Source organism: Pantoea sp. CS_6 (assembly GCF_041954745.1).
Taxonomy (GTDB): Bacteria; Pseudomonadota; Gammaproteobacteria; order Enterobacterales; family Enterobacteriaceae; genus Pantoea; species Pantoea stewartii.
Window position 1 is genome coordinate 57,672 of the sequence record NZ_JAVAYG010000007.1, and the last position, 57,671, is coordinate 115,342.

Consider the following 57,671-nt stretch of genomic DNA (forward strand, 5'->3'; position numbering starts at 1 on the left):
ACCAGGTGGATTTACCTGCGCCGGTAGGCGCAGCCAGCAGGACGTTCGAGGCCTGATCAAGGGCGCTCAGTAGGTCAGGCAACACCGCGCTGATGGGGAGATCACTCACCAAAAACTCCGCTAATGGCTGTGTTAAGATGGCGCGCATTGTAGCACTCATCCGTGAGGATTACCGGAGACCGCCATGGCGTTACAGCGCTTATTTTTTGCTATTGCCCCACCCGAAGACCTGCAACAGCAACTGGTGCAGTGGCGAGCTGATACCTTCAGTGAGGAGGCAGGTCGCCCGATTGCGGCCGCGAACCTTCATCTGACGCTGGCTTTTTTGGGCGAGGTCTCAGCGGAGACCTCAAAACAGCTGCAAACCCTGGCCTCGCGCATCCATCAGCCTGCTTTTGATGTGACGTTAGATGATGCGGGGCACTGGCCGCGCCCCGGCGTGGTCTGGCTGGGCTGTCAGCGCCCACCCCGGGGATTGCTGCAGCTGGCAAGTCTGCTGCGTGCCCAGGCCGCCCGGCACGGCTGTGAGCAGCCCGCTCAGCCTTTTCATCCACACATCACCCTGCTGCGCTCGGCGACGCAACCCGTTGCCCTGCCCCCTCGCGGCTTTCTCTGGCGCTTTACGGCCAGTCAGTTTTCGCTTTTTGCCTCAGAGTACGTAAAAGGGCGGACGCGCTACCGGACACTGGCCACCTGGCCGTTACAGTCATAATCAGGAGCCCTATGCTTTTTTCTCCCGCCCTCAAACCGGCACGTCTGATTACCCGTTACAAACGCTTTCTGGCGGATGTCATTACGCCGGAAGGCGAGACGCTCACCATCCATTGTGCCAACACCGGCGCCATGACCGGTTGTGCTACGCCGGGTGATACCGTGTGGTACTCCACGTCCGACAGCCTGACACGCAAGTACCCGCACAGTTGGGAGATGACCGAGACGCAGCAAGGCCACTGGATTTGCGTGAATACGTTGCGCGCGAATCAACTGGTAAAGGAGGCGTTAAGCGAAAACCGAATTCTGCCGCTGTCGGGCTACGAAGCGTGTCGGGCTGAAGTAAAATACGGCAGCGAAAAAAGTCGAATTGATTTCCTGCTTACAGCACAGGACCGACCTGAGTGCTATATTGAGGTGAAATCCGTAACGCTTTTACAGGAAGGTAAAGGCTATTTTCCGGATGCGGTGACGATTCGAGGACAAAAACACCTGCGCGAGCTGAGTCAGGCTGCGGCAGAAGGTCATCGGGCCGTTTTGTTGTTTGCCGTTCTGCACTCGGGGATTGAGGACGTTTCCCCGGCGCGTCACATCGATGCGGCTTACGCAGAACAACTGGTACAGGCGCGGCTGAGTGGCGTGGAAATTTTGGCGTACCGGGCAGAACTGTCATCAGAAGGCATGTTTATTACAACGGCTGTTGACGTAACGTTGTAATATCAGTGGCATCCTTCTGTGATAGGACTATCTTCTGTCAGGGGCCAACTACGCTGTTCCTCACAGGCTTGTCAAGATGGGCGCAGGAATAATTGCCAACCTTGACAGCTTCTGTTATTTATAGCGGCCTGTTTTTCCCCGTTGGGGGATCGATGTACCCAAGAGTGCGTCATCAATGAAGGTTAGTGTGAATATACTGGCCGATGGCAATCGAAGGGTATAGTGCGTGTTATCCAGGAGAAACAACATGCAAGAAGGGCAAAACCGTAAAACATCGTCCCTGAGTATTCTCGCCATCGCTGGGGTGGAGCCTTATCAGGAGAAGCCGGGCGAAGAGTATATGAATGACGCGCAACTGGACCATTTTCGCAAGATTCTGGAAGCCTGGCGTAATCAATTGCGGGACGAAGTTGATCGCACCGTTACACACATGCAGGATGAAGCCGCTAACTTTCCGGACCCGGTTGACCGTGCCGCTCAGGAAGAGGAATTCAGCCTGGAACTGCGTAACCGCGATCGCGAGCGCAAGCTCATTAAAAAGATCGAAAAAACGCTGAAGAAAGTTGAAGATGACGACTTTGGCTATTGCGATTCCTGTGGCGTTGAGATCGGTATCCGCCGTCTTGAAGCGCGTCCGACGGCCGATCTGTGCATCGACTGTAAGACACTGGCAGAAATTCGTGAGAAGCAAATGGCGGGCTAATGTTGCCGTCTGACTGCAGCCATGCGGCGGGAAAAGGCCCTCTTTTTCCGCCGTCTGGTTCATGAAACCTATGGCATTCTCATCCTGTATCGGGCGCTTTGCGCCGTCTCCCTCTGGTGAACTCCACTTTGGATCGCTGATCGCTGCCTTAGGCAGTTACCTTAGCGCACGCGCGCAGCATGGCCGCTGGCTGGTGCGCATTGAGGATATTGATCCTCCCCGTGAAGTCGCAGGGGCCGCCACGCGTATTCTGCACCAGTTAGAACAGTACGGTTTGCACTGGGACGGTGAAGTCATGTGGCAGTCACAGCGCCATGACGCTTATCGGGACGCCCTGCAGTGGTTAAGAGCGCACCGGCAGAGTTATTACTGCACCTGCAGCCGAAGCCGCATTCAGCAGCTGGGTGGTTTTTACGACGGGCACTGTCGGGATGCAGGTTCAGGTCCGGAGAATGCGGCACTGCGGTTGCGTCAGCATGCGCCAGTTTTCCAGTTTGAAGACCGGTTACGGGGCACGCTTGTGGCCGATCGGCGGCTGGCTGAAGAGGATTTTATTATTCATCGTCGCGACGGCCTGTTTGCCTACAATCTGGCCGTGGTGGTTGATGACCATCATCAGGGCGTCACCGAGATCGTGCGTGGCGCAGACTTAATCGAGCCGACGGTGCGGCAGATTGCCCTTTATCGACAGTTTGGCTGGGCCGTTCCGGATTATCTGCATTTGCCGTTGGCCATCACCGCTGACGGACACAAACTTTCTAAGCAAAATCATGCGCCCGCGCTGCCGGATGGCGATCCGCGCCCGTGCCTGGTGCAGGCCTTACGGTTTCTGGGACAGCCGGTCAGCGAAGGCTGGCAGGACGATTCTCAGGAGAAACTGCTGTCTGATGCTGTGAAACAGTGGAATATCGCTTTGATACCGCATGATAACGCCCTGAGAGCGGATGCATAGACAACAGCATTCTCAAATGATTCACAACAGGCTATGATTAGCCGCTGATTTTACCTACACCCTAATTGTCACTGTCGAGGTGTCCCATTTTTACCCGAGTCGCTAATTTTTGCCGGAAAGTCCTGAAGCGTGATGACGAGGAAGCACCAGCAGAGGTTGAACCTGAGAGTCATATGACCATCATTCCTCGTGAAAGCCACACCATCTCACGTAAAGACATCAGCGAAAATGCCCTCAAGGTGCTGTATCGTCTGAATAAAGCCGGTTATGAGGCCTACCTGGTGGGCGGTGGCGTTCGCGATTTACTGCTGGGGCAGAAGCCTAAAGACTTCGACGTGACCACAAACGCCACGCCGGAGCAGATGCGTAAACTGTTCCGCAACTGCCGTCTGGTTGGCCGCCGTTTTCGCCTGGCACATGTGATGTTTGGTCCGGAAGTGATCGAAGTGGCTACGTTCCGCGGTCATCATCAGATTGAAGAGAACAGCGAAGATCACAACAATTCCCAGCGTGCCCAGAGCGGTATGCTGCTACGGGACAATATTTTCGGCAGTATTGAAGATGATGCCCAACGGCGTGATTTAACCATTAACAGCCTGTATTACAGCGTGGCCGATTTTTCGGTGCGGGATTATGTTGGCGGCCTGAACGATCTGCAACAAGGCATCATTCGGTTGATCGGCGATCCGGAAACACGCTATCGCGAAGATCCGGTGCGCATGCTGCGCGTCGCGCGTTTCGCGGCCAAACTGAATATGCGCATTGCTCCTGAAACGGCAGAGCCCATTCCCCGCCTGGCATCGCTGTTACGCGATGTACCTGCTGCGCGCCTGTTTGAAGAGTCGCTAAAGCTGCTTCAGGCTGGTTATGGCTACAGCACCTGGCTAAAACTGTGTGAATATCAGTTATTCCAGCCGCTGTTCCCTACGCTGGCACGCAACTTTACCGAACAGGGCGACAGCCATATGGAGCGCATGCTCGCCCAGGTGCTGAAGAATACGGATAACCGCATTCAAAATGATATGCGCGTCAATCCGGCGTTTCTGTTCGCGGCCATGTTCTGGTATCCGCAACTTGAAGCCGCCGAGCGCATTGCGCAGGAAAGCGGCCTGACTTATTACGATGCGTTTGCCCTGGCGATGAATGATACGCTGGATGAAGCCTGCCGCGCGCTGGCTATTCCTAAGCGCATTACGTCGCTGATTCGTGATATCTGGCAGTTGCAGTTACGCATGTCCCGTCGTCACGGTAAACGCGCCTGGAAGCTGATGGAGCATCCGAAGTTCCGTGCGGCTTATGATCTGCTGGCCCTGCGGGCTGAAGTGGAAAATAACCCGGAGCTGCTGCGCCTGAGTAAGTGGTGGGGAGAGTTCCAGGTCGCTGCGCCGCCGCAGCAGAAAACCATGCTCAACACGCTGGGAGACGATCCGGCACCGCGCAGCCGTACGCGCCGCCCGCGTCGTCGTTCTTCCGCGCCCCGTCGTGATAACTCTAACGCGTCATGACGCGCGTTTATCTGGCATTAGGCAGTAACCTTGCCGATCCGCTGCATCAGATTGATGCAGCGTTGTCAGCGCTGGATGCGCTCACCGATGTTCAGCGCATCGCCACCTCGTCCTTTTACCGCACGCCACCTTATGGCCCACCCGATCAGCCCGACTATCTCAATGCGGCGGTGGCCCTCGAGACCACCTTGTCGGCTGAGGCCTTACTGGATGAGACGCAGCGCATCGAGCGGGAACATGGCCGGGTGCGCAAAGCCGAGCGCTGGGGGCCACGCACGCTGGATATTGATATTATGCTGTTTGGTTCAGAGCAGATTCACAGCGAACGCCTGATCGTCCCCCATTACGATATGCTGAACCGTGCGTTTATGCTGGTGCCGCTGCTGGAAATTGCGCCCGATCTGCGCCTGCCTGATGGCCGTCCGCTCCAGCCGCTTATGGCAACGCTTGACTGCGCCAGCATCCGTCCCTGGCACAGCTGACCATCTATATCGCGCGTCACAGATTCCGCTCAGCAACGCGATACAGTAAAATGCGTCCATCTGAATTTCTGAGCTGAGATCGTCATGAAACCCACCACCCTTTCTCATCTGCGTCAGTGCAAAGCGAGCGGTAAAAAATTCGCGACGCTGACCGCTTACGATTTTAGTTTTGCCCGCCTGTTTGCTGATGAAGGCATTCAGGTTCTGCTGGTTGGTGACTCGCTTGGCATGACGGTGCAGGGTCATGATTCCACGCTGCCCGTCACGGTAAATGATATTGCTTACCATACCGCCGCCGTCCGTCGTGGTGCGCCTCACGCGCTCCTGTTAGCCGATTTGCCTTTCATGAGTTATGCCACACCACAGCAAACTTTTGATAACGCGGCGCAGCTCATGCGCGCCGGGGCCAATATGGTGAAGCTGGAAGGCGGCGCATGGCTGGCCGACAGCGTGCGCATGCTGACCGAACGCGCCGTGCCCGTGTGTGGTCATCTGGGCTTGACGCCACAGTCCGTAAATATTTTTGGCGGCTATAAAGTGCAGGGACGTGATGAAGCCGGTGCAGAGCAGCTTATGGCTGACGCGCTGGCGCTTGAGGCCGCAGGCGCACAGCTAATGGTGCTGGAATGCGTACCGGTTGCTCTGGCCCAGCGCGTAACGCAGGCACTGGCGATTCCGGTGATTGGTATTGGCGCAGGCAACGTGACAGATGGACAAATTCTGGTGATGCACGATGCGTTTGGCATTACCGGTGGACATATCCCTAAATTTGCAAAAAATTTCCTGGCGGAGACAGGCGACATCCGTGCCGCCATTCGCCGCTATATTGCTGAGGTTGAAGCAGGAAGCTACCCCGCAGCGGAACACAGTTTCCAGTAATTCAGGAGAATGGCAGTGCTGATCATCGACACTCTGCCCATGCTGCGCCGTGAAGTGCGCCGCTGGCGTCAGCAAGGTAAACGTATTGCGTTAGTGCCCACGATGGGCAATCTGCACGAAGGGCATTTAACGCTGGTAGATGAAGCGCGTGAGCGGGCCGATATTGTGATCGTGTCGGTTTTCGTTAACCCGATGCAGTTTGATCGGCCTGACGATCTGGCGCGCTACCCGCGCACGCTGCAGGAAGACTGTGAGAAACTGAACCGCCATGCGGTGGATGTCGTCTTTGCGCCCTCGCCTGCTGAGGTGTATCCACACGGGCTGGCTAATCAGACCTTTGTCGAAGTGCCGGTGCTTTCATCTTTACTGGAAGGCGCCAGTCGTCCCGGCCATTTTCGCGGCGTGGCGACCATCGTCAGCAAGTTGTTTAATCTGGTTCAGCCCGATATCGCCTGCTTCGGCGAAAAAGATTTCCAGCAGTTAGCCATCATTCGTAAAATGGTGGCAGACATGGGGTTCGATATCGAGATTGTCGGCGTGCCTACGGTGCGAGCCAGGGACGGTCTGGCCCTGAGTTCACGTAACGGCTACCTCACTGAAGATGAGCGTAAGCTGGCACCTGGCCTGAGCCAGGTGATGAATGCGATGGCCGCCCGACTGGCTAATGGTGAACGGCAGATTGACGATATTATTGAAGACGCAACGCGGTCGCTGCAGGAAAAAGGATTGCGTCCGGATGGCCTGGCCATCTGTGATGCGGAAACGCTGCAGCCTCTGACGGTGGACAGTCAGCGAGCCGTCGTGTTAATGGCCGCCTGGCTGGGGAATGCACGGCTGATCGATAATCAACAGGTAGACCTCACGCAGTAGTCTTGCAGGCTGAGGGTCACTCTTTTTGGCTGTATAACAAGGTTTCTGACTATGATTCGCACGGTTTTACAAGGCAAACTGCATCGCGTTAAAGTCACGCAGGCGGACCTCAACTATGAAGGCTCCTGCGCCATCGATCAGGATTTCCTTGATGCTTCTGGCATCCTGCAATATGAAGCTATCGATATTTATAACGTGACCAACGGTCAGCGTTTCTCTACTTATGCCATTGCCGCTGAACGCGGGTCGAAAATCATTTCAGTCAACGGTGCGGCCGCGCGCTGTGCCTGTGAAGGCGACATCCTGATTATCTGCTCGTATGTCCAGGTCGATGATGCAGAAGCGCGCCAGTGGCAACCTAAAGTGGCCTACTTTGAAGGTGATAACCAGATGAAGCGTCTGGCGAAAGCCCTGCCGGTGCAGCTGGCCTGAGTCTGGTCGCATAAAAAAAGCAGCGCTAGCGCTGCTTTTTTTCGCCGGTATCAGGTCCGCAATCCGCGGCCCCGCTGAATCAGAAAATACACGGCAATATAAAACACCACGATAAAGGCAATCAGTACCGACATAGTCAAGGTCAGAGGAACATCGTGAATGCCCAGAAAGCCAAAGCGGAAACCGCTGATCATATAAACCACCGGATTAAGTTTTGATACTGCCTGCCAGAAGGGCGGTAACAGCGTCAGCGAATAAAACACGCCGCCCAGATACGTTAGCGGTGTCAGCACAAACGTGGGGATCAGGCTGATATCGTCAAACGTGCGGGCAAACACCGCATTAATCAGTCCCGCCAGCGAGAACAGTACCGCGGTTAGCAGCAGTGTAATGGCCACCATCAGCCATGAATGCACATGAAACGGCACAAAGAACAGCGAAACGGCGGTCACCAGCACACCGACACAGATCCCGCGCGCAACGCCGCCGCCGACGTAGCCAGCGATAATAATGTGCGTCGGTACCGGTGCCACCAGCAACTCTTCAATATTGCGCTGAAACTTGGCGCTAAAGAACGACGATGCCACGTTGGCATACGCATTGGTGATCACCGACATCATAATGAGCCCTGGCACAATGAACTGCATATAGCTGAAGCCGTTCATATCGCCGATGCGCGCACCGATAAGGTTACCGAAGATGATAAAATACAGCGTCATGGTGATCACGGGCGGCACCAGCGTCTGGATCCAGATGCGGGCGAACCGGTTCACCTCTTTGGCCCAGATGCTTTTTAACGCCACCCAGTACAAATGTGTCATGCTTTTGCTCCTGTTTTTCCTTGCGTCAGGCCGACGAACAGCTCTTCCAGACGATTCGCTTTATTACGCATACTGAGAACCTGAACGCCCTGTGCGCTGAGCTGGCTAAACACGCTGTTCAGCCCCTGCTCACGCAGGACTTCAACTTCGAGCGTCGAGGTATCCACTAACCGGTACTGGAAACCTTCCAGCGACGGTAACGGGCTGCGCGGGGCCAGATCCAGAATGAAGGTTTCGGATTTGAGCTTCGACAGCAGGGATTTCATTGAGGTGTTTTCAACCAGTTCACCATTTTGAATAATGCCGATATTGCGGCACAGCATTTCCGCTTCTTCAAGATAGTGAGTCGTCAAAATGATGGTCGTCCCCTGCGCATTCAAATCTTTCAGGAAAACCCACATCGACCGACGCAGTTCAATATCCACCCCGGCGGTAGGTTCATCCAGAATCAGCAGTTTAGGCGCGTGCATCAGAGCACGGGCGATCATCAGACGGCGCTTCATCCCGCCAGACAACATGCGCGCCCTTTCGTGACGTTTCTCCCACAGGTCGAGCTGTTTAAGGTACTTTTCGGCCCGCTGAAGGGCCTCACGGCGCTCGACACCATAGTAACCGGCCTGGTTCACCACGATCTGCATGACCGTCTCGAACGGGTTGAAATTGAACTCCTGCGGCACCAGGCCCAGTTGGCGTTTGGCATTGACGACATCTTTTTCCAGATCGTAACCAAAGACGCGGACGCTGCCTTCCGACTTATTCACCAGCGAACTGATAATCCCGATGGTGGTCGATTTGCCCGCGCCGTTGGGTCCCAGTAGCGCATAAAAATCACCGGCTTCAACGTTAAGATCGATGCCCTTGAGCGCCTGTACGCCGCCGGGATAGGTCTTGGTCAGCCGGGAAAGTTCCAGTGCATAGGTCATTCTGAATACATACCCTGTTTTATGGCATTGTAATGCCGTTTGAATTTAGGAAGCCTTCGCCTATAGTACGCGCACGCAAATGCGCAGTAACAGGTTGCTTAACGCCATGACAGACATTGATACCCTGATCAGTAATAACCGCGAGTGGTCCAGATTACTGGTCAAAGAAGATCCTGGTTTTTTTGAGCGACTGGCTCAGGCGCAAAAACCACGTTTCCTTTGGATTGGCTGTTCAGACAGTCGCGTCCCCGCAGAACGTCTGACCGGTCTTGAGCCAGGTGAACTGTTTGTCCACCGTAACGTTGCCAACCTGGTTATCCATACCGATCTTAACTGCCTTTCTGTGGTGCAGTACGCGGTTGAAGTGCTGAAAGTTGAACACATCATCGTGTGCGGCCACTATGGCTGCGGTGGCGTGCAGGCTGCCATGGATAACCCGGAGTTAGGGCTCATTGATAACTGGCTGCTGCACATTCGCGATCTCTGGTACAAGCATAGCGTGTTGCTGGGTGAACTGCCGCCCGATAAACGTCTGGATAAACTCTGCGAAATCAACGTTGTTGAGCAGGTCTACAATCTGGGGCATTCCACCATCTTGCAATCGGCCTGGAAGCGTGGACGTAAAGTCTCGCTACATGGCTGGGTCTACGGTATTCAGGATGGCTGCCTGCGTAACCTGAATGTTACCGCGAACAGCCGCGAAAACCTGGAGCAACGCTATCGTCACGGCATGGCTAACCTGTTAGTCAGTGGCGATTTTCACCGCCCCTGACGCACGCGCGCGACAAGCCTACACGAATCCAGAGGTCAGAGCCTTGGAAGAATGTGCGGTCACTCGCCTGAGGATTCGAGGGGAACCACTTTGCCAATGTAAGGCAGATGGCGATAACGCTGCGCATAATCGATGCCAAAGCCCACCACGAATTCATCAGGGATAGCAAAGCCCACGAATTCAACCTGAACGTCGACTTCACGGCGTTCAGGCTTATCCAGCAGCGTACAGATGGCCAGAGATTTTGGCTCCCGCAGACGCAGGATTTCCCGCACTTTGCTGAGCGTATTGCCTGAGTCAATGATGTCTTCAACGATTAACACGTCTTTACCGCGGATATCCTCATCCAGATCTTTGAGAATTTTGACATCGCGACTGCTGGACATCCCGCTGCCGTAACTGGAGGCAGTCATAAAATCCACTTCGTGCGGCACGTCAATCACGCGGCATAAATCCGCCATAAACATAAATGAGCCACGAAGTAGCCCTACCAGCACCATATCGCTGCCGCTGTCGCGGTAGTGGTCGGTAATTTCTTTGCCCAGTTCCGCGATGCGCGCGGCGATTGCCTGCTCAGGGATCATTACGTCAACAGTGTGTTTCATTGCCTTCAGCCCGGTCTCTCACAAAGCCACGCAGTCTACCATAACAGAAGTCCCTACTGACGCCGCGCAGAGAACGCAAACGTTTACGTGCACTAAAAATCTTCACCTGTGTGCAGGCAGTTGCACAAACAGCATTACCTTAGAACAACCCGGCATTTAGCCGCATTAATAGCTGCATGATACGATTTTATCGACATATCGTTATGCAGTTAGCGATCTTATTGGGAGATCTCAATGACTTCACCCTCAAGTAAAAAAACGCACGTCGGCGACCGCCCACTGCATCCCGAAACACAAATGCTGAACTACGGTTATGATCCGCGTCTGTCTGAAGGGGCCGTGAAACCGCCGGTCTTTTTGACCTCCACCTTTGTGTTTGACAGTGCAGAAGAAGGCCGCGATTTTTTTGATTATGTTTCCGGCCGCCGTCAGCCTCCCGAAGGTAAAAGTGGCGGACTGGTGTATTCCCGCTTTAATCATCCCAACAGTGAGATTGTTGAGGACCGCCTCGCTCTCTACGAACAGGCCGAAAGTTGCGCGCTGTTTGCCTCCGGCATGGCGGCCATTTCGACGGCGTTGCTGACCTTTACGCGACCAGGGGAAGTGATTTTGCATTCCCAGCCCCTGTACGGCGGTACGGAAACGCTGCTCAGTAAAACCCTGCACAACCTTGATATTCGTGCGGTGGGTTTCACTGACGGGCATGATGAAGCCAAAGTGCGCGAGGCCGCCCAGCGTGCAATGGCGCAGGGACGCGTCGCCATGATCCTGGTGGAAACGCCGGCAAACCCGACGAACAGCCTTGTGAATATCGCGCTGATGGCCCGTATTGCGGACGAGATCGATCGTCAGCAGGGTTCACGCCCGGTCGTCGCCTGTGATAACACCTTACTGGGGCCGATTTTTCAGCAACCGCTCACGTTGGGCGCGGATTTATCGCTGTATTCCCTGACGAAATATGTGGGCGGTCACTCTGACCTGATTGCGGGTGCGGTGATGGGAAACAAAACACTTATGTCGCCGATCCGCGCTCTGCGTAGCGCTATTGGCACTCAGCTTGATCCGCATTCAAGCTGGATGATTGGCCGTTCGCTGGAAACGCTGTCGCTGCGCATGGAAAAAGCCTGTCATAACGCTGAAACCGTCGCCGCCTTTTTACGTACACATCCTGATGTCGCCGCCCTGCACTGGTTACCGTATCTGGATGCAGACAGCCCGGCAGGCAAAACCTATCGGGAACAATGCACCGGGGCCGGTTCAACCTTCTCTTTTGACATTGTCGGCGGACAACCTGCAGCGTTTCGTTTCCTGAATGCCCTGACGCTGTTTAAACAGGCCGTCAGTCTGGGCGGGACAGAATCGCTTGCCAGCCATCCTGCCACCACCACCCATTCTGGCGTGCCGGATACAGTGCGTCAGCGCATCGGGATCACCGACGCGACGATACGCTTATCCATCGGTATCGAGAACGCCGGGGATCTGGTGGAGGATATCCGTCTGGCGCTGGCGCAGGCCTGATATCAGGTCACTGTGAAGCCCAGCATCATGCCGGTGTCTTCATGCTCCAGTAAATGGCAATGCGCCATATACGCATGATCGGCGGCGGCAAGGTGGTTGAAGCGCACCAGCACTTCGCTACGCCAGCCGTCGACATTGACCATGTCTTTCCAGCCCTGACGGTGTGGCGCAGGTGGCTTGCCATTTTCAGAAAGAATACGGAACTGGGTGCCGTGAATATGGAAAGGATGCAGCATGCTGTCGCCTTCACCGGAAATGGTCCATTTTTCAACGGTGCCCTGCTTCACATCAAAGGCTGGCCGCGTCATATCAAATGGCTGGCCATTGATTTTATTGCCATTGTGAAAATCGTAGGCAGGCGCGGCCATCCCGTCATGGTCCATCTTCTGATGATCCATTCCCTGGGACGCGCTGTCGTGCTGCATCGCATGATTATTACCGCCCATAGCCATATCATGGTGCGCACCCTTCCCCATCGCTTTCGCGCCATAGCGTGCCATCAGCGCCTGCATACCTTGCTGATCCAGTTGGGGATCCATACTGAGTTGTAACCAGCGCGATGACAGACCGTCCGTTTTCGGTATGGCCGGTAATGTGGCTAGCTGATCCGGTAAAGTCGCGCTGGCCATGATCCGCAGCGGAATGATATTGACCAGCGGCAGGGGCCGATCGAAGGGAGCCAGCGTCATGCCCATTTGCGAAACAGGTAGCGTCACGATATCAAAAGCCTTGCCATCGGACGTATCGACCATGACTTCAAAGCGCTCGCCCGGCAGGAGCGGAAGGGAATCGACCTTTACCGGCTCAGGCAGCAGACCGCCGTCACTGGCAATCACATACAGTGGGCGTTTATCGCTGGCAGCCAGATGCAGCGAACGGGCATTGCAGCCATTAAGCAAACGCAGACGTAACCATCCACGCGGTACGGCATGCTGAGGATACTGCGCACCGTTGGTCAGCATCATGTCGCCGAACCAGCCCACTGCGGCCCGCATAATATCAAGCTCATAATCGATGCGGTCACCGGATGAGGTGAGCTGTTTGTCCTGAAAAATCAGTGGAACATCGTCGGTGCCCCATTGATTAGGCAGACGAAGCGTCCCTGACGGCTGATCCTCTAACACAATCATGCCGGCCAGCCCCTGGGCAACCTGATGACCCGTTTTGCCATGCAGATGAGGATGATACCAGCAGGTGGCGGCAGGCTGGTCCGGCGTAAACGTCACCTGACGCGTGGCGCCCGGCGCAATGATTCCCTGCGGTCCACCGTCCACCTCGCCGGGGATTTCCAGACCGTGCCAGTGCAGGGTCGTCGCTTCACTAAGCCGGTTATGAATATTGATGGTGGCCGCCTTGCCACGCTGGAGCCGAATTGCGGGCCCCAACAGGCTGCCATTGTAGCCCCAGGTGGGTACGTCTTTGCCCTGCCACTGGCTGATGCCCGGCATCGCCGTCAGGCTGTACTCTCCTTTCGCATCCGCGTCCAGCAGGGAAGGAACCGGCAGCAGTGGCCGACTGGCCGCCATCAGGGATCGGCTCCAGAGCGGCAGCGCCCCTGCAGCACCCAGTGCCGCGCTCAGTTTCAGAAAGTGACGACGTTGCATAATCCGCATCCTTGTAACGAAATGACCTCAAGCCTAAACCCTGCCCTTATGGCAAGGTCAAGCATCAGCAGGCAGAATGCCCCAAAAATCGTAAATTGATCGAAAATCTTTACACAACTGTGCTAACGTCTTTCAGACGACTATTACATGAGAATATCTATGAAGAAGAGCATCAGGATCCTGCTACTGGCAGGACTCTTCGGCTTCTCCTCCACCAGCTTTGCCCTGAGCGAATCCGAAGCAGAAGATCTTGCCGATCTGACTGCGGTATTCGTTTATCTCAAGAACGACTGTGGCTATCAGGATTTGCCCGATGCGCAGATCCGCAAGGCGTTGGTGTTTTTTGCCCAGCAAAACCGCTGGGATTTAAGCAATTACAACAACTACAACATGAAAGCCTTGGGTGAAGACAGTTATCGTGATTTGAGCGGTATCGCGATTGCCAACGACAAAAAATGTAAGTCGCTGGCCAGAGATTCTCTCAGCCTGCTTGCCTATGTAAAGTAGCGCCCCAGCCCGCTCTCCCGTCAGACATTTGACCGTGCAACGACTATCATAGTTAGCTATGATGTTTCGCCGATTTTTATGGCAATGTCACGAAGGAGAGCCCCATCATGGCCCAAAACGAGATGTGGTATGAAACACTTCATACCGGCTTTGGCCAGTATTTTACCGTCGATAAAGAGCTTTATCGTGATAAAACGGCCCACCAGGATTTAATCATCTTTGAAAATGCGGCGATGGGCCGCGTTATGGCGCTGGATGGCGTGGTGCAAACGACCGAACGTGATGAATTTATCTATCACGAAATGATGACGCATGTGCCGTTGCTGGCGCATGGTGCCGCCAAAAGCGTACTGATTATTGGAGGGGGCGATGGCGCGATGTTGCGCGAAGTGTCCCGCCATACCGGCATTGAGAAAATCACCATGGTCGAGATCGACGCCGGCGTGGTGACCTTCTGTCGTCAGTATCTGCCGAACCACAGCGCTGGTGCGTACGACGATCCGCGTTTTAATCTGGTCATCGATGATGGTGTGAATTTCGTCAACCGCACCACCGAAAAGTTTGACGTTATCATCTCTGACTGTACCGATCCCATTGGGCCTGGCGAAAGCCTGTTTACGTCCGACTTTTATGCGGGCTGTAAAAATGCGCTGAATGAAAATGGGATCTTTGTTGCCCAGAACGGCGTTTGCTTCCTGCAGCAGGATGAAGCGGTTAACAGCCATCGTAAACTCAGCCATTACTTTGCCGATGTCAGTTTTTACCAGGCGGCCATCCCAACCTACTACGGCGGCATCATGACCTTTGCCTGGGCAAGCGATAATCCGGCCCTGCGCCAGCTTGATCCCGCCCTTCTGCAGGCGCGCTTTGCGGCCTCGGGCCTGAACTGCCGTTACTACACACCGGCGATCCACACGGGCAGCTTTGCTCTGCCACAATATCTGTTGAATGCTCTGTCAGAGACGCGCTGATCGATCATTTATAAGGGGGTGAATAAAATTGCAAAAGCTAAAACTGCATGGCTTCAATAATCTGACCAAAAGCCTGAGTTTTTGTATCTACGATATTTGCTATGCGAATACCGAAGCCGAGCGCGATGGTTATATTGCTTATATCGATGAGCAATACAATGCCAATCGCCTGACGGAAATTTTGACCGAAACCTGTTCGATTATTGGTGCGAATGTGCTGAACATTGCGCGCCAGGATTATGAGCCACAGGGTGCCAGCGTCACGATTTTGGTCAGTGAAGAACCTGTTGATCCTAAAGATATTGATACGTCTGAGCATCCCGGCCCGTTGCCTAATTCCGTGGTCGCGCATCTTGATAAAAGCCATATTTGTGTGCACACGTATCCGGAAAGCCATCCTGAAGGCGGCCTCTGTACCTTCCGTGCAGACATTGAGGTCTCAACCTGCGGCGTGATCTCACCGCTTAAGGCGCTCAATTACCTGATTCACCAGCTGGAATCTGACATTGTCACTGTGGATTACCGCGTACGGGGTTTTACACGTGATGTGAACGGCGTTAAACACTTTATCGACCATGAAATTAACTCCATCCAAAACTTCATGTCCGACGATATGAAGCGGATGTACGATATGGTTGATGTGAATGTTTACCAGGAAAACATCTTCCATACCAAGATGTTGCTGAAAGAATTCGATTTAAAACATTATCTCTTTAATACCCGCCCGGAAGATCTGACACCGCAGGAGCACAAACGCATTACTGACCTGCTGTGGAAAGAGATGCGTGAGATTTATTACGGTCGCAATATTCCGTCTGTGGGATTAAAAACCTACTAAGTTATGCCCCCTTTGCGGGGCATTCTCTCTTTCGTCTGCCTGTTATCTGTCACAGCCCGTTCAGGGCCACTTATTGCGCCCTGCGAACCAGGGTAGCCCCGGCTGCCTTTCTTTCGCGGCATGTCATCTTGTGATGGTAAGACTGGCAGACCCGCTACGACGTTCTTCCGTGAAGTAAATCAGCCGCCCCCTGCGTTGTGTTGTGCAGACGCTCTTTCTGAGATCGTCCCGTAACGCCTGCCAGTAACAGGCCACAGTGTGGCACTAACACAAATTCACCACAGTAATCCCTGCCGAGCCGTTCGCCTCAAGATAAAACATTAATTAAATTTACCATGAATACAGTAAGGATAATAAAGTTTTATGACAGTATAAAAAAGACCAGCCTTCCTTTCCACGCCTGGATTTTATGAGGAAAATCACACTTTAACGGCCTGTTAAGTCACTTAATTTTCCATGAGAACTAAGTTGATGGAGAAAAATCAGAATCACTTAATTTATAAACTCTTTTTAATCAATAAGATGAAAGGTTGCGGATTAAAAGCAGCGATAAAACATAAAAATAACTTAATGATTACCATTTGCTGTGATATACATTAGAAAACTTTAATATTTTATGATGTTTTCTGGTGGGGGAGAGTGATATGAGTCACGGTTATTCTGTAGTAAACATAAATGAACTTAACATTTATGTGGAATTGACGAAATGCAGTGTCCCGACCCGTAACAGGACAATCCTGATTAACGGTGCACTGGCAACCTCGTCTTCTTTCCGCAACTGGAAACGCTTCCTGGCGGATAAATCAGATGTCATTACGTTTGATCTTCCGTTCTCAGGCAAATCAAAACCCTTCAACGAACAGGGCTGTCATATCGTCACGCTTGATGATGAAGTCACGATTATTCGCGAGCTGATTTCAATTTATAAGCCCAATATTATTGCCTCAGCCTCCTGGGGCGGCGCATCGACTCTCAAGCTCTTGAATCACGGTGAAGAGGGCCTGGAACATGCCATCATCGCGTCCTATTCCTTTGAATTTAATGACCGTATGCGGACTTACGTGAAGCAAGCCAATCTGTTTTCAAAAGAGAAGAACTTTGTCGAGCTTGCGCATTTGATGAATGACGAAGTGGGTGCATATCTGCCGAATAAGATGAAGTTCTGCAACTTCAGGCATCTGACGTCGCTGGATGAGATTGAATACCGTCAGGGGCGTTTCCATCTTGAGCAGATTGCCACGCTGCGCAACCACGACTACAAAAACATTATTGATAACTCGGCCTGCCAGTTTCACTTTATCAACGGCGACCTGGATATTCATACGCCGCAAAAAAACATCGAAGAGATATGCGGCGAGTCGGATAAAACGCGCTTTTATCAAATCAGGGATGCGGGACATTTTCTGGATCTGGAAGGCAAGCGCAGCCGGGAAAGGACCGCTGCCGCCTTCAACACTATTTTTAGTCAGATTGGTGTCTGAGATGAAAGTGATTATTGGCGCACTGGGCTCAGCAGGCGATGTCTTTCCCTGTATTGAGATTGGCTCGCTGTTAAAAGAAAAGAATCACGATGTTTACCTGCTCGCTAACGACTATTTCAGATCTGAGGCAGTAGATCGCGGCCTGTCCTTTGTGGCGGTCGGCGACAAAGAGACTTATGTGAAAGCCGTCCAGGATCGGACGTTATGGGACAAAAAGCACGCCCTGAAACGGATTTCACATTATATGGCGGAACAGCAGGAGGCGATGTTCGATGCCATGAGCGCCCTTGCCGAAGATGACGCCATCCTCATTCACTCTTTATGGTGTTTTGCGGCGAAAGCCGTCAGCGAGAAATACCGGTTAAAGAAATATGCTATCAGCCTGACCAATTCAAATTTAAAATTGCAGCCCGGGCGTGTTATCCATGCGCTGGAAAAAAGCCTGCGTATCAGTCTGAACTGGAAACTGGCTTTATTTCAACGGGCCCTGGTTTCGCCTGCACTTCAGCGTACCATCGACACGCTGCGACGCGACCATAATCTGCCAGCCTCTCGCAATATTTACGCTGACTGGGTCAATAACGAACCGCAGTCGATTGTGTTATACGAACCCTGGTTTTATCAAAAGAAAGCGCGCGAGGGATTTTATGCCGGTTTTTTACTGAACAAGAGCCGGGCGTCGCTGGATGACGATCGTATTACCGATTTTATTGACTCCCGTACGGTGGTCTTTTTTACCAGTTGGGCCCTGGCTGAACAATCATCCGTGACACGCGTTTTACAGGACTTAAAAACAGAAGGACTGAAGTGCGTGCTTGTTACGCCAACCGCAGCCGCGTTAGCGGTAAACGACGATGTGATGACGCTGCCGCATCTCAATATTGCCCTGACTGAAACCTGCTTATTTGCCATTCATCATGGCGGTATTGGCACCACCGCGCAGTTACTCAAGAACGGGGTGCCTCAACTGATTTATCCGTGCGCATTTGATCAGTTTGAAAATGCCCGCGCCCTTGAACGACTGGCCTGCGGCCTTAAGGGAAAAGGGATCAGGGAAATCAGAAAAATGGCGGCACTTGCACGTCAGAAGAAACACAACTGCGACTTTTATGCTGTGCAACTGGCTAATCAAACCCACAAAGGTCCTGAGCTGGAACGCTTTCTGACCGGTTAAACGCGTCTTCAGGCCAGGCATCGTGGTGCATGCCTGGCCTGGAGACATCAGACCTGGAACGCCGCGGTTAACATGCGCAGACTGCGCGCCTGTTCAGTTAAGGATTGCGATGCCGAAGCCGACTGCTCCACCAGCGCGGCATTGCTTTGTGTGACGCTGTCCATCTGCGTAACGGCAATGCTGACCTGCGAAACGCCCTGCATTTGTTCCACTGATGCCAGCGCCAGACCATCCATATACTGTGCCAGTGACGCGACTTCACTTGCCGCTTTAAGAATACTCTGGGCGGTATGATCGGCCGCCTGTACACCTTTCGCCACACCGGTGACCGCTTCTTCAATCAGGTGACCGATTTCACGCGACGATGATGCGCTGCGCTGTGCCAGCGTACGGACTTCCGTTGCGACAACGGCAAAGCCACGACCGTGCTCACCCGCTCTTGCCGCTTCTACCGCCGCATTCAGCGCCAGAATGTTGGTCTGAAAAGCGATACTTTGAATAACCGCGGTAATCTCTTTCACTTTCGCCGCGCTCACCGAAATGCTGTGCATCGTATGGCTCATGTCATTGACGGCTTTTTCGCTGGCGCGCGTCAGTGATTCCGTCTCCCGGGCCGAAGACGCTGTAGATTCAGCGACAGAGGTGTTATTGCGAACCGTCGCAGTAATTTGTTCCATGCTTGCCGCCGTCTGTTGCAATGCCGCAGCCTGCTCTTCCGTACGGGAGGACAGCTCGGTATTGCCCTGCGCAATTTCACTGGCCGCCAGTTCAACCGATGCCGCAGAATCTTTGATCTGGGTCACCAGGTTCCGCAAATGATTTTGCATATTCGCCAGGGCCGTCAGCAGCTTTCCGGTTTCATCCTGACGGTTTACGGTAATCACAGAGGTCAGATCGCCCCGGGCAATGGTATCGGCCGTGTGCACCGCGACAGCCAGAGGACGAGAAATACTGCGGGAAATCAGCAGGCCCAGAACCAGGGAAATTCCCGCTGACAGTAGCAGTCCGGCCACCAGGATCACGCGCGTTTTGGTCCGCTCGCTAGTCAATTCATCTTCACGCGATTTGAGTAACGATTTCTCCGTGACAATCATGGATTCAATCACGTTACGCATCGCATCCATTTGCACTTTACCTTCATCAGTCGCAAAGATGTCTAAAAAGTGTTGCTGGTCGAGATTCCCCTGATTCAGACGCTCACGCGCCGCCATTACGTTACGGGCATAGCTCTCCAGCCAGTTCTTCTGTTTGCTTTCCAGATCAACTAAGCGTTGCTGCTGTACCGGATTGTCCTGCGTCAGCTGATGTGTACTTGCGGTGTAGTCGCTAAAGGCCTGTTTACCCTGATTAAAGGGTGCCAGCATTTGTGTCTGACCGCTAAGTGCATAACCCCGAAGGCCGGTTTCCATATTCAGCAGACTCTCGGTCACCTTATTCAGGCCTTCAACCACCTGATAGGTATGAACGTTAAGTTTGCTGGCCTGCGTGACGCGATTAAAACCCATATAAAACAGACTGCATACCACAATCATGACAAGCGTCATGGCACCAAACGCCATATAAAGGCGGGTTCTGATAGATGTATTGCTGAGCATAATATCTCCGCGAGTGGAAAGAGAATAATTAAATTCCATTAATTCACGAGAATAATGGCAAGGCACATTAATAAATCAGGCATATAAATTTAATGAAAAGCCTGACCACTCAACCGATCGGTGAGTGACGTAGAAGTGAACGCATCAATGTTAAGTTGATTATTAGCGCTCTCGCTGAAATTTCCACTGCGTTACAATTTAAATTAGCGTTAGCGGAAATAACGCGAAAACACGGAGGAGGATAATCTCTGTTATCGCCCTGTTTTCACGGTACCCGCCGCCATAAAAAACTGAAAAATCAAAAAGATTAAGCATTCAAAAAGGACAGTGAAGCCTGTTTCGTTTTACCGAACAGTAAATTTGACTTAAGCGAGCAGTTGCATTCAGGTAAGGAAATGTAACAGCACCATTGGGAGTACAGCATTACACATCGAACAGGGATCGTAAGGATTTATTATATTTTAATAATGGAGAATATCGCGCCCTTTATTAAACAGGGCACAGCTATTCTCATCATTCCGCCAAATTTCCCCTGACTTATCCTGTCGAAACGCAATTCTGGCCTGCACATCTGCAGGCTCAGGTTTACGCATTCAGATACAGCTCCTCAATATAATGCAGCGCATCACAGAGCGTATCATCCGTCCCGAATCCCCCTGCTTTAGTGATAACGGGCAAATCATCGATGTCACTGTTTACGAAGGTGCCACAGGGGATACAGGGCGCCACTTCACCGTGGATACGGTAACCTTCTGCACCGAGAGCATTCGCCACCGCGATCGCGATGTCGCCGCCCGTCAGGAACAGCCCACCCGTACGGGCACGATCCAGGATCGCTAAGGTGATATCCCCCATTCGCCGACTCAGCGTTTCGCCCAACGCCTCGCGACTCAATGCATATTTTCCGGTCAGCGCTGCAATCTGGTTACGGTCGTCCCCGTGGCTGCTGGTCTGCAGAACACAGTGCCTGTTCTGTGCAAGGATCTGGCACGCCTGCTCTACGATCTCTTTTTGCTCTTTCTCAGGAGCAAGCAGGGTTTCAACCGCGATTCTGAGCACGTCAACCCGCCCCAGACGTTGCGCCTGGGCTACCTGACGCCGGGTCATTTCACTCATCGAGCCCGCCACCACCAGAACCGGAAGCGGTTGATCGCTGTCCATATAGCTGTCGGTCGGAAGCGCGTTGGCCAGTCCCGCCGCCCCAACCAGCAAAGGGCGCGCAGCCATTGAGAAAGCAGCCCGGGCAATCAGGGCCAGATCGTTATCGCTTTCTGCATCAATAATGACGATGCTGGCGGGCTGTTGGCGCAGGTTTTCAAGCCGGTCTGCGAGGTCGCCACGCCTGACGTCGTCCAGCGTCATCTCCCTGACAGGCAGATCGGTCTGTAAGCCGATCAGCGTGCGGATACGCGAGGAGATAATCGGTGTGCGCGGATCGCTGGCAAACTCGGTTTCCAGCAACGGGCGCTGGTGAACCCAGCATTCACCATTGCGCGTCATGCGCCCCGCAGACGGAATGGCTGCGGCGACAATCGCCAGCGTGGTTCCGCTGGCGGCCATAGCCGCAGCAATCTCTGCGCCGGGATTGCCACGAAAGGTAGAGTCGATTTTTTTATAGATCAGCACGCTGTTTTGCCCAGGGCGCACCCAGGGAGACAGCGCCTGTTTCACCGCAACCGCCGCCTGCTCAGCGCTGAGTGCCCGGCTGTCTGTGTTAATCACCAGCACATCAGCGCGACGTGAGGGCTTTTGCTGTGACGTCAGCATCACTTCCGTACGTGCCCCTTTTTTAGCCAGTTGCACGCCCGTATCATTCGCACCAGTAAAGTCGTCGGCAATAACGATCATTTTCATCGTGATTTTTCCGTAGATGAAGCGACAGCCCGTCGCTGATTACCTTTTGCCACCCAGGAAGGTCAGCATCGGCGTTAAAAGGGCGGTGACAATCACCGATGTCGCGATCAGCGGCGTTGCCGCGGCGACCACACAAGACAGGCCCGGATCGGCCTGCGCCAGCGCAGCCGGCGTGACGGCAATTGTCCTGGCGGCGGCACCTGCCAGGACCGTATGAAGACCGCCGTTGCTGTTCTCCATCGCCGCAATGACCGCAACGGATGACAATCCCCACCGGCCTTCAGGGCCAGACAACGTATCGACAGACAGACCCAGCGCGACAGCAGCAAGACACTTCGTCACGGTGATACCGCCGCCCGTAACCCGCGCCTGGGGCAGCGCTTTAACCGATCTCATGCATAACAATAAAACACCGATAAGCACAGGCACGTCCTCTTTAAACGGTGCCGTCGTATAGCCCCCTGTTCCTGAGGCGTCGGGAGCCAGCGTGTTAGCGGCGGCCCCCAGCACCAACGGGGTAATCATCATTCCGCCAGGCACTTTTTCGATTGTTTCCTTAATCTTCATACCACCACCTTGATGATTAATTATAATCACTATGATGATATTAAATCACAAAAATAAAATATTCGGCGGGAATCTCAGATTAAAACGCTGATAATTGAGCATTATCAATCAATAAAGGAGGTAAATGGCGATCGGTGTGCAGTCTTCCAATCATTTTCCCGACATAAATCGCCGCCAGGCGGCAATCACGGCCAGGAAATCTTCCTTACCGCAGAAGCACAGGCTTTCTTCATCGTAGTAATTCATGCCCTCTTCCATCTCATCGCCTTCGAAATTCAATGTATTCGCGCGGACAATGACCTCTTCATCATCCATCCAGAGCGTATATTCGCGCCCGATGCGCTGCCACTGGCGCTCACTGCCTGTAAGTTTTTGGGCTTCGGCTTCAACCTCATCCAGCACGCTGGCGTCATGCCCGACTTCTTCATTAAACCAGTGGCCTAATGCTTCATGGCCCATCGACATGCGCACTTTTACCTTGCCCGTGATGTCGCGTAAAAATTCATACTCCATGATCTTATCTCTTTGTCAGTTACTCGCGCTGTTATACCGCTATTTTTATTGCCGTGCACCTGCTTAGCGCACCTATCCAGATTCCCTGGACGCCCCTTTTCAGGCATAAAAAAAGAGGAGCGCCGGGGCGCTCCTCTCAAACAGAACGATCGTCACCTGTCAGACGGCAGTCTGGAAAATCACGCCGTCTGCTTTTTCCGTGTACTGACTCAACTGGTCAAAGTTGAGATAGCGATAGGTGTCAGTGGCTGTTTTATCAACCTGTGCCATGAACTGCTGATACTCATCTGGCGTAGGCAGTTTACCTAACAGCGATGAGACGGCAGCCAGCTCCGCAGAGGCCAGATAGACATTAGCCCCTGTACCCAGACGGTTCGGGAAGTTACGGGTTGACGTCGAGACCACCGTTGCGCCGTCAGCCACACGTGCCTGGTTACCCATGCACAGTGAACAGCCCGGGATCTCAATACGCGCACCGCTCTTACCAAATACGCTGTAGTAACCTTCTTCTGTCAGCTGAGCCGCGTCCATTTTGGTCGGTGGTGCAACCCACAGACGGGTTGGTAACTGGCCTTTATGGCTGTCCAGCAACTTACCTGCCGCACGGAAGTGACCGATATTGGTCATGCACGAGCCGATAAAGACTTCATCAATCTTCTCGCCCTGCACATCAGACAGCAGACGCGCATCGTCCGGATCGTTTGGCGCACACAGAATCGGCTCTTTGATCTCAGCCAGATCGATGTCAATCACCGCGGCATATTCCGCATCGGCGTCGGCTTCAAGCAACTGTGGATCCGCCAGCCATTTCTCCATGCCTTCGATACGGCGCTCCAGCGTACGACGATCGCCGTAGCCTTCAGAGATCATCCATTTCAAGAGGACAATGTTAGAGGTCAGGTACTCTTTGATCGGCGCCTGATCCAGCTTAATGGTACAGCCTGCAGCAGAACGTTCTGCAGACGCATCGGTCAGTTCGAACGCCTGCTCAACTTTCAGATCGGGCAGACCTTCAATTTCAAGGATGCGGCCAGAGAAGATGTTCTTCTTGCCTTTCTTCTCGACGGTCAGCAGGCCCTGCTTAATGGCATACAGCGGAATGGCGTGCACCAGATCGCGCAGCGTAATGCCAGGCTGCATTTTACCTTTGAAACGTACCAGCACCGATTCCGGCATATCGAGCGGCATAACGCCCGTTGCCGCAGCAAAGGCGACCAGGCCCGAGCCTGCCGGGAACGAAATCCCGATAGGGAAACGCGTATGAGAATCGCCACCTGTTCCGACGGTATCCGGCAGCAACATACGGTTCAGCCAGGAGTGAATAACCCCGTCACCCGGACGCAGAGAAACCCCGCCGCGGTTCATGATGAAGTCAGGTAACGTATGGTGCGTGTTCACATCCACCGGCTTAGGATAAGCCGCCGTGTGACAGAACGACTGCATGACCAGGTCAGCCGAAAAGCCCAGGCAGGCCAGGTCTTTCAGTTCGTCTCGGGTCATTGGACCGGTAGTATCCTGTGAGCCCACAGAGGTCATCTTAGGTTCGCAGTACGCACCGGGACGGATGCCGTCAACACCACAGGCACGGCCCACCATTTTCTGTGCCAGCGAGTAGCCACGTGTGCTTTCAGCCACGTCTTTCGCGATACGGAACACGGTGCTGGCAGGCAGCCCCAGCGATTCGCGCGCTTTGGTCGTCAGGCCACGGCCAATGATCAGGGGAATACGACCACCAGCACGGACTTCATCGATCAGGACGTCGGTTTTCAGTTCAAAACTGGCCAGCAGGTCGCCGGTTTCGTGGTTGCGGACTTCACCTTTGAAGGGGTAGATATCAATGACATCGCCCATATTCAGGTTGTTCACATCCACTTCAATCGGCAGCGCGCCTGCATCTTCCATGGTGTTGAAGAAGATAGGGGCAATCTTGCCACCCAGCACAACGCCACCGCCTTTTTTGTTTGGCACGTTCGGAATGTCATCGCCCATAAACCACAGCACCGAGTTGGTCGCCGATTTACGTGATGAACCGGTGCCTACAACGTCACCGACGTAGGCCAGCGGGAAACCTTTGGCCTGCAGCGCTTCAATTTGTTTGATCGGTCCGATGTTGCCTGGCTCATCTGGCTCAATGCCTTCGCGGGCATTTTTCAGCATTGCCAGCGCATGCAGAGGGATATCAGGACGTGACCAGGCATCCGGTGCCGGAGACAGATCGTCTGTATTGGTTTCGCCAGTGACTTTGAAAACCGTTACGGTAATTTTTTCAGCCAGCTCTGGACGCGACAGATACCATTCGGCATCCGCCCATGACTGCATCACCTGTTTCGCATGTGCGTTGCCTGCTTTGGCTTTTTCTTCAACGTCGTAAAAGCTGTCAAACATCAGCAACGTGTGGGAAAGCGCTTTTGCCGCAATCGGCGCGAGTTTCGCATCATCTAATGCTTCAATCAGAGGATGGATGTTGTAACCGCCCTGCATGGTACCGAGCAGTTCAACGGCTTTTTCAGGAGATACCAGAGGAGAGGTTGTTTCGCCTTTGGCGACAGCAGCCAGGAAACCTGCTTTAACATACGCCGCTTCATCGACGCCGGGTGGTACGCGGTTGACCAACAAATCGGTCAAAAATTCTTCTTCACCCGCAGGTGGATTTTTTAGCAGTTCAACCAGCGCGGCCATCTGGGAAGCATCTAATGGCTTAGGTACGATCCCTTGGGCAGCACGCTCGGCAACGTGCTTACGGTATTCTTCTAGCACGACGTTCTCCTCGCTCTCATTGTATGGGTTTCCGGTGCACCCTGATGACAACGCATTCCATGAGTAGGGTAAGGTGCCCGGTTCCGCGTGGGGCAGCATAGCAGGATTTCAACAGCTTGTTAATCTGTTTACAAAAAAGCAACATTGCGGTTTTCTGCAGCAGAATGCGCTACCTGAACAGAGATAAACGAAAAAAACGCAGGGCTTAATGCCCTGCCGGTTAACCCAGTCATTTCGCTGTTTGCTTAACGATCGATCATGCCATATTCTGCATCCGCATAGCGTTCACCCCGGACGTTTTGCGGCGCAAAGAGCCTGTCCAGCGTGTCACTGTCCGCCCCTGTCAGGACGACATTCGCTGCGGCACAGTTTTCTTCCAGATGATGGACCTTGCTCGCTCCCGGAATCGGCACAATATCTTCCCCCTTCGCCATGACCCATGCCAGCGCCAGTTGTGCCGCAGTAATACCATAACTGTGTGCCATCTCAGTGAGCTGCGCGACTAACTTTTGGTTATGTTCCTGTGCCTGCTCCTGAAAACGGGGCAAACTGCGGCGGAAGTCATGCGGATCCAGCGCGTCCACGGATGTCAGTTTGCCCGTCAGGAAGCCCCGGCCCAACGGACTGTAAGGCACAAAACCGACATTCAGTTCACGACAGGTCGCCAGAATGTCCTGCTCGGGATCGCGGGTCCAGAGTGAGTATTCGCTTTGTAAGGCAGAGACGGGATGGACGGCACAGGCGCGCCGCAGCGTAGCAGATGAGACTTCAGACAACCCAATATAGCGGGCTTTTCCCTCTTTAATCAGATCCGCCATCGTGCCAATCACGTCTTCAATCGGTACGCTCGGATCAAAACGGTGCTGGTAAAGCAGATCGATATGATCGGTTCCCAAACGGATTAACGATCCTTCGACTGCGCGGCGAATATGCTGAGGCTGGCTGTTAACGCCCGTCATCTTTTCCCAACCCTGACCTTCGCCAGTAATCGCAAAACCAAATTTTGTGGCCACCGTGATATTGTCGCGGCGGCCTTTAAGGGCTTTAGCGATGAGCACCTCGTTGGTAAAGGGACCGTAGATTTCGGCGGTATCCAGAAAGTTGATGCCCAGTTCAAACGCACGCGACAGCGTATTTAATGCCTGCTGCTCATCATGATTGCCATAGGCGAAGGTCATGCCCATACAGCCGAGTCCCAGTGCTGAAACGCGTAATCCCTGATTACCCAATTGACGTTGTTGCATGATGTTTTCCTCTTTTTTGCGGTGTTATTGTTATAATCCTCATTAATACCAACAACAATTGCGCTATTCTTGCCCAGCCAGTGAGGAAAATTCATCAATGACACTTTCGCGGGCCACCCTGCAGGAGCTAGAAATGTTCAGCGCGATTGCGCATCACCGGAGCTTCCGCAAAGCCGCACAGGCACGTAACGTAACGCCGTCTGCGCTGAGCCACGCCATGCGTCATTTTGAGCAACGGCTAGGGGTGAGATTGCTCAACCGCACGACGCGCAGTGTCTCACTGACCGAGGCAGGACAACATTTCCTGCAGCGCATTCAGCCTGCCTTACTTGATTTATCGCAGGCCGTGGATGAACTTAACGACTGGCGAGCCCGGCCTCACGGTACGCTGAAACTCAATATGCCCCGCTCTGCAGAAGCGCTGTTTTTTGACAGCCTGATCCTGCCCTTTCTCCAGCGCTATCCTGACATTACGCTGGAAATTGACAGTAACGATGCGCTGGTGGATATCCTTGAAGCCGGTTTTGATGCAGGTATTCGCTACGGCGATGTGCTGGCGCAGGATATGATCGCCCTGCCCTTTGGCCCGGCAATGCGTACACTGGTTGTCGCAAGCCCGGCGTTTATTGAACGTCATGGTGCCCCGCAAACACCGGACGATCTGCTGCAGTTTCCCTGCATTGAGCGGCGTTTCCCGAGCGGGCAACGCTATCGCTGGGAATTCATGCACGCAGGGAAAAAGCGGGAAGTCGCCGTCAGTGGCTCTCTGGTGCTGGATAACAACGAACGAATATTGCAGGCCGCCCTTGCGGGAGCAGGGATTGCTTTTCTGCAGGAGGCCGTGGTCAGTGCCAGTCTGCGAAGTGGCTCACTCGTTGAGCTGTTAAGTCACTATACGGAGAATGCCGATGGCTTCTGGCTCTACTATCCTGGCAGGCGTTATGTCTCTGCACCATTACGTCATTTTATTGACTGGTTACGTGTTAATAATAACGAAGTGATCAACCATCAAAATTAACAGCAACATAAGAACCGAGAAATAATTATTTTAAAATAGTCATGAAGAAATCAGCATAAATAACATTTAAAATATAAAAGACAGAAATTTTTATTAATTAGCATTATGAAAAAATAAAAAATCAGGGGACAGTAAAATAATAAATGCGTAGACTGCGGTTGGGCGCCTGAAGCTTTCTGCTTTGGGTAAAAACCTGAGGTGGAAAGAGGAAGGAACCGCTCACATTAATCAGTCAACTAATGCGAGCGGAGGTCACTACCCTAACACCCAAACACTGTCAGGGTAGCCCCTCGCTCAATGAAAATCAAGAGAGGTGCCACCATGAAGTCGAAATACGGTTTACTTGTTATTAGCGGATTAATTCTCTTAGGATTGAGTTTATCAAACCGAGGTTCATTATGTGAGCTTCGCCTCAGAATAATGAGTGCTGAACTTTCGGCTGTCTTGAATTACGAAACCAGGCAGTAAAACTTCGTTAGTGGCGGAGTTTACTCCGCCCTACATGCCAGTGTAAATGTGTTAGCGCAGGCGCCCTTTCCTTTATTGATTTTCTTATTCGATAATAATCAGCATAAAAAAACGGCCCCATAAGGGGCCGCTATGACTGTTGTCCTGAGACTTATTTCTTCTTCGCTTTCGCGTTAGGCAGATCGGTGATGCTGCCTTCAAAGATTTCAGCCGCCAGTCCTACGGATTCATGCAGGGTTGGGTGCGCATGAATGGTCAGCGCAATATCTTCTGCGTCACAGCCCATTTCAATGGCCAGACCGATTTCACCCAGCAGTTCACCGCCGTTCGTTCCGACAATGGCACCACCGATAACACGATGGGTCTCTTTGTCGAAAATCAGTTTGGTGATGCCATCTGCACAGTCAGAAGCGATCGCACGGCCTGATGCCGCCCACGGGAACGTGGCGGTTTCATAGCTGATGCCTTTCTCTTTCGCTTCTTTCTCAGTCAGACCGACCCAGGCAACTTCTGGCTCAGTATAGGCAATGGAAGGAATCACTTTCGGATCGAAGTAGTGTTTCAGACCTGAAATGACTTCTGCCGCCACATGGCCTTCATGCACGCCTTTGTGTGCCAGCATTGGCTGGCCTACAATGTCGCCGATCGCATAAATGTGTGGCACATTGGTGCGCATCTGCTTGTCAACGCGGATGAAGCCGCGATCGTCAACTTCGACACCGGCTTTGTCAGCATCCAGGCCTTTACCGTTCGGTACACGACCAATCGCAACCAGAACCGCATCATAACGCTGAGCTTCGCCCGGCGCTTTTTTGCCTTCCATCGAAACATAGATACCGTCGTCCTTGGCTTCTACGGCGGTCACCTTGGTTTCCAGCATCAGGTTAAATTTCTTGCTGATACGTTTGGTAAAGACTTTAACCACGTCTTTATCGGCCGCCGGGATCACCTGGTCAAACATCTCGACCACGTCGATCTCTGAACCCAGCGCATGGTAAACGGTAGCCATTTCCAGACCGATGATTCCGCCACCCATAACCAGCAGACGCTTAGGCACTTCTTTCAGTTCCAGCGCGTCAGTGGAATCCCATACACGAGGATCTTCATGAGGAATGAACGGCAGTTCGATAGGACGTGAACCTGCAGCGATAATGGCGTTATCGAAGTTAATAGTGGTTGCGCCACCTTCACCTTCGACCACCAGCGTATTGGCACCGGTAAATTTGCCCAGGCCATTAACCACTTTCACTTTACGCCCTTTCGCCATGCCAGACAGGCCGCCGGTCAGTTGGTTAATCACCTTCTCTTTCCAGCTACGGATTTTGTTGATATCCGTTTGCGGCTGACCAAACACAATGCCGTGTTCTTCGAGCGCTTTCGCTTCTTCAATCACTTTAGCAACGTGCAGCAGCGCTTTAGACGGGATACAGCCTACGTTAAGACAGACACCACCGAGGGTGCTGTAGCGCTCAACCAGTACGGTTTCCAGACCTAAGTCAGCGCAACGAAAAGCTGCAGAGTAACCTGCAGGACCTGCCCCAAGTACCACGACCTGAGTTTTAATCTCTGTACTCATCATGACCTCTTATTGGATTTCCGGCGGGTCAGACGCTGAGCCTATCCCATTAGGCTAGTTAACTGGCCATATTGCGTCTGCTGCTGCAAACATTCCCCTATCGGATTTGCCTGCCGTGACTCAATCTGACTGCGCCAATTATGCCTAATGGAATAGGCTCATAATGTCCTTATTCCACCGGGACATGTTCACCGCAAGAGTTTACAGAATTGTTAATAAACTGCCAACAGCGGTGCCCTGAATGTTACAAAAAGGCCGGCATTTGCCGGCCTTTTGCGCTTTTTACATAACCAGACGACGAATGTCTGACAGCATATTGCCAATAATAGTAATGAAACGTGCACCATCCGCACCGTCGATAACACGGTGATCGAAGGACAGAGAGATCGGCATCATCAGACGTGGTGCAAACTCTTTACCGTTCCATACAGGCTCCATTGCGGATTTGGACACGCCAAGGATGGCCACTTCCGGCGCGTTAACAATCGGCGCAAAGTGCGTGGTGCCCAGGCCGCCCAGGCTGGAGATGGTGAAACAACCGCCCTGCATATCGCCTGCGGTCAGTTTGCCATCGCGCGCCTTTTTAGAGACCGCCATCAGCTCACGAGACAGCTCGGTGATGCCCTTCTTGTTCACGTCTTTAAAGACCGGAACGACCAGACCATTTGGCGTATCGACCGCCACGCCGATGTTGATGTATTTTTTCAACGTCAGCTTCTGCGCGTCTTCAGACAGGGAGCTGTTGAAACGTGGCATCTGCTCAAGCGCTGCAGCGACAGCTTTCATGATGAAAACCACTGGCGTGTATTTCACGTCCAGTTTGCGCTTCTCGGCTTCGGCGTTCTGCTGCTTACGGAAAGCTTCCAGATCGGTAATATCGGTTTTATCAAAGTGGGTTACGTGTGGGATCATCACCCAGTTACGGCTCAGGTTGGCACCCGAGATTTTCTGGATACGGCCCAGTTCCACTTCTTCAACTTCACCGAACTTACTGAAGTCAACTTTCGGCCATGGCAGCATGCCCGGCAATCCGCCACCGCTGGCTGCGGCTGGCGCAGCCTCTGCGCGTTTCACTGCATCTTTCACGTAAGCCTGAACGTCTTCTTTCAGGATACGGCCTTTGCGTCCTGTGCCTTTCACCTTCGCCAGGTTAACGCCAAATTCACGCGCCAGGCGACGAATCACCGGCGTGGCGTGCACATAGGCTTCATTCTCAGCAAACTCGCCTTTGCTGTCTGCTTTTGGTGCAGGGGCAGCGGCAGGCTTAGATTCCGCCGCCGCAGGTGCAGGGGCCGACTCTTTCTTAGCCGCCGGTGCCGCGGCAGGGGCAGCGCCTTCCACTTCAAACACCATGATCAGCGAACCGGTGCTGACTTTATCGCCCGTCGCGACTTTCAGTTCTTTGACGGTGCCCGCGAACGGTGCCGGAACTTCCATCGACGCCTTATCGCCTTCCACTACAATCAGTGACTGCTCAGCCTCGACTTTATCGCCGACCTTCACCAGCACTTCGGTGACTTCAACTTCGTCGCCGCCGATGTCAGGTACGTTAACGTCTTTTGCCCCTGCGGCCGCAGCTGGTGCCGTCGCAGCCTCTTCTTTCACTTCTGGCTTCGCATCAGCAGCTGGTGCAGCACCCTCTGTTTCAAAGACCATGATGTGAGAGCCGGTATTCACTTTATCGCCGGTGGCGATTTTAATCGCTTTCACCACGCCCGCGAACGGTGCCGGGACTTCCATTGAGGCTTTGTCGCCTTCAACGACGATCAGCGATTGTTCAGCTTCAACTTTGTCGCCCACTTTCACCAGAATTTCGGTGACTTCGACTTCGTCACCACCGATATCTGGTACGTTAACGTCTTTGCTGGCGCTGGCAGACGCAGCGGCGGCAGGGGCGGCCTCAGCTTTTTTCTCTTGAGCTGGCGCCGGTGCCGCTTCAGCAGCACCTTCTGCGTCAAACATCATGATCAGCGAGCCGGTTTCCACTTTGTCACCGGTTGCGATTTTGATCTCTTTTACTACGCCGGCCTGCGGCGAAGGCACTTCCATAGAGGCTTTATCGCCTTCTACAGTGATCAGCGACTGCTCGGCTTCCACCTTATCGCCAACCTTGACCAGAATTTCGGTGACTTCAACTTCGTCTGACCCGATATCCGGTACCTTGATTTCAATAGCCATTACTCTGTTACCTCTTAAGCCAGACGCGGGTTAACTTTATCGGCATCGATCTTGAATTTCACGATCGCATCCGCCACGACTTTCTTATCGATTTCGCCACGTTTAGCCAGTTCACCCAGCGCGGCTACCACAACGTATGCTGCATCCACTTCAAAGTGGTGACGCAGATTTTCACGGCTGTCAGAGCGGCCAAAGCCGTCGGTGCCCAGCACACGGTAATCGCTTGAAGGCACGTAGCTGCGAACCTGCTCAGCAAACAGCTTCATGTAGTCGGTTGATGCGACAGCGGGTGCTTCGTTCATCACCTGAGCGATGTAAGGCACACGCGGCGCTTCTGTCGGATGCAGCATGTTCCAGCGCTCACAATCCTGACCATCGCGGGCCAGTTCGGTGAACGAGGTGACGCTGTAAACGTCCGAACCGATGCCGTAATCAGCCGACAGGATCTGCGCGGCTTCACGCACATGGCGCAGGATAGAACCTGAACCCAACAGCTGAACTTTACCTTTGCTACCGTCTACGGTTTCCAGCTTGTAGATACCTTTACGGATACCTTCTTCGGCACCTTTCGGCATCGCTGGCATGTGGTAGTTTTCGTTCAGCGTAGTGATGTAGTAATAAATGTTTTCCTGCGCTTCACCGTACATGCGTACCAGACCGTCGTGCATGATGACAGCCACTTCGTAGGCATACGCTGGATCGTAGGAGATACAGTTTGGAATGGTCAGTGACTGAATATGGCTGTGACCATCTTCATGCTGCAGACCTTCACCATTTAGCGTAGTACGGCCTGAGGTACCGCCGACCAGGAAGCCGCGCGCCTGCTGGTCACCCGCCAGCCACATCAAATCACCAATGCGCTGGAAGCCAAACATCGAATAATAGATGTAGAACGGAATCATCGGCAGGTTGTTAGTGCTGTATGAGGTCGCCGCCGCCAGCCAGGACGATCCTGCGCCCAGCTCGTTGATCCCTTCCTGCAGAATCTGACCTTTCTCGTCTTCTTTATAGTAAGCCACCTGCTCGCGGTCCTGCGGCGTGTACTGCTGACCGTTCGGGCTGTAGATACCAATCTGACGGAACAGGCCTTCCATACCAAAGGTACGGGCTTCATCGGCAAGAATCGGTACCAGACGATCTTTAATCGACTTATTCTTCAGCATCACATTCAGCGCACGCACAAACGCGATGGTGGTAGAGATCTCTTTGTTCTGCTCTTCCAGCAGCGCACTGAACTCTTCCAGAGCCGGCATTTCCAGCTTTTCCGTGAAGTTAGGCTGACGTGAAGGCAGGTAACCGCCTAACTTCTCGCGCTGACCATGCAGGTAGTTGTACTCTTCGGAGCCTTTCTCAAAGGTGATGTAAGGCAGCGACTCAATTTTGTCGTCTTCGACCGGCACGTTGAAACGATCACGGATATAGCGTACGCCATCCATGTTCATCTTCTTCACCTGGTGCGCGATGTTCTTGCCTTCTGCGGTGTCACCCATACCGTAACCTTTGATGGTATGAGCCAGAATCAGAACCGGCTTGCCTTTGGTGTCCTGCGCTTTTTTCAGTGCCGCGTAAATTTTCTTCGGATCGTGACCACCACGGTTCAGTGACCAAATCTCATCGTCTGACCAGTCTTTCACCAGCGCAGCGGTTTCCGGATATTTACCGAAGAAGTGCTCACGCACGTAGGCACCATCACGCGATTTAAACGTCTGGTAGTCGCCGTCGACGGTTTCATTCATCAGCTGGATCAGTTTACCGCTGGTGTCATTGCGCAGCAGTTCATCCCAACGACCGCCCCAGATAACCTTGATCACTTCCCAGCCAGCACCGGCAAAAATGCCTTCCAGCTCGTTGATGATCTTACCGTTACCGGTGACCGGTCCATCCAGACGCTGCAGGTTACAGTTGATGATAAAGACCAGGTTATCCAGTTTTTCACGGGTCGCGATAGTGATCGCACCTTTGGATTCTGGTTCATCCATCTCGCCGTCGCCCAGGAACGCGTAAACGGTCTGGCCAGAGGTGTCTTTCAGACCACGGTGTTCCAGGTACTTCAGGAACTTAGCCTGATAGATAGCATTGAGTGGGCCCAGGCCCATTGAAACGGTCGGGAACTGCCAGAACTCCGGCATCAGTTTTGGATGCGGATAAGAAGACAGGCCTTTGCCATCGACTTCCTGACGGAAGTTATTCATCTGCTCTTCGGTCAGACGGCCTTCCAGGAAAGCACGCGCATAGATACCCGGAGAAATGTGGCCCTGGAAGTACACCAGATCGCCGCCATCTTTCTCACTGCGCGCGCGGAAGAAGTGGTTAAAACACACTTCATAGATAGTGGCAGAAGACTGGAAGGAGGACATGTGGCCGCCAAGCTCCAGATCTTTCTTCGATGCGCGCAACACCGACATGATGGCATTCCAGCGGATAGCGGATCGGATACGACGTTCAAGTGAGGTGTTGCCCGGATATTCCGGTTCATCTTCAACGGCAATAGAGTTGATATAGTTACTGATAGCGGCAGCACCGCCAGCAACTTTCACACCGCCTTTACGGGCTGCACTCAGCACCTGATCAATCAGATACTGTGCACGTTCAACACCTTCTTCACGGATGACCGATTCGATCGCCTGTAGCCAGTCACGAGTTTCAATCGGATCCACGTCATTGTGTAAACGTTCTGACATGGGGGTATTCCTTATCTGTGTCTAATACGTTGAAAAATCGGGAGCCTGTTAACGTCAGGGAGACAGGCTCGTCGCACATGTCCGCACGATCTTTGCCGCGCGTTATTCCTTACGTTGCTGTAAACGACGTAGGGAGCGTTCTCGACGGCTCTGCTCCCGACTTCTGTCCAGCAAGATTTCCTCAATGAACGCCAGGTGACGGTGTGATGCCTCGCGTGCTTGTTCTGGCTCACGAGCCACAATCGCCTCAAAAATTCTGGCGCGGTGACCGCTCACTTTCGCCAGCATTTCCCGGCGAGAGTAGAGCAATTCAAAATTCTGTCGGACATTCTGTTCCAGCATAGGGCCCATTGATCGTAGCAAATGCAAAAGCACGACATTATGGGCCGCTTCTGTGACAGCGATCTGATACTTCATCACTGCGTCTGCTTCAGCGTCGAGATCGCCGCTGTCCTGCGCCTGTTGGATATGAAGATGACAGTCGCGAATACGCTGCAAATCTTCTTCTGTGCCACGCAGTGCCGCATAGTAAGCCGCAATGCCTTCTAAAGCGTGGCGCGTTTCCAGCAGATCAAACTGAGATTCCGGATGTTCGGCGAGTAGCTCTACGAGTGGATCGCTCATGCTCTGCCAGAGATGTTTTTGTACGAATGTTCCGCCGCCCTGACGGCGTAGTAACAATCCTTTCGCTTCTAATCGCTGGATTGCCTCACGGAGAGACGGACGTGAAACATCGAATTGTTTGGCGAGTTCGCGCTCGGGGAGCAACTTCTCTCCCGGCTGCAGCGTCCCTTCCATAATGAGGGATTCCAGTTGCTGCTCAATCGCATCGGAGAGTTTGGGTTGACGAATCTTGCTATAAGCCATCTTCCCTTCTTAAAGTATGCCGGTCAAACAAAGTAAATTGGTAATACCAATTCAAAAAAGGTGCCCGTAAAGTAACAAAGTATTCACCTTGTGTCTATACGGCATCTGTGACACTTCAGTGAAGGAATGCGGGATGCGCGCGTTAAATCCAGAGATAAAAGTGGAGAATCAGGCCATACCTGGACGTTAATTTTTTTAACCTTTACCAAAAATTACACAGCATGTATGACTAAACCGATTTAGCCATCAGCGCCTGGTCAGCGCGGTTTGCTGCCGTTTTTCTCATCGGGGGTTAATAAGACGGCAGACCGTTTGATTCTTTTTAAGCCAACTCGTACCGGGGCTGGCGAAAGCAGGTGCAAAGCCCTGCGCTTATCACTATTCTGTTGGTCAGGTTACAGCTGGCGGCATTACGCAAGTCTGACACCTTAAAAACATCAGTCTTAAGTGTATTTAATTCTTTACAGTCAGCACATTCTGAAGCGAAGAATAACAACATCATGAGGTGTGTATGGAACAACAGCACGGTGAATCGCTGAAGCGCGGTTTAAAAAATCGCCATATACAGTTGATCGCCTTGGGCGGTGCAGTGGGAACCGGCCTGTTTCTGGGCAGCGCGTCGGTCATCAAATCCGCAGGTCCCGCCGTTATTTTAGGCTATGCGATTGCCGGGTTTATCGCCTTTCTTATCATGCGTCAGTTGGGTGAAATGGTGGTCGAGGAGCCCGTTGCCGGGAGCTTCAGCCACTTTGCCTATAAATACTGGGGAAATTTTGCCGGTTTCGCCTCTGGCTGGAACTACTGGGTGCTGTATGTGCTGGTCGCCATGGCGGAGCTGAGTGCCGTCGGTAAATACATTCAGTTCTGGGCGCCCGATTTTCCCACCTGGGCATCAGCCGCTATCTTCTTCGTGCTGATTAATGCCATTAACCTGACGAACGTTAAAGTGTTTGGTGAAATGGAGTTCTGGTTTGCCATTATTAAAGTTATCGCGGTGATTGCGATGATCCTGTTTGGCGGCTGGTTACTGTTCAGTGGTACCGGTGGGCCGCAGGCAACCGTGCGTAACCTGTGGGAACACGGCGGCTTTATGCCGAATGGCCTCGGTGGGCTGGTGATGGTTATGGCGATTATCATGTTCTCCTTTGGCGGTCTGGAACTGGTCGGGATTACGGCGGCAGAAGCGGACAATCCTGAAACCACGATTCCAAAAGCCACCAACCAGGTGCTGTGGCGGATCCTGATTTTCTATATCGGCTCGCTGGCAGTGCTGCTGTCATTAATGCCGTGGACGCGCGTGACTGAAGATACCAGCCCCTTTGTGTTTATCTTCCACGAACTGGGCGATGCCATGGTTGCCAATGCACTGAACGTGGTGATCCTCACCGCCGCACTGTCGGTCTATAACAGCTGCGTTTACTGTAACAGCCGCATGTTGTTTGGTCTGGCACAGCAGGGGAATGCGCCAAAAGCGCTGCTGAACGTGGACCGCCGCGGTGTGCCCGTGATGAGTATTCTGGTGTCAGCCGTCGCCACCGCGCTGTGCGTGCTGCTGAACTTCCTGATGCCGGGTGAGGCGTTTGGTCTGCTGATGTCGCTGGTCGTGTCTGCGCTGGTCATCAACTGGGCGATGATTAGCCTGGCGCACCTGAAATTCCGTAAAAAGAAAAACCAGCAGGGCGTTACCACCCGTTTCAAAGCGGTACTGTACCCTCTGGGTAACTGGGTTTGCCTGATCTTCCTGGCTGGCATCCTGGTCCTGATGGCGATGACGCCAGGCATGGCCATTTCCGTATGGCTCATTCCTGTCTGGCTGATCATCCTGGCTATTGGCTATTTCATCAAGAATAAGACGCAAAAAGCCTGACGGCATTGCCAGCCCGCCGACAGAAAGCGGCGGGCTGGCAGTCGGTAAACCCGACCCTGCTCACACTTCTCCCTGCACGGCTGTTTTGTCCATCATCCCAACAATTTCGTGCCGCGTCGCCTGTGGATTAAACATTAATAATCCTTTTATGTTTAATTCCTCTGCAGGTTACAACAATGACAGATAACCCCCTCTCATTCAGAGAAAAGCTGGGCTATGGCATGGGTGATGCGGGGTGCAACATGATCGGTGGCGCTGTCATGCTGTTCCTCAGCTATTTCTATACCGACGTTTTTGGCTTAGCACCGGCCTTAGTGGGCGTGCTGTTACTCTCGGTGCGCATTCTGGATGCCATCACCGACCCGATAATGGGCGCGATAGCTGACCGTACCAAAAGCCGCTGGGGACGTTTCCGTCCCTGGTTACTGTGGGTGTCAGTGCCCTACGTTATATTCAGTGTACTGATGTTTACCACGCCAGACTGGAGCTATCCCAGCAAGGTCATCTGGGCCTTTACCACCTACTTTTTCATGTCCCTGGCCTATACCGCCATTAATATCCCCTACTGCTCGCTGGGTGGCGTCATGACTAACGATCCCGGTGAGCGTGTCTCCTGCCAGTCGTACCGGTTTGTCATGGTCGGCATTGCCACCCTGATTCTGTCACTGTCGTTGCTGCCGATGGCGGAATGGTTTGGCGGTGAGAACAAGGCGCGGGGTTATCAGATGGCGATGGCTGTGCTGGCCCTGGTGGGACTGGCAATGTTTCTGTTCTGCTTCGCCACCGTGCGGGAACGAATTCAGCCTGCCGTCCCTACTCATGATGAGCTGAAAAACGATTTGCGTGATGTGTGGAAGAACGATCAGTGGGTGCGCATCTTGCTGTTGACACTTTGCAATGTCTGCCCGGGTTTTATTCGTATGGCAGCAACCCTGTATTACGTGACCTGGGTCATGGGACAAACGGCGCACTTTGCCACGCTGTTTATCAGCCTGGGCGTGGTTGGCATGATGCTGGGTAGCACGCTGGCAAAAGTCCTCACCGACCGCTGGTGTAAGTTGAAAGTCTTTTTCTGGACCAATATCGCCCTTGCCCTGTTCTCCTGCGGTTTCTACTGGCTTGATCCCCACGCCACCGTGACAGTCGTTATCGCTTACTTTCTGCTTAATGTCCTTCATCAAATTCCCTCCCCTTTACACTGGTCTTTGATGGCGGATGTGGACGATTACGGTGAATGGAAAACCGGTAAGCGTATTACCGGCATCAGCTTTTCAGGCAATCTGTTCTTTCTCAAGGTCGGACTGGCCGTCGCGGGGGCGATGGTCGGTTTTCTGCTCTCGGCTTACGGTTATGATGCGGGTGCGAAACAGCAATCGGCTCACGCGCTCAACGGCATTGTCCTGCTGTTTACCGTTATCCCCGGGACTGGCTATTTGATTACCGCGGGCGTGGTGCGACTGATGAAAGTGGATCGCACATTAATGCAAACCATTCAACGCGATCTTGCCCTCCGCCAGATTCAGGCGCACGAAAAACACCCTACCGAGCTTCCGACCGGAGAGTTGAAATGAGCGAAAACTGGCCCAACCCCTTTATTGAACGGCGCGCCGATCCGTTTATCCTGCGCCACGGAGAACACTATTACTTTATTGCTTCCGTACCGGAATATGATCGTCTTGAGCTACGTCGTGCCAGCACGCTAACGGCCTTACGCACCGCGACACCGGTCGTGGTCTGGCGTAAACCCGATATTGGGCCGTTCAGTGAGCTGATCTGGGCACCGGAGTTGCATCGTATTGCAGAACACTGGGTTATCTATTTTGCCGCAGCGCCTTCGCGCGATATCAAAGATGGCTTGTTTCAGCACCGGATGTACGCGCTGGTGTGCAACGATGACGACCCGCTCAGTGGCCACTGGCAGCCCCCGCGCCAGGTGTTAAGTCATCTCAACAGTTTTGCGCTGGATGCCACCCACTTTGTTCACCAGGGGAAAAACTGGTACTTATGGGCGCAGAAAGATCCTGCAATTCCAGGGAATTCCAACCTCTATCTGGCTGAATTGCGTAATCCATGGACGCTCAAAGGCAAACCGGTGATGCTGAGCCGTCCGGAATATGAATGGGAGTGCGCGGGGTTTAGCGTCAACGAAGGCGCGGCAGCGATAGTGCATGGTGACTGGCTGTTTATTACCTATTCTGCCAGCGCAACGGATGAAAACTACTGCATGGGCCTGCTTTCCATTCCGCGTGATGCCGATCCGCTGAACGCGATGGCCTGGCAGAAATCAGCGCGTCCGGTCTTTGCAACCAGTTGGGAAAACCGCCAGTATGGACCGGGACACAGTTGTTTTACTCAGGATGAGGACGGGCGCGATCTGCTGGTCTATCACGCACGCAATTATACAGAAATTGAGGGCGATCCCCTTTGGGACGGTAATCGCCATACGCGTCTGAAATATTTTCACTGGCGTGAGGATGGCACACCCGACTTCGGGGTTCCCCCTGCCGACTACACCAACGTGCCGTAAATGGTCAGCAACGCCACAACCACCACCAGCACCAGCGAAATGCGCTTCGCCAGCGCCACGGCGACACGTGGCGTTGCGACCTTATCGCTGTGCGGATCGCGAGCCAGCGAAAACTGCGCCAGCGTGGTTAAAACCTGGTACTGCGAGTGGTGCCTGTCCGTCAGCGAGGCAAACCAGGCAGGCAAGGCTTTCTCACCGTGCCCCAGCAGCGCATAGGCAACGCCCGCCAGCCGCACCGGGAGCCAGTCAACCACATGCAGAATGCTGTCCACGCCAGACTGAGAGCGGGCCATGGGCGTGCAGTGTTTTGCCAGCCAGCTTTGCCAGGCGCGTAAAAACGCATACCCCACGAGTAACACCGGTCCCCAGGCACCGCCCACCACAAACCAAAACATCGGTGCCAGATAGAAACGGAAGTTAATCCAGATGAGCGCATTCTGAAGCTCACGAAGGAATTCGCGTTCGCTGCACTCAACAGGCACACCGTGGATCAGGGTTAACTCTGCCGCCATGGCCTGATGTGCCGCGGCGTCATCACGACTCGCCGCCTGCAAATACGTATGATAGTGCTGACGCACCACACCCGCTCCGATGCACAGTAACCCCACCACGATCCAGAACAGAAGCTGAGGAACACCAAACAAAATGCCTTTCAGGCTCCCGACCACCAGCGCGGTCAGGCCCATCGCGATAATCAGCATCAGCAGTGTGCGCATCACCGAAAAGTGCTGACGGCGACGAAACACAGGCTCCAGCCGGTGATCCAGTTGCCAGTGCTCCCCCAGCTTAAACAGCCGTTCCCAACCTAAAACCAGTAACAAGGTAAATAACGTCATAGTTACTCCAATTTTTGTTGCTGTAAACGCTGTTTAAAATCGTCCCAGTCAAACGCCGGGCCGGGATCGGTTTTCCGTCCCGGTGCAATATCACTGTGGCCGGTAATGCGCGCAGGCGTTAACGGATAATGGGCTAACAACGTCTGCGTGACCTGATGCAGAGCGGCGTATTGTGCCTCGGTATAAGGTTCAATATCCGTGCCCTCCAGTTCAATGCCAATTGAAAAGTCGTTGCAGTTTTCCCGCCCCTCAAACTGCGAGATGCCAGCGTGCCAGGCACGTTTATCAAAGGGAACATATTGCACGATTTCGCCATCACGTCGGATAAGGCAGTGCGCCGCAACGCGCAGATGAGCAATCTCAGCAAAGTAGGGATGCGCGTCGGCAGGCAGCGTGCCGGTGAACAGTTTATCAATCCACGGGCCGCCGAATTCGCCGGGCGGCAGGCTGATATTGTGAATGACCAGAAGGGATGGCGCTTCATTATGCGGCCGATCATTACAATGGGGGGACGGCACCTGTCGCACACCGGACAGCCAACCTTTTTCTACTTTCATGCTGGATTCTCTTCGCAGGACCGGTTTGAGAATAGCATGAATTTTAAGGGATTATTGCGTCAAAATGCGTTGCACTATCGGGCTGATAAACGCACATGTTAAGTATACTAAACAAAAAGTGACTAAGGACTGGTGCCTTCGCGCTATTCAGGCTATGGTAATCGCCTCTGTTACCTGACATTTACTGGAGCGGAACGCGTATGTCTGTGCGTCGCTATGATCCTGACAGTCGCCATCAGGCGCTGCTTGAACGTATTGAAAATGATATCCCCGAGGCCGTTGAACGCGCATTAAAGGAAGATCTCGGCGGTGAGACAGAGAGCGACCGCGACATTACCGCGCAGCTCCTGCCAGCCGACAGTCGGGCACATGCTCAGGTTATTACCCGTGAAGCCGGTGTTTTTTGTGGTAAACGCTGGGTCGAAGAGGTGTTTAACCAGTTAGGCGCGCACACCGCCCTGACATGGCATGTGGAAGATGGACAACATGTTATCCCGGATCAACCCCTGTTTGAGGTTGACGGGCCAGCCCGCCTGTTGCTGACGGCCGAACGCACCGCATTGAATTTTGTACAAACCTTGTCCGGCGTCGCCACGGAAGTCAGCCGCTATGTCGCGCTGCTGGAAGGCACACAGACACAGCTTCTGGATACACGCAAAACATTGCCAGGCCTGCGAACAGCGCTGAAATACGCCGTGCTGTGCGGTGGCGGCAGTAATCATCGCCTCGGCCTGTCCGATGCGTTTCTGATTAAAGAAAACCATATTATTGCCAGCGGCTCAATTCGTCAGGCCGTCGAAAAAGCCTTTTGGCTTTATCCGGATGTCCCTGTGGAAGTCGAAGTTGAATCGCTGAAAGAGCTGGAAGAGGCACTGGCTGCGGCGGCCGACATCATCATGCTGGACAATTTTTCCCTTCAGGCGATGCGCGAGGCGGTGAAGATCACGGCTGGTCGTGCGCTACTGGAGGTGTCAGGCAACGTCACCGAAACGACGATTCGGGACATCGCCGAGACCGGTGTGGATTATGTCTCTGTCGGCGCGCTGACCAAGCATGTGCGTGCTCTGGATCTGTCGATGCGCTTTCAGGCGCAATAATCTCTGTTGCCGTGCCGCCGGCACGGCCTGTTTTGTGCACCAGCATCCAGTGACGTAGTCCTGTTCCTGTAACCCACCAGATTTATTGCCTGCCCTTTTCCACTCTCCGGGTTTCCTGCTGTTATTACCGACAGCGTCTTCCTAGACTGCGGCCTTCTTACTCAGGAGGCACATATGCACTATCAACAAGGATTTACGTTGGTTGAACTAATGATTGTGGTCGGCATCGTGGCGATCCTCAGCGCTATCGGGCTGCCTGCCTATCAAAATTATCTGCAGCGCGCCGCGCTGACCGACATGCTGCAAACCATGGTGCCCTTTAAGACGGCCGTTGAGCTTTGCGCGATTGAACGCGGCGGGCCTGAACAGTGTCAGGCCGGGCAACGCGGTATTCCGCAGGGCACAACATCACGTTACGTGTCGGCGATCACCGTGGTCAACGGCATGGTTACCCTGACCGGGCAGGAGAGCCTGAATGGATTAAGCGTAGAAATGCTGCCCGTCTGGGACAGTAACGAAGGCACGCTCGTCTGGCAGCGTACCTGTACCAGCACTAACACCACGTTACGCGACAACTGTCAGGAACAATTCCGCTTTGACAGTCGTGGGGGCACAAATGAGTAAACCCGACGATGCGATAGCGCTGATCTGTCAGCGCTATCGCGCCATCATCCTCGACCACAACGCGACGCATTTACGTCTTGCTGTCGCTGAGCAGGTTCCGCCAGGACTGGCCGAAGCCCTGCAATTTGCCAGCCCGTGTCAGATCGCTATTGAGTGCTGGCCGCAGGCCCGGCTCGAACAGGCTGAAGCGATGCATAGCCCCTTGTGTGCTAAAGAGGGTGCCGCCACAGAATCGGCAATCGATACCGCCAGCCAGCTTCTGCATCAGGCCGCACAGCGGCGGGCCTCAGACATCCATATTGAGCCTTATCAGCACAGCCTGCGTATTCGTCTGCGCATTGACGGCGTGTTGCATCCCCTGCCCCTGCAACGGGACATACAGCCAGCGGCTCTGCTGGCGCGGCTTAAAATTTTGGCCGGGCTGGATATTGCCGAACGTCGTCTGCCACAGGACGGTCAGTTCAGCCATGAGATTGACGGTCAGGTCGCTTCCTTTCGGCTCTCAACGTTGCTGACGCAGGGCGGAGAGAAAGCCGTCGTACGTTTGCTGCAGCGGGAAGGCGCTACACTGTCCCTGGACTCGCTGGGCTTACCCGCGGCACCGCTGCGCCTGCTCAAGGCTGCGCTGGCACAGCCCCAGGGCCTGATTCTGGTCACGGGCCCAACCGGCAGTGGAAAAACGTTTACCCTTTACAGCGGACTGAGCGCGATTAATCAGCCCGGAAAGAACATTTGCAGTGTGGAAGATCCCATTGAGATCCCTTTGCCGGGCATCAATCAGACGCAAATTAATCCAAAGTATGGGCTCGATTTTAATCGCGTGTTACGCGCGCTGCTTCGCCAGGATCCGGATGTCATCATGATAGGCGAAATACGTGACGGCGAGACCGCTGAAATTGCCGTAAAAGCCGCGCAAACCGGTCATCTTGTCCTCTCGACTTTGCACACTAACTCAACGGCTGAAACGCTAACGCGCTTACGCCAGATGGGCATTCCTGGTTATTTACTGGGCTCAGCGTTGCGCCTGATTATTGCTCAGCGCCTGGTCAGACGCCTGTGTCCGCACTGTCGTGAACCTGCACAGGCCGTAGCACATCTCCCGGCGTCAGTCTGGCCAGGCACGTTACAAACCTGGCGGGCACCGGGTTGCGATCACTGCTTTTCGGGTTATTTTGGCCGTCTGGCTTTATTCGAACTCCTGCCCGTTACAGCCAAACTGCAAAATGCTATCGCCGCCGAAATGCCTCTGGAGGAGGTATTGGCGCTGGCAAAACAGCAAGGGATGCGCACGCTACAGGCTTCGGGGCTGGACGCTGTCAGCCGCGGCGAAACCTCTCTGGAGGAGATGCAGCGCGTTATTGGGCTCGAATCATGACGCACCTTTTTCTTTATCGCTGGTATGCCGTAGATACACAGGGTAGACTGCAAACGGGTTATCATCTGGCCCCCGACAGTGAGACGCTGTCTGACGACCTTTCGCGCCGGCACTTAGTGCCGGTGAGCGAGAAGCGGGAAAAAATGATGCGCCGACGTGACTGGCGGTCACAGCATAAAATTGATTTCATTCGCCAGCTCGCCACCCTGCTAAAGGCGGGCCTTCCTTTATCGCAAAGCCTTGATCTGCTGGCATCAGGTCACCCGCATGCCGCCTGGCGGGCGTTGATGCAGGCCTTACAGCATCACGTCTTGCGTGGCGAGCCATTTTCGCAGGCATTACGCCAGTGGCCAGAGGTTTTTCCGCCACTTTTCGCTGCGCTGATGGCGGTCGGCGAGCTGACCGGTCAGCTTGATATCTGCTGCGAACAACTGGCGCAGCAACAAACACGCCAGCAGCATTTGCGCGCTAAGGTTCTGAAAGCCCTGCGTTATCCCCTGTTTATTCTGTTCGTGGCGTTGGCCGTTACCTGCGGTATGTTGCTGTTTGTCTTGCCGGAGTTTGTTTCCGTCTATGCCTCGTTTGACGCGCCTTTACCCGCCTTCACCGCCGCCGTTATCACCCTGTCCGACGCATTACAGGCGGGCGGATTGCCGCTAATCGGGGGCATTGCCCTGCTGGCGACGGGCTGGTACCACGCGCGGCGGCGCTCTGAAAACTGGCAGCGCTGTGAGCAACGCGCCCTGCTGCGTGTGCCGGTTATCGCCGGGCTATGGCAGGGTAGTCAACTGACGCAAATCTACAGTGTGTTGCAACTGACCCAGCAGGCAGGATTAACCCTGCTCCAGGGACTTGATGCGGCCTGTGTCACGTTGTCATCGCGGCTGTGGCAGGATGCCATCAGGGCTATTCAGCAGCACATTGCGCAAGGCAATCCTCTGCACCAGGCGTTGCACGCGCATCCCCTGTTTACGCCACTTTGTCGTCAGTTGATTCGTGTGGGTGAAGAGTCAGGCGCACTGGATGTGATGCTGGCGCGTCTGGCTGAATGGCATGAAAGAGAAACGCTGACGCGGGCTGATAATCTGGCCGCCTCGCTGGAGCCCGTGATGATGGTGGTGATTGGCGGCATTGTCGGCACACTGGTGATCGCCATGTATCTGCCTGTGTTTGGGCTAGGTGAGGCCATGCAGTAAAGGTGCTCCGTTCCTTTACTGCATGCTGAGCAGGCGGGTTAACGGGAAAAGATGCGGTTTTCCTGCTCGGCCACCCGAATAAACGTGGTGCGCTTGGTTAACTCTTTTAGCCGCTCAGCTCCCACATAGGTGCAGGCAGAACGAAGTCCGCCGAGAATATCGCGAAGGGTTTCTTCTACCGGCCCGCGCAAGGGGAGTTTCACTGTTTTCCCTTCTGCCGCACGATATTCCGCCACGCTTCCCGCATGACGTTTCATCGCGGATTCTGAGCTCATGCCGTAAAACAGCATAAACCGCTCGCCGTTTTCTTCTGTAATTCGGCCTTCGCACTCATCATGTGCCGCCAGCATGCCGCCCAGCATGACAAAATCCGCGCCGCCACCAAACGCTTTGGCGATATCACCCGGCACAGCGCATCCGCCATCGCTGACAATTTGCCCACTCAGGCCGTGCGCCGCATCGGCGCACTCAATCACGGCTGAGAGCTGCGGATATCCCACGCCGGTTTTGACGCGCGTGGTGCAAACTGAGCCCGGTCCAATCCCCACCTTCACGATATCCGCTCCGGACAGGATTAACTCTTCGACCATTTCCCCCGTGACGACGTTACCCGCACAAATCGTTTTGCCCGGGAAGATCTCGCGCGCACGCTTCAGGAAATCGACAAAGTGCTCAGAATAACCATTGGCAACGTCAATACAGATGAACTGCAGGTCATCGCAAATGGCCATGACCGCGATAAGTTTAGTGAGATCGGCGTCTGAAGTGCCGGTAGATACCATCACATATTTCAGTACTGATGCCGGTACGCGTTGAACAAACGCCCGCCAGTCTTCCACACTGTAGTGTTTGTGTACGGCTGTTAAGACATTGAAACTGGCCAGCGCCTCGGCCATTGAAAAAGTCCCCACCGTATCCATGTTGGCCGCGATAACAGGTACGCCGCGCCAGTCGAGGCCGGAGTGTTTGAACGTAAAGCTGCGATCCAGTTCGACCTGAGATCGGCTTTTCAGCGTGGAGCGCTTTGGACGAATCAGTACGTCTTTAAAGCCCAGTTTCAAATCTTCTTCAATGCGCATACATAATGTCCTGGTAAGAGGTTATTCATCGCCATGAAGGGCGTTATCACAAAGCCAGTCACCTCATGATACGCGCCATTTGCACCGCAACAAGAGTGCGAATTTCACTTTATTTACGCTACAATCCATCAGATTCGACGGCGTCTTTCTAACGAAATCGGACGCGCAACATGACCGTGTCGTAACGCTTTGGCTTACCTGTGACTGAACGACTAAGAGAGTGAGAGTGAGAGATACGCCCTACACTGTGGCGCTGACCGGTGGCATTGGCAGCGGCAAGAGCACTATTGCCGCGTACTTTGCCGCAGAAGGCGTGACGATCATTGACGCTGATGTCATTGCCCGCGAGGTCGTCGAGCCGGGCACACCTGCTCTGCAGGCGATTGTTGCACGCTATGGTGACAGTATTCTGACCGATCAGGGAACACTGCAACGTGCGCGCTTAAGAGAGATTATTTTTGCGGCACCTGATGAAAAAAACTGGCTAAACGCGCTGCTTCATCCCCTGATTAACGCCCGCACACAGCAGCTTAAAGCGCAGGCGACCTCACCTTATGTCCTGTGGGTCGTGCCGTTGCTGGTTGAAAACCAGCTCCAGCACCAGGCCGATCGGGTTTTGGTTATCGACACCGATGAAGAAACACAGCTGAAACGTACGCTCGCACGCGACAACGTTTCTCCTGAGCAGGCTAAACGCATTCTTGCGGCACAGGCGACGCGCCAACAGCGCCTCGCCTGTGCCGATGATATTATTGATAACAGTGGCGCGCCTGAAAATGCGCTACCCCAGGTTGCCAGACTTCATCAGCGTTATCTGAAGTTTGCGGCAGCGAAACAGGATTAATCCATGAGTACAGTCGTTCTGTTTGAACATCCACTTAATGAAAAAATGCGCACCTGGCTGCGTGTCGAATTCCTGATCGATCAGTTGCATCAGGTTACGCCGTTGGAAAATACCGCCACGGCACTGACTTTTTTTCGTCTGATCAGCGAACTGCTGGATATCTTTGAACGCGGCGACATGCGCACCGAATTGCTGAAAGAGCTTGAGCGTCAGCAAACCAAACTGCGCGCGTGGGCGGACGTGCCCGGCGTCGATATGTCCGTAGTGGATGCATTGCGCGACAAACTAAAAGCACAATCTGTTCTGCTTAACAGTGCGCCACGTATGGGGCAGCAACTGAGGGAAGATCGTCTGATTGCTCTGGTTCGTCAGCGGCTCAGTATTCCGGGCGGGTGCTGCAGTTTCGATCTGCCTGGTCTGCACATCTGGCTGCATCTGCCGCAGACAACACGTGATGCGCAGGTTACAAGCTGGATGGAAACCCTGATACCGCTGCACAGCACACTGGCCATGTTGCTCGATTTAATCCGTCAGTCGGGCACTTACCGTTTACAAACCAGTCTGAACGGTTTTTATCAGGATAATGCCGAAGGCGCCGATCTTCTGCGTCTGCAACTGGACATAGAGGACGCACTTTATCCTCAGGTATCCGGTCATAAGAGCCGTTTTGCGATACGTTTTATGCCACTGGACAGTGAGCGCGGTGAAGTCCCTGCGCGCCTCAACTTCCAACTGGCCTGTTGTTAGAGGTGAACATGCAGGAAGAAATTATGACCGTTAACTGTCCGCAGTGCGGTAAAACGGTTATCTGGGATGAACTGAGCCCGTGGCGGCCGTTTTGCAGCAAACGTTGTCAGTTAATTGACCTTGGCGAATGGGCTGCGGAAGAAAAGCGCATACCCAGCAGCGATGAATTGAACGACAGTGACAACTGGAGTGAAGAAGAACGCTAAGTCACGCGGTGGGGCATAATGCCCCACCCTGTTACAGTTCGCCCGCCACCAGACGCGCTATCAGTTCATGATTTGCCGCCGGAAATTCTTCAGCGATCAGCGCCCGCTGTTCGACCCAACGCTGTGGCTGACCTTCTTTGCCCCAGGGTTCACCTTTCCAGCCTTCGACCAGGAAAAAATGCAGCGTCACACGCAGATCGTCATAGGTATGATCTTTGATGCCAATGGCGCGGGCATCAGTCACCTCAATACCGGTCTCTTCGAGCAGTTCGCGCACTAAACCCTGCTCAGGGCTTTCACCCGCTTCAATTTTACCGCCGGGAAATTCCCACTTATTGGCCATGTAGGAGGAAGCCGCACGCTGGGCAAGAAAAATGTGTTTATCGGCATTGCGGATAATGCCGACGGCAACCTGCAGGTGCTTCATGAATGTATCCTGAAGAGTGGGTGAATGAGCGCTGATTCTAAAACATGTTAAGCGGGTTGTTAACCGCGCCATCGTTCAGCGGACAAAAAGCCAAAAAAAAGGAGCCAGAGGCTCCTTTTCAGTCAACACGTTATCAGGCCAGGCGACCATGACACTGTTTGTATTTCTTACCTGAACCGCATGGGCAAGGATCGTTACGTCCGACTTTACGCTCGCCGCCCTGCTGGGCAAGCGATTCGGCCGCCAGCACATCTTCGCTGACATGGCTGAGATGCTGCTGCTGCGCCAGACGCTCTGCCTCTTCGCGACGTTGCTGCTCCATCGCTTCCACTTCTTCTGGCATTCGCACCTGCACCTTGCTCAGTGTGCTGATTACTTCATACTTCAGCGTTTCAAGCATGGCGGCAAACATGGCAAACGATTCACGTTTATATTCCTGCTTCGGATCTTTCTGCGCGTAGCCACGTAAGTGGATGCCCTGACGCAGATAATCCATTGCCGCCAGGTGCTCTTTCCACAGGGAGTCCAGCGTTTGCAGCATCACGCCTTTCTCAAAGTTACGCATCATCTCCACGCCCACGATCTCTTCTTTCGCCGCATAGCTATCGGCAGCGTGTTTCATAATGCGCTCACGCAGCGTCTCTTCATGCAGGTCCGGTTCTTTATCCAGCCATTCACTGATTGGCAGATCCAGATCGAAATCGTTACGCAGGCGCTCTTCCAGTCCAGGTACGTCCCACATTTCTTCCAGTGACTGCGGTGGAATGTAGCTGTCGATAATCGATTTATAGACGTCTTCGCGAATACTGTTGATGGTATCGGAGACATCAGAAACATCCAGCAGCTCATTACGCTGGCTATAGATCGCGCGGCGTTGGTCATTCGCCACATCATCATATTCCAGCAGTTGCTTACGAATATCGAAGTTACGGCTTTCCACTTTACGCTGTGCGTTGGCAATGGCTTTGGTCACCCACGGATGCTCAATGGCCTCGCCCGGTTTCATTCCCAGCTTGCGCATCATGTTAGAAACACGATCAGAGGCAAAAATACGCATCAGCGCATCTTCCATTGACAGGTAGAAACGTGAAGAACCCGCGTCCCCCTGACGACCCGCACGACCGCGCAGCTGGTTGTCAATACGACGCGATTCATGGCGTTCCGTACCGACGATATGTAAGCCACCTGACGCCAGCACGGCATCGTGACGAACCTGCCAGGCCGCTTTAATCGCCTCGATCTGCTCTTCAGTCGGATCCTGCAGCTCAGCGACTTCGGCATGCCAGCTACCGCCCAGCATAATATCGGTACCACGGCCCGCCATGTTGGTGGCGATGGTCACGGCACCCGGCTGACCAGCCTGAGCAACAATATCCGCTTCGCGGGCGTGGAATTTGGCGTTCAGAACATTGTGCTTAATGCCTGCGCGTGTCAGCTCGTTTGATACAACTTCTGACTTCTCGATCGAAATCGTACCTACCAGTACCGGTTGCCCTTTCGCGGTACGTTCGCGAATATCCTCAATAATGGCATCGATCTTCTCTTTCTCTGTCATGTAGACCAGATCGGCCAGATCTTTACGCACCATCGGACGGTTGGTTGGCACAACGATGGTATCGAGCTTGTAGATGGAGCTGAACTCAAACGCTTCTGTATCAGCCGTACCCGTCATACCGGCCAGCTTTTCATAGAGGCGGAAGTAGTTCTGGAAGGTGATCGATGCCAGCGTCTGGTTTTCGTTCTGGATTTCAACGCCTTCTTTGGCTTCAACGGCCTGATGCAGACCATCAGACCAGCGACGTCCTTGCATGGTACGACCGGTATGCTCATCGACAATGATGACTTCGCCATCTTTAACGATGTAATCAACATCGCGCGTGAACAGCGCATGTGCACGCAGCGCAGCCGTCACGTGATGCATCAGCATGATATTCGTCGGTGAATAGAGGGATTCACCTTCCACCATAATGCCCTGGCTCACCAGCAGCTCTTCGACTTTCACCAGGCCGCGCTCGGTCATGTGCGCCTGACGCGCTTTCTCGTCAACCCAGAAATCGCCTTCACCCTGGAAGTGGTCAGAATCTTCTTTTTCCTGACGGATCAGGTGAGGAATGATTTTGTTCACTTTGGTATAGAGTTCAGAGCTGTCTTCTGCCGGACCTGAGATGATCAGTGGCGTTCGCGCTTCGTCAATGAGGATGGAGTCGACCTCATCCACCAGCGCATAGTGCAGTTTACGCTGTACGCGCTCTTCAGGGCTGAACGCCATGTTGTCGCGCAGATAGTCGAAGCCATATTCGTTGTTCGTACCGTAAGTGATGTCCGCTGCATAGGCTTCACGTTTGGCGACGGAAGGCAGACCTGACATGTTGATACCGACACTCAGGCCAAGAAATTCAAACAACGGGCGGTTATTTTCCGCATCACGCTGGGCCAGGTAATCGTTGACGGTAACAACATGAACACCTTTACCGGTCAGGGCATTCAGGTAGGCTGGCAGCGTTGCCGTAAGCGTTTTACCTTCACCGGTACGCATCTCAGCAATACAGCGGTTGTTGAGTACCATACCGCCAATCAGCTGGACATCAAAGTGACGCATGCCAAAGACGCGTTTACTGGCTTCACGCACGGTTGCAAAGGCTTCCGGAAGTAAACTCTCCAGCGACTCGCCTTTTTTCAGGCGCTCACGGAACAGTTCCGTTTTCGCTTTCAGTTCTTCATCAGAGAGCTTTTCAAAATCCGGTTCCATCTTATTGATGATATCAACGGTTTTACGCATGCGGCGCAAAGTACGATCATTGCTGCTACCAAAAACCTTGGTTAACATTTTGATTAACATAATAAATATATTCTCAATTCAGCCGAATCGTCGGACTGCGAAATCTAAAAGGGTGTAATGAAAGTGATTAGCAGAACAATGAAGCGGGGCCGGCACGGATACCGTGCACTTTGCCATGCCAGGCTGCTCGCGTCAGGGCAGGCGCGTCAGACACAGGCAGCAGAGACAAACCAAAGGCGTCGTATGTCTGTGCTGTCTGGGAGGTCAATAAGGCATGAAGTGAATCGATTAACGCCAGCTTTTGCGCGGCCAGCGGATGTACCTGCTCTTCCGCCTGAGACTGCGGCGTCAGCGTGAAAGAGAGGTGGCGGATAACCGTGCGAATGGCATGCTGGTGCCAGTAGTCAACCGTAAAACTGGGACGTCGCGAGGCTTCCTGAAGACGAATAAGATGATCGAAACGAACGGCATTGCCGATGAACAGGCTGCTGGCTGAGGATTCGGATCCGGTGTTAAGTTCCGCTGTTTGCGCACACGCCGGCAAGCCGAGACTGGCCGCCACCATTCCCAGCAGGAAATGAGGCCAGAAATAGCGTCTACCTATTTGTCGCCAGCGTAGAAGGATTCCGATCACAATTGTTCCATTGCGCATAACAATTTCATTATTCACTGCTGTTTTCAGCAGCATGCAGCCTGTAAAAGCGCCAGAGATAGTAACACTAATGTGGCGTGCCGACACCTGCGTTTAAAGCGACAACGGAAGAAATCGCACCTGATTGTGCAGCAATTCAGCAATTGTTTGCTTTAGCATGTGAAGAGTGTCGCAACACACAGAGAGCGAAGGCGGGGCAATAAAAAACGGCCGGCGCGACTGACCGGAGAGAGTGTCAGCGCAACCAGCCGTTTTTAAGTTCTGATCAGGAATTAAGCCAGAACCAGATTTGGTGCTTTAAACGCCAGCGGCAATTCAGCTTCGTCTTCGAAGGTCGCCCATTCCCAGGCTTCCTGCTTAGCCAAAACGGCCTGCAGCAGTTTGTTGTTCAATGCATGGCCCGATTTGTACGCGGTAAACGCGCCGATAATGTTATGGCCACACATAAACAGATCGCCGATAGCGTCCAGCATTTTGTGACGGACAAACTCGTCTTCAAAACGCAGACCTTCTTCATTAAGCACGCGGAAATCATCAAGGCCTATCGCACAATCTAAACTACCGCCCAGGCACAGGCCTTTAGACTGCAGATATTCGATTTCATGCATGAAGCCAAAGGTGCGTGCACGGCTAATCTGACGAACAAACGCTTCGGCAGAGAATTTCATCTGGTAACGCTGAGAGCTGGCATCGATAGCCGGGTGTTTGAAATCAATAGTGAAATCAAGCGAAAAACCGTTATACGGTTTAATTTCCGCCCATTTATCACCATCTTCAACACGCACGGTTTGCTTAACGCGCACAAACTTCTTGGCGCTGCTGAGCTGCTCGATACCTGCATCCATCAGCAGATAGATAAAAGGCGCTGCGCTGCCATCCATAATCGGGATTTCAGGTGCATCGACTTCCACAATAATGTTGTCGATGCCCAGGCCCGCCAGTGCGGCATTCAAGTGTTCAACTGTCGAAATACGCACGCCTTCATCATTCACCAGGCAGGTACTCAGCATGGTGTCGCGCACGTATTTTGCATCAGCCGGAAAATCAACCGGGGGATTCAAGTCGGTGCGACGATAGATGACCCCGGTATTAGCCGGTGCAGGGCGCAACGTCAGGCTGACTTTCTTGCCGGTATGTAAACCGACACCTGTCGCCTGAACAATACGTTTTAATGTCCTTTGTTTGATCATCGTAATTATCTCGCAATATTACTTTCCGACCGCCAGTATACGTTACCAGCGGGCGAACACTTTAGCACAAAGAGCGGGAAAACCCAATTATAAGGTTATTCCTAGTCGGCCTGCTTACGCAAAAACGCCGGTATATCAAGGTAATCTGGCTCTTTGTTCGATTGCGCATTCTGATCGTTCACCACTTTCGCTGCAGGTTTCTGCTCCTGCGGCAGCGGCGACATACCGTGCTGCTGGTAACGGTGATCCATCACTGGCTGGCTGGCCGGTTTGTTGGTGACCAGCGTGATTTCAGGGCGCTTGTCCATACCAATACCGGTTGCCACCACGGTGACGCGCAGTTCATCGTTCATTTCTGGATCCAGAGAGGTACCGATAACCACGGTGGCGTTGTCTGAGGCGAAGGCGCGGATGGTATTACCCACGGTTTCGAACTCATCCAGACGCAGGTCAAAGCCTGCCGTGATGTTGACCAGCACGCCACGCGCACCAGACAGGTCGATATCTTCCAGCAGTGGGCTGGAAATCGCCATTTCAGCAGCTTCTTCCGCACGATCTTCACCGCATGCCACGCCAGAGCCCATCATGGCATAACCCATTTCTGACATGACGGTACGCACGTCAGCAAAGTCGACGTTCATCAGGCCAGGGCGGGTAATCAGTTCAGCGATACCCTGCACTGCGCCTTTCAGCACGTCGTTGGCTGCGCCAAAAGCGTCGAGCAGCGAAATGCCGCGCCCAAGCACTTTTAACAGCTTGTCGTTAGGAATGGTGATCAGTGAATCGACGTGCTTAGACAGCTCTGCGATCCCCTGCTCGGCAAACGCCATGCGCTTCTTGCCTTCGAAGTTGAAAGGCTTGGTCACGACCGCAACGGTCAGAATACCTAAATCTTTCGCCACTTCAGCTACAACAGGCGCTGCACCGGTACCGGTACCGCCACCCATTCCCGCTGCGATGAACACCATGTCTGCCCCTTCCAGCGCAGAACGCAGTGCTTCGCGATCTTCCTCTGCAGAGTTACGGCCCACTTCCGGGTTCGCACCCGCACCCAGCCCTTTGGTAATGTTATTACCAATCTGGATGGTCTGGCCGACCGCTGTTTTACGCAACGCCTGGGCGTCGGTGTTAACAGCGAAGAATTCCACACCTTCGATACGCTCGCGTACCATGTGCTCTACGGCGTTGCCGCCGCCACCGCCGACGCCGATGACTTTAATCACCGCGTCATTGGTTAATTCCATAGGTTCAAACATGATTTCTCTCCGTTATGTGCCTGTCGCCTGGAGATCACAAAAGAAAACAGCATGATCCCCTTTTACAAAAATTAAAACTCTTTTTTTAACCAACTATTGATACGTTTAAACCAGTTGCCGACTGAAACCCGCTTTTCCGCCTCTGCGTCACCGTTCATGTGTGACTCTTTGCCGTAATGCAACAGCCCTACCGCCGTGGAATAGTAAGACTCCTGCGCGTAGTCCGTCAGGCCAGTAATGTTCAGCGGCTGTCCAATGCGCACCTGCGTATGGAATACGCGCTGCGCGCAGGCGGCCAGACCTTCAATCTGCGCCGCGCCGCCGGTTAATACAATCCCCGCAGCAAGATGGTGTTTCACTCCCTGCTGGCGAAGCTGCTCTTGCAACTGCAAAATCTCGTCATTGACCAGATTTAAAAGTTCGGTGTAACGCGGCTCAATTACCTCAGCCAGCGTCTGACGCTGTAAGCTCCGTGGCGGACGTCCGCCAACGCTCGGCACTTCAACGTTCTCATCTTTTCCAACAATCGATCCCAGCGCGCAACCATGCCGGACTTTAATCGCTTCCGCATCGGTAGGCGGCGTGCCAAAGGCGTACGCAATATCGCTGGTAACTACATTGCCCGCATAGGGAATGACCTTCGTGTGGCGCAGTGCACCGCCAGTATAGACGGCGATATCCATTGTGCCGCCCCCGATATCCACCACGCAAACGCCCAGTTCGCGTTCGTCTTCGGTCAGTACAGCAAAGCTGGACGCCAGACCGGCAAAAATCAGTTGGTCAACTTTGAGGCCACAACGTTCAACGGCTTTAACAATATTTTTCGCCATATCATTGTGACAGGTGATCAAATGGACTTTCGCCTGCATACGTACACCGGAAAGGCCGACCGGGTTCTTGATGCCTTCCTGGTAATCGATGGCATATTCCTGAGGAATAACGTGCAGAATGCGATGCTCGTCACGAACGCGCACAGACTTTGCCGTGTGCACCACATTCTCTACATCATCCTGAGTCACTTCCTCTTCTGAAATCGGAACCATCCCGATTTCGTTCTGGCAGCTGATATGTTTGCCCGATAATGCAAGGTAGACGGAGGAAATCTGGCAATCCGCCATCAACTCAGCCTGATCAATGGCGCGCTGTACGCATTTCACCACCGACTCAAGATCGTTAACGCCACCTTTATCCATACCGCGGGACGGACAACTGCCGACCCCAATAATATTGACCATACCATCGGGCAGAATTTCCCCAACCAGGGCGGCGACTTTCGCAGTGCCGATTTCGAGTCCAACTACCAGTTTTCTGTCCGTTGCCTTGATCATTGTTGTTTAGCCTGTGCCTGGTTTTGTTGCTGATTACTGTCCTGTGGCTCCATCACTATCGGTGTCCAGCCAACGGAGGCGCCAGAGTCATAGCGTAAATCAACGGAGTTGATGCGCTTGTGTTCATTCTCGCCTTGTTGCTGCAACACCGGATAAAGCTCAATAAAACGATTCAGACGCTTCATGGTATCGGTACGGCCCAGTTCGATACGTACATCGTCACTGGTCACCAGCTGCCATGAACGTCGTGCCGTCATCGACGCCACCTTCAGGGTAAACTTCCTGGCCTTCAGCACATCATCCATACTGTGATAGCCCGCCAGGACCTCTTTTTCACTGCCTTCTGGCCCATACAACATGGGCAACGTTTCTTTGCCCATATGATTGGCCGGTACGCTAAATGACACGCCGTCGCTGTCCACCATATGCGCGTCGTTCCAGCGTGCCACCGGCGTGTACTCAACCAGATGAATCTTCAGTTCATCAGGCCACTGTTTGCGCACACTGACCTGTTTAATCCACGGCAACCGTTCAATCTGCTGCTGGATAATGTTCACATCCTGCGACATAAAGGTGCCGGGTGGCCCCAGGGATAAAATCGCCTGGCGGATGTCGTCGTGGGTGGTGTAATGCAACTCACCGGTGACCACCAGTTTCGACAGGGGTAAGCGGGATGCATCGTTCATCCACTTCAGCACCACTAATCCACCCGCAATCATTATGCCCATCACCATCAGCAGAAAGACGATGCCAAACAGCCGGGCACCGTTACTGCGGCCGGTGCGTGCCCGCTCCTGCGCCTCACGATTGCGTACATTCATCGCCGCCTGTGACATATCAGTCGGCCAGTTCCAGAATGCGTACGACCAGTTGAGAAAAGGTCAGTCCCGCCTGCTTTGCTGCCATCGGCACTAAGCTGTGGCTGGTCATGCCCGGGGAAGTATTGGCTTCCAGCAACTGAAAGCGGCCTTCACCATCGGTCATCACATCGACACGACCCCAACCCTGACATCCCAGCGCCTGCCAGGCAGACCACACCAGCTGTTGTAATTCTGCTTCACGCTCTGCACTCAGCCCTGCGGGACAGAAGTACTGAGTATCGTCAGAAATGTATTTAGCTTCATAGTCATAAAACTCGCTGGCAGTCTTTATTTTTATCGCTGGCAGAATCTGATCGCCCAGAATGCCCACGGTATATTCTTCACCACTCAGAAACGCCTCGATAAGTACGTTATCGTCGTGACGAAATGCCTCTTCCAGCGCGGCCAGCAGATCACCCTGCTGATTAACCCGGCTGATGC

Annotated in this window: 52 protein-coding genes and 1 pseudogene (2 of these 53 cut by a window edge); 27 read left to right on the plus strand and 26 right to left on the minus strand. The window is 53.4% G+C overall.

Annotated elements, in window-relative coordinates:
• On the minus strand, positions 1-148 hold the 5' portion of the coding sequence (gene hrpB, locus RAC90_RS12165) for an ATP-dependent helicase HrpB (protein ID WP_375124376.1). Its footprint begins 2,348 nt before the window's first position; only the first 148 of its 2,496 coding nucleotides appear in the window; it begins with the start codon at positions 146-148; the stop codon falls past the left edge of the window.
• A gap of 36 nt (positions 149-184) precedes the next feature.
• Here hrpB and thpR point away from each other — a divergent pair, with 36 nt between their 5' ends.
• The 9 genes from thpR to panD all read left to right on the plus strand — a co-directional run bounded on the left by thpR (position 185) and on the right by panD (position 7,251).
• Positions 185-712: an RNA 2',3'-cyclic phosphodiesterase gene (gene thpR / locus RAC90_RS12170; protein WP_033740295.1), complete on the plus strand. Its 528-nt coding sequence runs from the start codon at positions 185-187 to the stop codon at positions 710-712.
• Between the two features lie 11 nt (positions 713-723).
• Positions 724-1,428: a DNA/RNA nuclease SfsA gene (gene sfsA, locus RAC90_RS12175; protein WP_033740294.1), complete on the plus strand. Its 705-nt coding sequence runs from the start codon at positions 724-726 to the stop codon at positions 1,426-1,428.
• 247 nt (positions 1,429-1,675) lie between these two features.
• Positions 1,676-2,131 carry an RNA polymerase-binding protein DksA gene (gene dksA, locus RAC90_RS12180; protein ID WP_006117731.1) on the plus strand — a complete coding sequence of 152 codons (456 nt, stop codon included), beginning with the start codon at positions 1,676-1,678 and terminating at the stop codon, positions 2,129-2,131.
• A 70-nt stretch (positions 2,132-2,201) separates the two neighbouring features.
• Positions 2,202-3,083 carry a tRNA glutamyl-Q(34) synthetase GluQRS gene (gene gluQRS / locus RAC90_RS12185; RefSeq protein ID WP_058708999.1) on the plus strand — a complete coding sequence of 294 codons (882 nt, stop codon included), beginning with the start codon at positions 2,202-2,204 and terminating at the stop codon, positions 3,081-3,083.
• Positions 3,084-3,169: 86 nt separating this feature from the next.
• Entirely contained in the window at positions 3,170-4,588 is a 1,419-nt protein-coding gene (pcnB, locus tag RAC90_RS12190; RefSeq protein WP_203232196.1) for a polynucleotide adenylyltransferase PcnB, read from the plus strand.
• The gene (folK, locus tag RAC90_RS12195) at positions 4,585-5,070 is read left to right on the plus strand and encodes a 2-amino-4-hydroxy-6-hydroxymethyldihydropteridine diphosphokinase (RefSeq protein ID WP_006117727.1); all 486 of its coding nucleotides are present in this window, start codon (positions 4,585-4,587) and stop codon (positions 5,068-5,070) included. The genes pcnB and folK overlap by 4 nt, the downstream gene beginning before the upstream one ends.
• Before the next feature lie 84 nt (positions 5,071-5,154).
• Positions 5,155-5,949, plus strand: a complete 795-nt coding sequence (gene panB, locus RAC90_RS12200) for a 3-methyl-2-oxobutanoate hydroxymethyltransferase (RefSeq protein WP_110267841.1) — start codon at positions 5,155-5,157, stop codon at positions 5,947-5,949.
• Positions 5,950-5,964: 15 nt separating this feature from the next.
• Complete coding sequence (gene panC / locus RAC90_RS12205) at positions 5,965-6,819, plus strand: pantoate--beta-alanine ligase (protein ID WP_006117725.1); 855 nt, start codon at positions 5,965-5,967, stop codon at positions 6,817-6,819.
• A 51-nt stretch (positions 6,820-6,870) separates the two neighbouring features.
• On the plus strand, positions 6,871-7,251 hold the full coding sequence (gene panD, locus RAC90_RS12210) for an aspartate 1-decarboxylase (protein ID WP_033740289.1): 381 nt from the start codon (positions 6,871-6,873) through the stop codon (positions 7,249-7,251).
• Between the two features lie 50 nt (positions 7,252-7,301).
• Here panD and RAC90_RS12215 read toward each other — a convergent pair whose 3' ends face one another.
• Together RAC90_RS12215 and RAC90_RS12220 are read right to left on the minus strand one after the other, a co-directional pair.
• Entirely contained in the window at positions 7,302-8,072 is a 771-nt protein-coding gene (locus RAC90_RS12215; RefSeq protein WP_006117722.1) for an ABC transporter permease, read from the minus strand.
• Entirely contained in the window at positions 8,069-8,995 is a 927-nt protein-coding gene (locus RAC90_RS12220) for an ABC transporter ATP-binding protein (protein WP_006117721.1), read from the minus strand. The genes RAC90_RS12215 and RAC90_RS12220 overlap by 4 nt, the downstream gene beginning before the upstream one ends.
• A gap of 106 nt (positions 8,996-9,101) precedes the next feature.
• Here RAC90_RS12220 and can point away from each other — a divergent pair, with 106 nt between their 5' ends.
• A complete protein-coding gene (gene can / locus RAC90_RS12225) occupies positions 9,102-9,767 on the plus strand; it encodes a carbonate dehydratase (RefSeq protein WP_375124377.1) in 666 nt (221 codons plus the stop codon).
• Between the two features lie 59 nt (positions 9,768-9,826).
• On the opposite strand, the gene hpt is transcribed toward can, so the two are convergent.
• The gene (gene hpt, locus RAC90_RS12230; RefSeq protein ID WP_006117719.1) at positions 9,827-10,372 is read right to left on the minus strand and encodes a hypoxanthine phosphoribosyltransferase; all 546 of its coding nucleotides are present in this window, start codon (positions 10,370-10,372) and stop codon (positions 9,827-9,829) included.
• A 234-nt stretch (positions 10,373-10,606) separates the two neighbouring features.
• Here hpt and RAC90_RS12235 point away from each other — a divergent pair, with 234 nt between their 5' ends.
• Positions 10,607-11,890, plus strand: a complete 1,284-nt coding sequence (locus RAC90_RS12235; protein ID WP_164482963.1) for a cystathionine gamma-synthase family protein — start codon at positions 10,607-10,609, stop codon at positions 11,888-11,890.
• Between the two features lie 2 nt (positions 11,891-11,892).
• On the opposite strand, the gene cueO is transcribed toward RAC90_RS12235, so the two are convergent.
• A complete protein-coding gene (gene cueO / locus RAC90_RS12240; RefSeq protein ID WP_375124378.1) occupies positions 11,893-13,494 on the minus strand; it encodes a multicopper oxidase CueO in 1,602 nt (533 codons plus the stop codon).
• A 159-nt stretch (positions 13,495-13,653) separates the two neighbouring features.
• Between cueO and RAC90_RS12245 the strand changes: the two genes are divergently transcribed.
• The 5 genes from RAC90_RS12245 (at position 13,654) to RAC90_RS12265 (ending at position 18,465) form a co-directional block, all read left to right on the plus strand.
• On the plus strand, positions 13,654-14,001 hold the full coding sequence (locus RAC90_RS12245) for a YacC family pilotin-like protein (RefSeq protein ID WP_006117717.1): 348 nt from the start codon (positions 13,654-13,656) through the stop codon (positions 13,999-14,001).
• A 107-nt stretch (positions 14,002-14,108) separates the two neighbouring features.
• A complete protein-coding gene (gene speE / locus RAC90_RS12250; RefSeq protein ID WP_006117716.1) occupies positions 14,109-14,972 on the plus strand; it encodes a polyamine aminopropyltransferase in 864 nt (287 codons plus the stop codon).
• 28 nt (positions 14,973-15,000) lie between these two features.
• Positions 15,001-15,810, plus strand: a complete 810-nt coding sequence (gene speD, locus RAC90_RS12255; protein WP_033740284.1) for an adenosylmethionine decarboxylase — start codon at positions 15,001-15,003, stop codon at positions 15,808-15,810.
• 644 nt (positions 15,811-16,454) lie between these two features.
• On the plus strand, positions 16,455-17,291 hold the full coding sequence (locus RAC90_RS12260; protein ID WP_033740283.1) for an alpha/beta fold hydrolase: 837 nt from the start codon (positions 16,455-16,457) through the stop codon (positions 17,289-17,291).
• 1 nt (position 17,292) lies between these two features.
• On the plus strand, positions 17,293-18,465 hold the full coding sequence (locus tag RAC90_RS12265) for a nucleotide disphospho-sugar-binding domain-containing protein (protein ID WP_375124379.1): 1,173 nt from the start codon (positions 17,293-17,295) through the stop codon (positions 18,463-18,465).
• Between the two features lie 47 nt (positions 18,466-18,512).
• On the opposite strand, the gene RAC90_RS12270 is transcribed toward RAC90_RS12265, so the two are convergent.
• The 6 genes and pseudogenes from RAC90_RS12270 to RAC90_RS12295 all read right to left on the minus strand — a co-directional run bounded on the left by RAC90_RS12270 (position 18,513) and on the right by RAC90_RS12295 (position 26,995).
• Entirely contained in the window at positions 18,513-20,060 is a 1,548-nt protein-coding gene (locus RAC90_RS12270) for a methyl-accepting chemotaxis protein (RefSeq protein WP_375124380.1), read from the minus strand.
• 585 nt (positions 20,061-20,645) lie between these two features.
• Positions 20,646-21,914 carry a four-carbon acid sugar kinase family protein gene (locus tag RAC90_RS12275; RefSeq protein ID WP_054634488.1) on the minus strand — a complete coding sequence of 423 codons (1,269 nt, stop codon included), beginning with the start codon at positions 21,912-21,914 and terminating at the stop codon, positions 20,646-20,648.
• A pseudogene (locus RAC90_RS12280) lies at positions 21,911-22,481 on the minus strand (2-keto-3-deoxygluconate permease). Before RAC90_RS12280 ends, RAC90_RS12275 begins: the two are co-directional and overlap by 4 nt.
• A 150-nt stretch (positions 22,482-22,631) precedes the next feature.
• Entirely contained in the window at positions 22,632-22,994 is a 363-nt protein-coding gene (yacL, locus tag RAC90_RS12285) for a protein YacL (RefSeq protein ID WP_006117708.1), read from the minus strand.
• A gap of 159 nt (positions 22,995-23,153) precedes the next feature.
• Positions 23,154-25,751: a bifunctional aconitate hydratase 2/2-methylisocitrate dehydratase gene (gene acnB / locus RAC90_RS12290; protein ID WP_072021701.1), complete on the minus strand. Its 2,598-nt coding sequence runs from the start codon at positions 25,749-25,751 to the stop codon at positions 23,154-23,156.
• A gap of 245 nt (positions 25,752-25,996) precedes the next feature.
• Complete coding sequence (locus RAC90_RS12295) at positions 25,997-26,995, minus strand: aldo/keto reductase (protein ID WP_375124381.1); 999 nt, start codon at positions 26,993-26,995, stop codon at positions 25,997-25,999.
• Positions 26,996-27,092: 97 nt separating this feature from the next.
• Between RAC90_RS12295 and RAC90_RS12300 the strand changes: the two genes are divergently transcribed.
• Entirely contained in the window at positions 27,093-28,013 is a 921-nt protein-coding gene (locus tag RAC90_RS12300) for a LysR family transcriptional regulator (protein WP_058702052.1), read from the plus strand.
• 619 nt (positions 28,014-28,632) lie between these two features.
• Here the strand turns inward: RAC90_RS12300 and lpdA are convergent.
• The 4 genes from lpdA to pdhR all read right to left on the minus strand — a co-directional run bounded on the left by lpdA (position 28,633) and on the right by pdhR (position 35,783).
• A complete protein-coding gene (gene lpdA / locus RAC90_RS12305) occupies positions 28,633-30,057 on the minus strand; it encodes a dihydrolipoyl dehydrogenase (protein ID WP_028724707.1) in 1,425 nt (474 codons plus the stop codon).
• Positions 30,058-30,339: 282 nt separating this feature from the next.
• Complete coding sequence (gene aceF / locus RAC90_RS12310) at positions 30,340-32,235, minus strand: pyruvate dehydrogenase complex dihydrolipoyllysine-residue acetyltransferase (RefSeq protein WP_033740275.1); 1,896 nt, start codon at positions 32,233-32,235, stop codon at positions 30,340-30,342.
• Positions 32,236-32,249: 14 nt separating this feature from the next.
• Complete coding sequence (gene aceE, locus RAC90_RS12315) at positions 32,250-34,916, minus strand: pyruvate dehydrogenase (acetyl-transferring), homodimeric type (RefSeq protein WP_033740274.1); 2,667 nt, start codon at positions 34,914-34,916, stop codon at positions 32,250-32,252.
• 102 nt (positions 34,917-35,018) lie between these two features.
• Positions 35,019-35,783, minus strand: coding sequence for a pyruvate dehydrogenase complex transcriptional repressor PdhR (pdhR, locus tag RAC90_RS12320; RefSeq protein ID WP_033740273.1), 765 nt, complete (start codon positions 35,781-35,783; stop codon positions 35,019-35,021).
• A gap of 511 nt (positions 35,784-36,294) precedes the next feature.
• On the opposite strand from pdhR, the gene aroP reads away from it, so the two are divergent.
• The 3 genes from aroP to RAC90_RS12335 all read left to right on the plus strand — a co-directional run bounded on the left by aroP (position 36,295) and on the right by RAC90_RS12335 (position 40,177).
• Positions 36,295-37,650 carry an aromatic amino acid transporter AroP gene (gene aroP, locus RAC90_RS12325; protein WP_039338716.1) on the plus strand — a complete coding sequence of 452 codons (1,356 nt, stop codon included), beginning with the start codon at positions 36,295-36,297 and terminating at the stop codon, positions 37,648-37,650.
• 176 nt (positions 37,651-37,826) lie between these two features.
• A complete protein-coding gene (locus RAC90_RS12330) occupies positions 37,827-39,221 on the plus strand; it encodes a glycoside-pentoside-hexuronide (GPH):cation symporter (RefSeq protein WP_375124382.1) in 1,395 nt (464 codons plus the stop codon).
• Positions 39,218-40,177 (plus strand): family 43 glycosylhydrolase, encoded by a 960-nt coding sequence (locus tag RAC90_RS12335; RefSeq protein ID WP_375124383.1) that lies wholly within the window; start codon positions 39,218-39,220, stop codon positions 40,175-40,177. Before RAC90_RS12330 ends, RAC90_RS12335 begins: the two co-directional genes overlap by 4 nt.
• Here RAC90_RS12335 and ampE read toward each other — a convergent pair.
• Both ampE and ampD read right to left on the minus strand, forming a co-directional pair.
• The gene (gene ampE, locus RAC90_RS12340; protein ID WP_172913143.1) at positions 40,159-41,013 is read right to left on the minus strand and encodes a beta-lactamase regulator AmpE; all 855 of its coding nucleotides are present in this window, start codon (positions 41,011-41,013) and stop codon (positions 40,159-40,161) included. The two genes, RAC90_RS12335 and ampE, sit on opposite strands and share 19 nt — an antisense overlap.
• Before the next feature lie 2 nt (positions 41,014-41,015).
• Complete coding sequence (gene ampD / locus RAC90_RS12345) at positions 41,016-41,570, minus strand: 1,6-anhydro-N-acetylmuramyl-L-alanine amidase AmpD (RefSeq protein ID WP_006117696.1); 555 nt, start codon at positions 41,568-41,570, stop codon at positions 41,016-41,018.
• Positions 41,571-41,770: 200 nt separating this feature from the next.
• Between ampD and nadC the strand changes: the two genes are divergently transcribed.
• From nadC to hofC, 4 genes are all read left to right on the plus strand, one after another.
• Positions 41,771-42,667 (plus strand): carboxylating nicotinate-nucleotide diphosphorylase, encoded by an 897-nt coding sequence (nadC, locus tag RAC90_RS12350; RefSeq protein WP_033740266.1) that lies wholly within the window; start codon positions 41,771-41,773, stop codon positions 42,665-42,667.
• 174 nt (positions 42,668-42,841) lie between these two features.
• Positions 42,842-43,291, plus strand: a complete 450-nt coding sequence (ppdD, locus tag RAC90_RS12355; protein WP_375124384.1) for a prepilin peptidase-dependent pilin — start codon at positions 42,842-42,844, stop codon at positions 43,289-43,291.
• On the plus strand, positions 43,284-44,666 hold the full coding sequence (gene gspE, locus RAC90_RS12360) for a type II secretion system protein GspE (RefSeq protein WP_054688150.1): 1,383 nt from the start codon (positions 43,284-43,286) through the stop codon (positions 44,664-44,666). Before ppdD ends, gspE begins: the two co-directional genes overlap by 8 nt.
• Complete coding sequence (hofC, locus tag RAC90_RS12365; protein ID WP_054688151.1) at positions 44,663-45,862, plus strand: protein transport protein HofC; 1,200 nt, start codon at positions 44,663-44,665, stop codon at positions 45,860-45,862. The genes gspE and hofC overlap by 4 nt, the downstream gene beginning before the upstream one ends.
• Positions 45,863-45,900: 38 nt before the next feature.
• Here hofC and RAC90_RS12370 read toward each other — a convergent pair whose 3' ends face one another.
• Positions 45,901-46,941, minus strand: coding sequence for a GMP reductase (locus RAC90_RS12370; RefSeq protein ID WP_033740262.1), 1,041 nt, complete (start codon positions 46,939-46,941; stop codon positions 45,901-45,903).
• Between the two features lie 226 nt (positions 46,942-47,167).
• Between RAC90_RS12370 and coaE the strand changes: the two genes are divergently transcribed.
• From coaE to yacG, 3 genes are read left to right on the plus strand one after another with little or no spacing between them, the layout of a single operon-like run.
• Entirely contained in the window at positions 47,168-47,785 is a 618-nt protein-coding gene (gene coaE, locus RAC90_RS12375) for a dephospho-CoA kinase (RefSeq protein WP_054634497.1), read from the plus strand.
• Between the two features lie 3 nt (positions 47,786-47,788).
• Complete coding sequence (zapD, locus tag RAC90_RS12380) at positions 47,789-48,532, plus strand: cell division protein ZapD (RefSeq protein ID WP_054634498.1); 744 nt, start codon at positions 47,789-47,791, stop codon at positions 48,530-48,532.
• 8 nt (positions 48,533-48,540) lie between these two features.
• The gene (gene yacG, locus RAC90_RS12385) at positions 48,541-48,738 is read left to right on the plus strand and encodes a DNA gyrase inhibitor YacG (RefSeq protein ID WP_006117687.1); all 198 of its coding nucleotides are present in this window, start codon (positions 48,541-48,543) and stop codon (positions 48,736-48,738) included.
• 31 nt (positions 48,739-48,769) lie between these two features.
• Here the strand turns inward: yacG and mutT are convergent, their stop codons facing one another.
• The 8 genes from mutT to RAC90_RS12425 form a co-directional block, all read right to left on the minus strand.
• Positions 48,770-49,165, minus strand: a complete 396-nt coding sequence (gene mutT, locus RAC90_RS12390) for an 8-oxo-dGTP diphosphatase MutT (RefSeq protein WP_006117686.1) — start codon at positions 49,163-49,165, stop codon at positions 48,770-48,772.
• Between the two features lie 133 nt (positions 49,166-49,298).
• Positions 49,299-52,004 (minus strand): preprotein translocase subunit SecA, encoded by a 2,706-nt coding sequence (secA, locus tag RAC90_RS12395; RefSeq protein ID WP_375124386.1) that lies wholly within the window; start codon positions 52,002-52,004, stop codon positions 49,299-49,301.
• 67 nt (positions 52,005-52,071) lie between these two features.
• Positions 52,072-52,578 (minus strand): secA translation cis-regulator SecM, encoded by a 507-nt coding sequence (secM, locus tag RAC90_RS12400; RefSeq protein ID WP_233255760.1) that lies wholly within the window; start codon positions 52,576-52,578, stop codon positions 52,072-52,074.
• A gap of 290 nt (positions 52,579-52,868) precedes the next feature.
• On the minus strand, positions 52,869-53,786 hold the full coding sequence (gene lpxC, locus RAC90_RS12405) for a UDP-3-O-acyl-N-acetylglucosamine deacetylase (protein ID WP_033740259.1): 918 nt from the start codon (positions 53,784-53,786) through the stop codon (positions 52,869-52,871).
• A 101-nt stretch (positions 53,787-53,887) separates the two neighbouring features.
• Entirely contained in the window at positions 53,888-55,042 is a 1,155-nt protein-coding gene (gene ftsZ / locus RAC90_RS12410; RefSeq protein ID WP_006117682.1) for a cell division protein FtsZ, read from the minus strand.
• Between the two features lie 71 nt (positions 55,043-55,113).
• On the minus strand, positions 55,114-56,370 hold the full coding sequence (gene ftsA / locus RAC90_RS12415) for a cell division protein FtsA (RefSeq protein ID WP_006117681.1): 1,257 nt from the start codon (positions 56,368-56,370) through the stop codon (positions 55,114-55,116).
• Positions 56,367-57,206, minus strand: coding sequence for a cell division protein FtsQ (gene ftsQ / locus RAC90_RS12420; protein ID WP_054634500.1), 840 nt, complete (start codon positions 57,204-57,206; stop codon positions 56,367-56,369). Before ftsQ ends, ftsA begins: the two co-directional genes overlap by 4 nt.
• 1 nt (position 57,207) lies before the next feature.
• On the minus strand, positions 57,208-57,671 hold the 3' portion of the coding sequence (locus tag RAC90_RS12425) for a D-alanine--D-alanine ligase (protein WP_375096694.1). The gene runs 454 nt beyond the window's last position; the window shows 464 of its 918 coding nt (coding positions 455-918); the start codon falls outside the window, past its right edge; the stop codon is at positions 57,208-57,210.

Coding starts and splice junctions, on each gene's coding strand:
- thpR (WP_033740295.1), top strand. CDS start 185: ATGGCGTTACAGCGCTTATTTTTTGCTATTGCCCCACCCGAAGACCTG.
- sfsA (WP_033740294.1), top strand. CDS start 724: ATGCTTTTTTCTCCCGCCCTCAAACCGGCACGTCTGATTACCCGTTAC.
- dksA (WP_006117731.1), top strand. CDS start 1,676: ATGCAAGAAGGGCAAAACCGTAAAACATCGTCCCTGAGTATTCTCGCC.
- gluQRS (WP_058708999.1), top strand. CDS start 2,202: ATGGCATTCTCATCCTGTATCGGGCGCTTTGCGCCGTCTCCCTCTGGT.
- folK (WP_006117727.1), top strand. CDS start 4,585: ATGACGCGCGTTTATCTGGCATTAGGCAGTAACCTTGCCGATCCGCTG.
- panB (WP_110267841.1), top strand. CDS start 5,155: ATGAAACCCACCACCCTTTCTCATCTGCGTCAGTGCAAAGCGAGCGGT.
- panD (WP_033740289.1), top strand. CDS start 6,871: ATGATTCGCACGGTTTTACAAGGCAAACTGCATCGCGTTAAAGTCACG.
- RAC90_RS12215 (WP_006117722.1), bottom strand. CDS start 8,072: ATGACACATTTGTACTGGGTGGCGTTAAAAAGCATCTGGGCCAAAGAG.
- RAC90_RS12220 (WP_006117721.1), bottom strand. CDS start 8,995: ATGACCTATGCACTGGAACTTTCCCGGCTGACCAAGACCTATCCCGGC.
- can (WP_375124377.1), top strand. CDS start 9,102: ATGACAGACATTGATACCCTGATCAGTAATAACCGCGAGTGGTCCAGA.
- hpt (WP_006117719.1), bottom strand. CDS start 10,372: ATGAAACACACTGTTGACGTAATGATCCCTGAGCAGGCAATCGCCGCG.
- RAC90_RS12235 (WP_164482963.1), top strand. CDS start 10,607: ATGACTTCACCCTCAAGTAAAAAAACGCACGTCGGCGACCGCCCACTG.
- cueO (WP_375124378.1), bottom strand. CDS start 13,494: ATGCAACGTCGTCACTTTCTGAAACTGAGCGCGGCACTGGGTGCTGCA.
- RAC90_RS12245 (WP_006117717.1), top strand. CDS start 13,654: ATGAAGAAGAGCATCAGGATCCTGCTACTGGCAGGACTCTTCGGCTTC.
- speE (WP_006117716.1), top strand. CDS start 14,109: ATGGCCCAAAACGAGATGTGGTATGAAACACTTCATACCGGCTTTGGC.
- RAC90_RS12260 (WP_033740283.1), top strand. CDS start 16,455: ATGAGTCACGGTTATTCTGTAGTAAACATAAATGAACTTAACATTTAT.
- RAC90_RS12265 (WP_375124379.1), top strand. CDS start 17,293: ATGAAAGTGATTATTGGCGCACTGGGCTCAGCAGGCGATGTCTTTCCC.
- RAC90_RS12270 (WP_375124380.1), bottom strand. CDS start 20,060: ATGCTCAGCAATACATCTATCAGAACCCGCCTTTATATGGCGTTTGGT.
- RAC90_RS12275 (WP_054634488.1), bottom strand. CDS start 21,914: ATGAAAATGATCGTTATTGCCGACGACTTTACTGGTGCGAATGATACG.
- yacL (WP_006117708.1), bottom strand. CDS start 22,994: ATGGAGTATGAATTTTTACGCGACATCACGGGCAAGGTAAAAGTGCGC.
- RAC90_RS12295 (WP_375124381.1), bottom strand. CDS start 26,995: ATGCAACAACGTCAATTGGGTAATCAGGGATTACGCGTTTCAGCACTG.
- RAC90_RS12300 (WP_058702052.1), top strand. CDS start 27,093: ATGACACTTTCGCGGGCCACCCTGCAGGAGCTAGAAATGTTCAGCGCG.
- lpdA (WP_028724707.1), bottom strand. CDS start 30,057: ATGAGTACAGAGATTAAAACTCAGGTCGTGGTACTTGGGGCAGGTCCT.
- aceF (WP_033740275.1), bottom strand. CDS start 32,235: ATGGCTATTGAAATCAAGGTACCGGATATCGGGTCAGACGAAGTTGAA.
- aceE (WP_033740274.1), bottom strand. CDS start 34,916: ATGTCAGAACGTTTACACAATGACGTGGATCCGATTGAAACTCGTGAC.
- pdhR (WP_033740273.1), bottom strand. CDS start 35,783: ATGGCTTATAGCAAGATTCGTCAACCCAAACTCTCCGATGCGATTGAG.
- aroP (WP_039338716.1), top strand. CDS start 36,295: ATGGAACAACAGCACGGTGAATCGCTGAAGCGCGGTTTAAAAAATCGC.
- RAC90_RS12330 (WP_375124382.1), top strand. CDS start 37,827: ATGACAGATAACCCCCTCTCATTCAGAGAAAAGCTGGGCTATGGCATG.
- RAC90_RS12335 (WP_375124383.1), top strand. CDS start 39,218: ATGAGCGAAAACTGGCCCAACCCCTTTATTGAACGGCGCGCCGATCCG.
- ampE (WP_172913143.1), bottom strand. CDS start 41,013: ATGACGTTATTTACCTTGTTACTGGTTTTAGGTTGGGAACGGCTGTTT.
- ampD (WP_006117696.1), bottom strand. CDS start 41,570: ATGAAAGTAGAAAAAGGTTGGCTGTCCGGTGTGCGACAGGTGCCGTCC.
- nadC (WP_033740266.1), top strand. CDS start 41,771: ATGTCTGTGCGTCGCTATGATCCTGACAGTCGCCATCAGGCGCTGCTT.
- ppdD (WP_375124384.1), top strand. CDS start 42,842: ATGCACTATCAACAAGGATTTACGTTGGTTGAACTAATGATTGTGGTC.
- gspE (WP_054688150.1), top strand. CDS start 43,284: ATGAGTAAACCCGACGATGCGATAGCGCTGATCTGTCAGCGCTATCGC.
- hofC (WP_054688151.1), top strand. CDS start 44,663: ATGACGCACCTTTTTCTTTATCGCTGGTATGCCGTAGATACACAGGGT.
- RAC90_RS12370 (WP_033740262.1), bottom strand. CDS start 46,941: ATGCGCATTGAAGAAGATTTGAAACTGGGCTTTAAAGACGTACTGATT.
- zapD (WP_054634498.1), top strand. CDS start 47,789: ATGAGTACAGTCGTTCTGTTTGAACATCCACTTAATGAAAAAATGCGC.
- yacG (WP_006117687.1), top strand. CDS start 48,541: ATGCAGGAAGAAATTATGACCGTTAACTGTCCGCAGTGCGGTAAAACG.
- mutT (WP_006117686.1), bottom strand. CDS start 49,165: ATGAAGCACCTGCAGGTTGCCGTCGGCATTATCCGCAATGCCGATAAA.
- secA (WP_375124386.1), bottom strand. CDS start 52,004: ATGTTAATCAAAATGTTAACCAAGGTTTTTGGTAGCAGCAATGATCGT.
- lpxC (WP_033740259.1), bottom strand. CDS start 53,786: ATGATCAAACAAAGGACATTAAAACGTATTGTTCAGGCGACAGGTGTC.
- ftsZ (WP_006117682.1), bottom strand. CDS start 55,042: ATGTTTGAACCTATGGAATTAACCAATGACGCGGTGATTAAAGTCATC.
- ftsA (WP_006117681.1), bottom strand. CDS start 56,370: ATGATCAAGGCAACGGACAGAAAACTGGTAGTTGGACTCGAAATCGGC.
- ftsQ (WP_054634500.1), bottom strand. CDS start 57,206: ATGTCACAGGCGGCGATGAATGTACGCAATCGTGAGGCGCAGGAGCGG.